General features: G+C 72.2%; 50 protein-coding genes (1 of these 50 running past the window's edge). 24 read left to right on the top strand and 26 right to left on the bottom strand.

From position 1 onward, the window contains the following. From ABT070_RS17365 to sodN, 4 genes are all read right to left on the bottom strand, one after another. On the bottom strand, positions 1 to 462 hold the 5' portion of the coding sequence (locus tag ABT070_RS17365) for a VOC family protein (RefSeq protein ID WP_351760980.1). Its footprint begins 330 nt before the window's first position; 462 of the gene's 792 nt are visible here — the first part of the coding sequence; the start codon lies at positions 460 to 462; its stop codon lies off the left edge, out of view. Next, the gene (locus ABT070_RS17360) at positions 459 to 872 is read right to left on the bottom strand and encodes a VOC family protein (RefSeq protein WP_054242786.1); all 414 of its coding nucleotides are present in this window, start codon (positions 870 to 872) and stop codon (positions 459 to 461) included. Before ABT070_RS17360 ends, ABT070_RS17365 begins: the two co-directional genes overlap by 4 nt. Before the next feature lie 10 nt (positions 873 to 882). Next, positions 883 to 1,284, bottom strand: a complete 402-nt coding sequence (locus ABT070_RS17355) for a helix-turn-helix transcriptional regulator (RefSeq protein ID WP_351760977.1) — start codon at positions 1,282 to 1,284, stop codon at positions 883 to 885. A 157-nt stretch (positions 1,285 to 1,441) separates the two neighbouring features. Beyond that, complete coding sequence (gene sodN / locus ABT070_RS17350; protein ID WP_351760974.1) at positions 1,442 to 1,837, bottom strand: superoxide dismutase, Ni; 396 nt, start codon at positions 1,835 to 1,837, stop codon at positions 1,442 to 1,444. Positions 1,838 to 1,982: 145 nt separating this feature from the next. On the opposite strand from sodN, the gene sodX reads away from it, so the two are divergent. After that, on the top strand, positions 1,983 to 2,417 hold the full coding sequence (gene sodX / locus ABT070_RS17345) for a nickel-type superoxide dismutase maturation protease (RefSeq protein WP_351761445.1): 435 nt from the start codon (positions 1,983 to 1,985) through the stop codon (positions 2,415 to 2,417). On the opposite strand, the gene ABT070_RS17340 is transcribed toward sodX, so the two are convergent. Continuing rightward, positions 2,321 to 2,950 carry a CGNR zinc finger domain-containing protein gene (locus tag ABT070_RS17340; RefSeq protein ID WP_351760971.1) on the bottom strand — a complete coding sequence of 210 codons (630 nt, stop codon included), beginning with the start codon at positions 2,948 to 2,950 and terminating at the stop codon, positions 2,321 to 2,323. The two genes, sodX and ABT070_RS17340, sit on opposite strands and share 97 nt — an antisense overlap. 100 nt (positions 2,951 to 3,050) lie before the next feature. On the opposite strand from ABT070_RS17340, the gene ABT070_RS17335 reads away from it, so the two are divergent. Continuing rightward, complete coding sequence (locus tag ABT070_RS17335) at positions 3,051 to 3,926, top strand: class I SAM-dependent methyltransferase (RefSeq protein ID WP_351760969.1); 876 nt, start codon at positions 3,051 to 3,053, stop codon at positions 3,924 to 3,926. Between the two features lie 118 nt (positions 3,927 to 4,044). Here the strand turns inward: ABT070_RS17335 and ABT070_RS17330 are convergent, their stop codons facing one another. The 3 genes from ABT070_RS17330 to ABT070_RS17320 are packed head-to-tail and all read right to left on the bottom strand — an operon-like array spanning position 4,045 to position 6,776. After that, positions 4,045 to 4,806 carry an amino acid ABC transporter ATP-binding protein gene (locus ABT070_RS17330; protein ID WP_351760966.1) on the bottom strand — a complete coding sequence of 254 codons (762 nt, stop codon included), beginning with the start codon at positions 4,804 to 4,806 and terminating at the stop codon, positions 4,045 to 4,047. Continuing rightward, complete coding sequence (locus ABT070_RS17325) at positions 4,803 to 5,774, bottom strand: amino acid ABC transporter permease (RefSeq protein ID WP_351760963.1); 972 nt, start codon at positions 5,772 to 5,774, stop codon at positions 4,803 to 4,805. The genes ABT070_RS17330 and ABT070_RS17325 overlap by 4 nt, the downstream gene beginning before the upstream one ends. Positions 5,775 to 5,813: 39 nt before the next feature. Further along, complete coding sequence (locus ABT070_RS17320) at positions 5,814 to 6,776, bottom strand: ABC transporter substrate-binding protein (RefSeq protein WP_351760960.1); 963 nt, start codon at positions 6,774 to 6,776, stop codon at positions 5,814 to 5,816. A gap of 611 nt (positions 6,777 to 7,387) precedes the next feature. On the opposite strand from ABT070_RS17320, the gene ABT070_RS17315 reads away from it, so the two are divergent. The 4 genes from ABT070_RS17315 to ABT070_RS17300 all read left to right on the top strand — a co-directional run bounded on the left by ABT070_RS17315 (position 7,388) and on the right by ABT070_RS17300 (position 11,036). Further along, positions 7,388 to 8,617 carry an NAD(P)-dependent malic enzyme gene (locus ABT070_RS17315; protein WP_351760958.1) on the top strand — a complete coding sequence of 410 codons (1,230 nt, stop codon included), beginning with the start codon at positions 7,388 to 7,390 and terminating at the stop codon, positions 8,615 to 8,617. A gap of 487 nt (positions 8,618 to 9,104) precedes the next feature. Then, complete coding sequence (locus ABT070_RS17310; protein WP_020130734.1) at positions 9,105 to 10,070, top strand: zinc-binding dehydrogenase; 966 nt, start codon at positions 9,105 to 9,107, stop codon at positions 10,068 to 10,070. 157 nt (positions 10,071 to 10,227) lie between these two features. Then, positions 10,228 to 10,437 (top strand): helix-turn-helix domain-containing protein, encoded by a 210-nt coding sequence (locus ABT070_RS17305; RefSeq protein WP_016437953.1) that lies wholly within the window; start codon positions 10,228 to 10,230, stop codon positions 10,435 to 10,437. After that, a complete protein-coding gene (locus ABT070_RS17300) occupies positions 10,437 to 11,036 on the top strand; it encodes a Clp protease N-terminal domain-containing protein (RefSeq protein ID WP_351760956.1) in 600 nt (199 codons plus the stop codon). Before ABT070_RS17305 ends, ABT070_RS17300 begins: the two co-directional genes overlap by 1 nt. 140 nt (positions 11,037 to 11,176) lie before the next feature. On the opposite strand, the gene ABT070_RS17295 is transcribed toward ABT070_RS17300, so the two are convergent. The 3 genes from ABT070_RS17295 to ABT070_RS17285 all read right to left on the bottom strand — a co-directional run bounded on the left by ABT070_RS17295 (position 11,177) and on the right by ABT070_RS17285 (position 13,804). Beyond that, positions 11,177 to 12,334: a PadR family transcriptional regulator gene (locus ABT070_RS17295; protein WP_351760953.1), complete on the bottom strand. Its 1,158-nt coding sequence runs from the start codon at positions 12,332 to 12,334 to the stop codon at positions 11,177 to 11,179. Position 12,335: 1 nt separating this feature from the next. Further along, entirely contained in the window at positions 12,336 to 13,457 is a 1,122-nt protein-coding gene (locus ABT070_RS17290) for a DUF4097 family beta strand repeat-containing protein (RefSeq protein WP_351760950.1), read from the bottom strand. Between the two features lie 167 nt (positions 13,458 to 13,624). Then, on the bottom strand, positions 13,625 to 13,804 hold the full coding sequence (locus tag ABT070_RS17285; RefSeq protein WP_003992906.1) for a DUF6104 family protein: 180 nt from the start codon (positions 13,802 to 13,804) through the stop codon (positions 13,625 to 13,627). 234 nt (positions 13,805 to 14,038) lie between these two features. Between ABT070_RS17285 and ABT070_RS17280 the strand changes: the two genes are divergently transcribed. The 8 genes from ABT070_RS17280 (at position 14,039) to fxsT (ending at position 27,674) form a co-directional block, all read left to right on the top strand. After that, entirely contained in the window at positions 14,039 to 14,545 is a 507-nt protein-coding gene (locus ABT070_RS17280; protein ID WP_351760947.1) for a CU044_2847 family protein, read from the top strand. Next, positions 14,542 to 16,806: a VMAP-C domain-containing protein gene (locus ABT070_RS17275; protein ID WP_451101264.1), complete on the top strand. Its 2,265-nt coding sequence runs from the start codon at positions 14,542 to 14,544 to the stop codon at positions 16,804 to 16,806. Before ABT070_RS17280 ends, ABT070_RS17275 begins: the two co-directional genes overlap by 4 nt. Before the next feature lie 120 nt (positions 16,807 to 16,926). Further along, a complete protein-coding gene (locus ABT070_RS17270; protein ID WP_351760943.1) occupies positions 16,927 to 17,949 on the top strand; it encodes an AAA family ATPase in 1,023 nt (340 codons plus the stop codon). Between the two features lie 7 nt (positions 17,950 to 17,956). Next, a complete protein-coding gene (locus ABT070_RS17265) occupies positions 17,957 to 21,391 on the top strand; it encodes an SAV_2336 N-terminal domain-related protein (RefSeq protein ID WP_351760940.1) in 3,435 nt (1,144 codons plus the stop codon). 25 nt (positions 21,392 to 21,416) lie between these two features. Next, positions 21,417 to 21,620, top strand: a complete 204-nt coding sequence (locus ABT070_RS17260) for an FxSxx-COOH-like cyclophane-containing RiPP peptide (protein WP_351760938.1) — start codon at positions 21,417 to 21,419, stop codon at positions 21,618 to 21,620. Between the two features lie 168 nt (positions 21,621 to 21,788). Further along, entirely contained in the window at positions 21,789 to 22,946 is a 1,158-nt protein-coding gene (locus ABT070_RS17255) for an FxsB family cyclophane-forming radical SAM/SPASM peptide maturase (RefSeq protein WP_351760935.1), read from the top strand. Then, entirely contained in the window at positions 22,943 to 24,502 is a 1,560-nt protein-coding gene (locus ABT070_RS17250; protein ID WP_351760932.1) for an aKG-HExxH-type peptide beta-hydroxylase, read from the top strand. Before ABT070_RS17255 ends, ABT070_RS17250 begins: the two co-directional genes overlap by 4 nt. Positions 24,503 to 24,632: 130 nt before the next feature. Beyond that, the gene (gene fxsT, locus ABT070_RS17245) at positions 24,633 to 27,674 is read left to right on the top strand and encodes an FxSxx-COOH system tetratricopeptide repeat protein (RefSeq protein WP_351760930.1); all 3,042 of its coding nucleotides are present in this window, start codon (positions 24,633 to 24,635) and stop codon (positions 27,672 to 27,674) included. Between the two features lie 81 nt (positions 27,675 to 27,755). On the opposite strand, the gene ABT070_RS17240 is transcribed toward fxsT, so the two are convergent. From ABT070_RS17240 to ABT070_RS17225, 4 genes are all read right to left on the bottom strand, one after another. Next, complete coding sequence (locus ABT070_RS17240) at positions 27,756 to 31,586, bottom strand: multifunctional oxoglutarate decarboxylase/oxoglutarate dehydrogenase thiamine pyrophosphate-binding subunit/dihydrolipoyllysine-residue succinyltransferase subunit (protein ID WP_351760927.1); 3,831 nt, start codon at positions 31,584 to 31,586, stop codon at positions 27,756 to 27,758. A gap of 302 nt (positions 31,587 to 31,888) precedes the next feature. Further along, positions 31,889 to 32,992, bottom strand: coding sequence for a sensor histidine kinase (locus ABT070_RS17235; RefSeq protein WP_351760924.1), 1,104 nt, complete (start codon positions 32,990 to 32,992; stop codon positions 31,889 to 31,891). Then, positions 32,989 to 33,729: a response regulator transcription factor gene (locus ABT070_RS17230; RefSeq protein ID WP_329220987.1), complete on the bottom strand. Its 741-nt coding sequence runs from the start codon at positions 33,727 to 33,729 to the stop codon at positions 32,989 to 32,991. The genes ABT070_RS17235 and ABT070_RS17230 overlap by 4 nt, the downstream gene beginning before the upstream one ends. Positions 33,730 to 33,851: 122 nt before the next feature. Continuing rightward, a complete protein-coding gene (locus ABT070_RS17225; protein ID WP_351760921.1) occupies positions 33,852 to 34,538 on the bottom strand; it encodes a spermine/spermidine synthase domain-containing protein in 687 nt (228 codons plus the stop codon). A 240-nt stretch (positions 34,539 to 34,778) separates the two neighbouring features. Here ABT070_RS17225 and ABT070_RS17220 point away from each other — a divergent pair, with 240 nt between their 5' ends. Next, positions 34,779 to 35,570 (top strand): rhomboid-like protein, encoded by a 792-nt coding sequence (locus ABT070_RS17220; protein ID WP_351760919.1) that lies wholly within the window; start codon positions 34,779 to 34,781, stop codon positions 35,568 to 35,570. Positions 35,571 to 35,608: 38 nt separating this feature from the next. Here ABT070_RS17220 and ABT070_RS17215 read toward each other — a convergent pair whose 3' ends face one another. After that, complete coding sequence (locus ABT070_RS17215) at positions 35,609 to 36,628, bottom strand: DUF5954 family protein (protein WP_351760916.1); 1,020 nt, start codon at positions 36,626 to 36,628, stop codon at positions 35,609 to 35,611. Between the two features lie 131 nt (positions 36,629 to 36,759). Further along, positions 36,760 to 37,416 carry a GNAT family N-acetyltransferase gene (locus ABT070_RS17210; RefSeq protein ID WP_351760914.1) on the bottom strand — a complete coding sequence of 219 codons (657 nt, stop codon included), beginning with the start codon at positions 37,414 to 37,416 and terminating at the stop codon, positions 36,760 to 36,762. Between the two features lie 190 nt (positions 37,417 to 37,606). Between ABT070_RS17210 and lon the strand changes: the two genes are divergently transcribed. Further along, positions 37,607 to 40,021 carry an endopeptidase La gene (gene lon, locus ABT070_RS17205; protein ID WP_351760911.1) on the top strand — a complete coding sequence of 805 codons (2,415 nt, stop codon included), beginning with the start codon at positions 37,607 to 37,609 and terminating at the stop codon, positions 40,019 to 40,021. A 168-nt stretch (positions 40,022 to 40,189) separates the two neighbouring features. Then, positions 40,190 to 40,690, top strand: coding sequence for a MarR family winged helix-turn-helix transcriptional regulator (locus ABT070_RS17200; RefSeq protein WP_351760909.1), 501 nt, complete (start codon positions 40,190 to 40,192; stop codon positions 40,688 to 40,690). A 37-nt stretch (positions 40,691 to 40,727) separates the two neighbouring features. Here the strand turns inward: ABT070_RS17200 and ABT070_RS17195 are convergent, their stop codons facing one another. Further along, positions 40,728 to 41,519: a hypothetical protein gene (locus ABT070_RS17195; RefSeq protein WP_351760906.1), complete on the bottom strand. Its 792-nt coding sequence runs from the start codon at positions 41,517 to 41,519 to the stop codon at positions 40,728 to 40,730. Between the two features lie 368 nt (positions 41,520 to 41,887). On the opposite strand from ABT070_RS17195, the gene ABT070_RS17190 reads away from it, so the two are divergent. From ABT070_RS17190 to ABT070_RS17170, 5 genes are read left to right on the top strand one after another with little or no spacing between them, the layout of a single operon-like run. Further along, on the top strand, positions 41,888 to 44,749 hold the full coding sequence (locus ABT070_RS17190; RefSeq protein WP_351760904.1) for a sensor histidine kinase: 2,862 nt from the start codon (positions 41,888 to 41,890) through the stop codon (positions 44,747 to 44,749). Then, complete coding sequence (locus ABT070_RS17185; RefSeq protein WP_351760902.1) at positions 44,746 to 45,249, top strand: roadblock/LC7 domain-containing protein; 504 nt, start codon at positions 44,746 to 44,748, stop codon at positions 45,247 to 45,249. Before ABT070_RS17190 ends, ABT070_RS17185 begins: the two co-directional genes overlap by 4 nt. Beyond that, a complete protein-coding gene (locus tag ABT070_RS17180; protein WP_062642173.1) occupies positions 45,246 to 45,677 on the top strand; it encodes a DUF742 domain-containing protein in 432 nt (143 codons plus the stop codon). The genes ABT070_RS17185 and ABT070_RS17180 overlap by 4 nt, the downstream gene beginning before the upstream one ends. Continuing rightward, positions 45,658 to 46,302 carry a GTP-binding protein gene (locus tag ABT070_RS17175; RefSeq protein WP_351760899.1) on the top strand — a complete coding sequence of 215 codons (645 nt, stop codon included), beginning with the start codon at positions 45,658 to 45,660 and terminating at the stop codon, positions 46,300 to 46,302. Before ABT070_RS17180 ends, ABT070_RS17175 begins: the two co-directional genes overlap by 20 nt. A 23-nt stretch (positions 46,303 to 46,325) precedes the next feature. After that, positions 46,326 to 47,579: a styrene monooxygenase/indole monooxygenase family protein gene (locus ABT070_RS17170; RefSeq protein WP_351760896.1), complete on the top strand. Its 1,254-nt coding sequence runs from the start codon at positions 46,326 to 46,328 to the stop codon at positions 47,577 to 47,579. On the opposite strand, the gene ABT070_RS17165 is transcribed toward ABT070_RS17170, so the two are convergent. The 4 genes from ABT070_RS17165 to ABT070_RS17150 form a co-directional block, all read right to left on the bottom strand. After that, positions 47,552 to 48,712: a C40 family peptidase gene (locus ABT070_RS17165; protein WP_351760893.1), complete on the bottom strand. Its 1,161-nt coding sequence runs from the start codon at positions 48,710 to 48,712 to the stop codon at positions 47,552 to 47,554. The two genes, ABT070_RS17170 and ABT070_RS17165, sit on opposite strands and share 28 nt — an antisense overlap. 102 nt (positions 48,713 to 48,814) lie before the next feature. Further along, positions 48,815 to 49,201, bottom strand: coding sequence for a DUF8847 domain-containing protein (locus ABT070_RS17160; protein WP_351760890.1), 387 nt, complete (start codon positions 49,199 to 49,201; stop codon positions 48,815 to 48,817). Between the two features lie 14 nt (positions 49,202 to 49,215). Beyond that, the gene (locus ABT070_RS17155; RefSeq protein WP_351760887.1) at positions 49,216 to 49,866 is read right to left on the bottom strand and encodes a TetR/AcrR family transcriptional regulator; all 651 of its coding nucleotides are present in this window, start codon (positions 49,864 to 49,866) and stop codon (positions 49,216 to 49,218) included. Positions 49,867 to 49,911: 45 nt separating this feature from the next. Continuing rightward, positions 49,912 to 50,850 carry an AurF N-oxygenase family protein gene (locus ABT070_RS17150; protein WP_351760884.1) on the bottom strand — a complete coding sequence of 313 codons (939 nt, stop codon included), beginning with the start codon at positions 50,848 to 50,850 and terminating at the stop codon, positions 49,912 to 49,914. Between the two features lie 142 nt (positions 50,851 to 50,992). On the opposite strand from ABT070_RS17150, the gene ABT070_RS17145 reads away from it, so the two are divergent. Together ABT070_RS17145 and ABT070_RS17140 are read left to right on the top strand one after the other, a co-directional pair. Continuing rightward, entirely contained in the window at positions 50,993 to 51,907 is a 915-nt protein-coding gene (locus ABT070_RS17145; protein WP_351760881.1) for an ADP-ribosylglycohydrolase family protein, read from the top strand. A 17-nt stretch (positions 51,908 to 51,924) separates the two neighbouring features. Continuing rightward, entirely contained in the window at positions 51,925 to 52,230 is a 306-nt protein-coding gene (locus tag ABT070_RS17140) for a hypothetical protein (RefSeq protein WP_351760879.1), read from the top strand. Between the two features lie 114 nt (positions 52,231 to 52,344). On the opposite strand, the gene ABT070_RS17135 is transcribed toward ABT070_RS17140, so the two are convergent. The 4 genes from ABT070_RS17135 to ABT070_RS17120 all read right to left on the bottom strand — a co-directional run. Beyond that, a complete protein-coding gene (locus ABT070_RS17135) occupies positions 52,345 to 52,875 on the bottom strand; it encodes a DUF3291 domain-containing protein (RefSeq protein WP_351760876.1) in 531 nt (176 codons plus the stop codon). A 45-nt stretch (positions 52,876 to 52,920) separates the two neighbouring features. Beyond that, the gene (locus ABT070_RS17130) at positions 52,921 to 54,378 is read right to left on the bottom strand and encodes a peptidoglycan D,D-transpeptidase FtsI family protein (protein ID WP_351760874.1); all 1,458 of its coding nucleotides are present in this window, start codon (positions 54,376 to 54,378) and stop codon (positions 52,921 to 52,923) included. Continuing rightward, the gene (locus ABT070_RS17125; RefSeq protein WP_351760871.1) at positions 54,375 to 55,862 is read right to left on the bottom strand and encodes an FtsW/RodA/SpoVE family cell cycle protein; all 1,488 of its coding nucleotides are present in this window, start codon (positions 55,860 to 55,862) and stop codon (positions 54,375 to 54,377) included. The genes ABT070_RS17130 and ABT070_RS17125 overlap by 4 nt, the downstream gene beginning before the upstream one ends. 191 nt (positions 55,863 to 56,053) lie before the next feature. After that, positions 56,054 to 56,636 (bottom strand): SH3 domain-containing protein (locus ABT070_RS17120; protein WP_351760868.1); only part of this gene is annotated, 583 nt, incomplete at its 5' end.

Here is a 56,636-nt window from a genome sequence, read left to right as displayed (position 1 = left end):
GTCGGGCAACAGGGCGCTCCAGAAGCCGACTTCGGTCTCGTACGCGGACGGCGGGACGTCCATGCACACCTGGTCGAGACGGCTGCCGGCCACCACGGGCGGCCGCACGGACTCCCCCTGCCACGGCACCGCGCAGAACAACTGCCCGGCCGGGGAGCGCAGTACGGCCCAGCCGTCGTGCGCCGCGGCCGTCTCCGCGCCCAGTTCCAGCGCCGCCGCGACGAAAGCGGGCACGTCCTCGACGGCGAGGTCGAGATGCGCGCCGCCGTCGCCTTCCGTGACCGCCTGGACCTTCACGCAGGCGTCGGCGCCCTTCGCCAGCAGGGTGACGAACTCCCCGTCCCCGCCCCGGGGTTCGGACAGGGACATGTCCGTGGCGGTGGTCCAGAAGTCGCACGCCCGCGCGAAGCCGCCGGCGGGCCGGTCGACGAAGGCGTAGGCCCAGCGGATCGGTCGGCTCATCCGGTCCGCTCCATGAAGCGCAGCATGTTGCCCGCCGGGTCCCGGAACGCGCAGTCGCGCACCCCGTAGGGCTGGTCCGTCGGCTCCTGGAGCACCTCGACGCCGGCCTCCCGCACCCGCGCGTGCAGCGCGTCGCAGTCGGCGGTGGTGAAGATGACCCCGCGCAGCACCCCCTTGGCGAGCAGCCGGGCCATCGCCTCCCGGTCGGCGGGGGAGAAGTCCGGGTTCGCGCCCGGCGGCTCCAGTACGAGGTTCACGTCCGGCTGGAGCGGTGACCCGACGGTCACCCACCGCATCCCCTCGAAGGAGACGTCGTTGCGCACTTCGAGACCGAGCACCTCGACGTAGAAGTGCAGGGCCTTGTCGTGGTCGTCGACAGCGACGAAACACTGGTGGAGTTTGAGGTCCATGGCGTCCAGCCTAGGTGGGCCGGCCGCGCCGCGGGCGGGTGTACGTCCGGGCCACACAGGACGGGATCACCGCGCCGGCCTCGTGCGACCGCGCCCGGTACGCGCTCGGGGTCTCGCCGACGAGTTCGGTGAAGCGGGAGCTGAACGAGCCGAGCGAGGTGCAGCCCACCGCCATGCAGACCTCCGTCACGGTCAGGTCGCCGCGGCGCAGGAGGGTCTTGGCGCGCTCGACCCGCCGGGTCATGAGGTAGCCGTAGGGCGTCTCGCCGTAGGCCTCGCGGAAGCTGCGCTGGAAGTGGCCCGGGGACATCAGCGCGGTGCGCGCGAGCCCGGCGACGTCGAGCGGCTCCGCGTACTCACGGTCCATCCGGTCGCGTGCCTGCCGCAGCCGTCTCAGGTCCTCGAGGGTCACGGGGCCAGCATCGCACGCGGGGCGACGTCCGGGAGGGGCGGAAAAGGAGACCGCACCCGGACCGTGGGGTACGCCGAGCTCGGCGGCCCATGGACCGGGTGCGGACAGGTGGGCGTGGCGACCGGCGCAAGCGCAGGACGGGCGGCCCGGGTGAAGATCAGGCCTTCTTGGTCTCCCAGAAGATCTTGTCGATCTCGGCGATGAGCTCCAGGGCCTTCTCGCCGGTCTTCGGGTCCGTCGAGGCCTTGGCGGCCGACAGGGCCTTCAGGGTGTCGTTGACCAGCTGGTGCAGCTGGGGGTACTTCTCGAAGTGCGGGGGCTTGAAGTAGTCGCTCCACAGCACGGAGACGTGGTGCTTCGCGAGCTCGGCACGCTGTTCCTTGATGACGGTGGCGCGCGCCTGGAAGTGCGGGTCGTCGTTGGCGGCAATCTTTTCCTGGACGGCCTTCACCGACTCCGCCTCGATGCGGGCCTGGGCCGGGTCGTACACACCGCAGGGCAGGTCGCAGTGTGCGCTGACCTTGACCTTGGGGGCAAACAGGCGGGAAAGCATGGAGCGTTCCTTCCTCGTGATCGTCTTCTCAGGTGGGACATTACTCCCTGGGAGACGGCTTTTCGCGAGTGCCCCCATGGGCTTAGGACAAAAGTCCGGGGTCAGACTGAGACTGGTGGAGGAACAGACCGGGGAGGTGCCGGCGATGCCGGAGCTGTCGCAGGAGACCGAGAGCGCGAGGGCCGCCGCGCTCTTCGGACTGGCCGAGGTGACCGGCCCGTCCATGGTGCCCACGCTGTACCAGGGGGACCGGCTGCTGGTGCAGTACGGGGCCCGGGTCCGGGCCGGTGACGTGATCGTGCTGCGGCATCCGTTCCAGCAGGACCTGCTGGTCGTCAAGCGGGCCGCGGAGCGCCGCGAGGGCGGGTGGTGGGTCCGCGGGGACAACACCTACGCCGGCGGCGACAGCACCGACTACGGGACCGTCCCCGACGAGCTGATCCTGGGCAAGGTGCGGCTGCGCTACCGCCCGCTGAAGCCCGGTCAGCGCTCGCCGCTGGCGGTGGCCCGCTGGGCGCTGTCGGCGGCCAGGCCGGTGCTGGCCGTGCGGTCCGCCTCCAGGCGCTTGCGGGCGCGGTAGGCGGCCACGTTGGCGCGGGTGGCGCAGCGGTCGGAGCAGTAGCGCCGGGAGCGGTTGGTCGAGGTGTCGAGGTAGGCGTTGCGGCAGGGGCTTGCCTCGCACAGGCCCAGGCGGTCGACGCCGTACTCGGTGAGATGGAACGCCAGGCCCATGGCGGCGATCGCCGCGTAGCCCGCCGTCGCGTTCGACGGGTGGTCGGCCAGGTGCATGTGCCACAGCGGGCGGCCGTCGTCGTCGCGGAAGTCGTGGCCGGAGATCTGCGGGCTCACCGGGAACTCCAGCAGGAGCGAGTTCAGCAGGTCCACCGCGAGGGTCTCGTTGCCGCCGTCGGCCGCCTCGAAGACCGCGCGCAGGCGGGCCCGGACCGAGCGGAACCGGGTGACGTCCGCGTCGGTGGCCCGACGGCCCGCCGACTGGTTGCCGCCGAAGAGGGCGCGGACGGCCTCGACCGAGGTCAGCGCGTCCTTGCCCCGGGCCGGTTCCTCGCTGTTGACGAGGCGCACGGCGTAATCCGAGTAATAGGCCAGTTCCACTTGTAGTCCTTACGAGGGCGCTCTATGGTCGGGATGCGGGCGGGGTAACGGCCGTTCGTGCTTCCAGGGTATTACGCGACGAATGCGGCGGAGGGTTGCGATGACGGACGCGCAGACGACCACGAACGGCGCCGGGGCCAGTGCCGCGAACGGTGCCACGGTCAGTGCCGCGAACGGTGCCACGGTCAGTGCCGCGAACGGTGCCACGAGCGGTGCCACGAGCGGCGTCGACCGGGCCGACTGGGCCGCCTGGCAGCGGAGCTGGGACCGCCAGCAGGAGTGGTACATGCCCGACCGCGAGGAGCGCTTCCGGATCATGCTCGACATGGTCGAGGGGCTCGTCGGGCCCGCCCCGCGCGTCCTCGACCTCGCCTGCGGCACCGGCACCGTCACCGCCCGGCTGCTCGCCCGCCTCCCCGGCGCGACCAGCACCGGCGTCGACCTCGACCCGGCGCTCCTCGCCATCGCCGAGGGCACCTTCGAGGGCGACGACCGCGTCACCTTCGTGACGGCCGACCTCAAGGACCCGGACTGGCCGGCCCGGCTGCCGTACGACGCGTACGACTCCGTCCTGACCGCCACGGCCCTGCACTGGCTGCACAGCGAGCCCCTCGCCGCCCTCTACGGTCAGGTCGCGGAACTCGTCCGCGACGGCGGTGTCTTCATGAACGCGGACCACATGATCGATGACACGACGCCCCGGATCAACGCGGCGGAGCGCGCGCAGCGCCACGCCCGTATGGATCAGGCCAGGGCCGACGGGGTGCTCGACTGGGCCGAATGGTGGCAGCTCGCCGCCAAGGACCCCGTCCTCGCCGGGCCGACCGCCCGCCGCTTCGAGATCTACGGCGAGCACGCGGACGGCGACATGCCCTCCGCCTCCTGGCACGCTCGCGTGCTGCTCGAACAGGGCTTCAGCGAGGCTCGGCCGGTGTGGGCGTCACCCTCCGACACCCTGTTGCTGGCGTTGAGGTGACCGCGCCCGCGGACCGGCGGGAACAAGCCAGCCGGCGCTGATACGTCCCGAACGGCGGAAAGGGGCGGTACGGGAATCCCGTACCGCCCCTTTCCCGTGCTCCTCGTTCGCCGTGCCGCTACAGCACCTTGGACAGGAACGCCTGCGTCCGCTCGTGCTGCGGATTGGTCAGGACGTCGCGCGGGTTGCCGGACTCCACGACCACCCCGCCGTCCATGAAGACCAGGCTGTCGCCGACCTCGCGGGCGAAGCCCATCTCATGGGTGACGACGACCATCGTCATGCCGGACTCGGCCAGGTCGCGCATGACGTCGAGGACGTCACCGACCAGCTCCGGGTCGAGCGCCGAGGTCGGCTCGTCGAACAGCATCAGCTTCGGGTCCATCGCCAGGGCGCGGGCGATGGCGACGCGCTGCTGCTGGCCGCCGGAGAGCTGCGAGGGGTAGCTCCCCGCCTTGTCGGCGAGGCCGACGCGGTCCAGAAGCTCCTTCGCGCGCTCCTTCGCCTTGGCCTTGCTGATGCCCTTGACCTGGACCGGGGCCTCGATGACGTTGTCGGCCGCCGTCATGTGCGGGAACAGGTTGAACCGCTGGAACACCATGCCGATGTCCCGGCGCTTCAGCGCGACCTCGCTGTCCTTGAGCTCGTACAGCTTGTCGCCCTTCTGGCGGTAGCCGACCAGCTCGCCGTCGACGTACAGCCGTCCGGCGTTGATCTTCTCCAGATGGTTGATGCACCGGAGGAACGTGCTCTTGCCGGAGCCGGAGGGGCCGATGAGGCAGAACACCTCGCCGTTCTTGACCTCCAGGTCGATGCCCTTCAGGACCTCGACCGCGCCGAAGGACTTGTGAACGCCCTCGGCCTTCACCATCGCGGTCATGACGCACTCCTTTCGCGGCCGATCGAGAGCAGGTTCGCCCGGATCTTCTGGAAGACCGTGGGCGGGAGGCTGCGGCTCGAACCGCGGGCGTAGTACCGCTCCAGGTAGTACTGGAAGACGCTGAAGATGCTGGTCATGACCAGGTACCAGATGGAGGCGACGAACAGCAGCTCCATCACGGCGAACGACGAGGAGCCGATCACCGAGGTCGAGCGGAGCAGTTCGTTGTACGTCACCACGTACACCAGCGACGAGGTCTTCAGCATGTTGATGAACTCGTTGCCGGTCGGCGGCACGATCACCCGCATCGCCTGCGGGATGACGATCCGGCGCAGCGTCTTGCCGTGGCTCATGCCGAGCGCGTGCGAGGCCTCGGTCTGTCCCTCGTCCACGGCCAGCAGGCCGGCCCGGCAGATCTCCGCCATGTACGCGGCCTCGTTGAGACCGAGTCCGAGCAGGGCGCACATGAACGGCGTCATGACGTCCGTCATCTCGTCCTTGTAGATCGGACCGAGGTTCAGGACGGGGAAGATCAGTGCCAGGTTGAACCACATCAGCAGCTGCACATACACCGGGGTGCCGCGGAAGAACCAGATGTACAGCCACGCGACCGTGCTGGTCACCGGGTTCTTCGACAGCCGCATCACGGCCAGCAGCACACCCAGGACCACGCCCAGCACCATGGACAGGACGCTGATCAGCAGGGTGCGCCCGGCGCCCGCGATGACGGTCGAGTTGAACAGCTGGTCGCCGACCGTGTCCCACTGGATGTCGCCGTTCGCGAAGGCGTTGACCAGCAGCGCCAGGAGCACGATGACGATCACGGCGCTGACCCAGCGGCCGTAGTGGCGCACCGGGATGGCCTTGATGGCCTCCGGCGGGCCGGAGAACGCCGAGTCCCCGGCCACCGGCGGGGTGTCCTCGGGTGGTGCGCCGCCCGCGGAGGACTTGTCGAGCTTGTCAGTCATGGGGACTGCCCTTCGAAGACTTCGAGAGGTGCGGGTGGATCACTTGCCGCCGTTGATCGCGGAGGCCTTGATCGCGCCGCTCTCGGCGCCCCACTTCTCCAGCACCTTCTGGTAGGAGCCGTCCTTGATGATCGCGTCGACGGCCTCCTTCAGGGCGTCACGCAGCTGGGTGTTCTTCTTGTTGACGACGATGCCGAACGGAGCGGCCTCGTACTGCTTGTCGAGAACCTCGAAGGTGTTGCCGTTGCCCGCCTTGCGGGCCATGTCCACGGCCACCGGGTAGTCGTTGACGCCGGCCACGGCGCCGCCGGACTTCACGCGGGTCTGGGCCTCGGTGTCGTTCTCGAAGGACTCGATCTTGAGGGCCTTCTTGCCGCCCTCGGTACAGGTCTTGGACTGCGCCTGGAGGGCCTCTTCGTAGGTGGTGCCCCGCTGCACCGCGACCGTCTGACCACAGAGGTCGTCGATGGTCTTGATGCCCTTGGGGTTGCCCTTCTGGACGTAGATGGCCGTGCCGGCGGTGAAGTAGTCGACGAAGTCGACACCCGTGCCGAGCTTCTTGCCGCTGTCGTCCAGACCCTCCTGGCGCTGCTTGTTGTCCGTGATCGACGACATGGCGACGTCGTAGCGGCCGGTGTTGACCGCCGTGATCAGGGTGTCGAAGCCGCCCGAGGTGAACTGGAAGTCGACGCCGAGCTGCTTGCCGAGCGCGGCGGCGATGTCGGGGTCGACGCCCACGATCTTGCCGCCCTCGACGGACTCCATCGGGGCGTACTCGGCGTTGGTGCCGACCTTGATGACACCCGCCTTCTGGATGTCGGCCGGGAGCTTCGAGAAGAGGGGAGCCTTGTCGGCGCCGCTCGACGACTCGGAGGAGCTGCCGCCGCCCTCGGTCTGGTCTCCGCAGGCGGTGAGCAGCAAGGCGCCCGCGACCGCGAGGGATCCGACCGCTGCCAGGCGGGTTCGCGCGGCGGTCGTGCGTCGGGTGGAGCTTGCGGTCATGGTGGATTCCTCCGGCGAGTGGATGGAGATGCCGATGGGTCGACAAATGCCGATGAGTCGACGACAACACACACCTTCGGGTGTCGCGACCTCGTGTGATTACGGCATCTTGCCATTCGGACTACGCCATTCAGGGGGCCAGCCATGTCAAAATCGGATAACGGGCGACCCCCGAACCGCATCAGTCCGGTACATCACGACCGGGCGGAGCCGGACCATCTGCGGGAATCTCCCGTTCCGGCCGAAAGATCTTCGGTTGATCTCATGATGCGCTCGCTCGGCGCGCGCCCTGTTCGCCGACCTGAGCCCGTGTCAAGGGTTCTCGGGAGCTTGGCGAGACTTCGCGCATGAGTCATGTCACTCAAGGTGACCGCTGTCCAAGGTCCACAGAGTGAGCCATGTGACCTTGCACGGAATGGACTCGTCGGCTGTGGTCTCCGTCCGGTAAGAAGGATTTTTACACCCCTCATCCGGGGCTCAGGGCGCGTGTGCGGCGCGCCCGACGCGCAGGCGCCCGTTACGCATCACCTCTGGGACCCGCGCGATGCCCGCCCACTTCTCAATCAGGAGTGGCCACCCTCAAACCATGCAGACCTAAGGGGTAAGACACAGTGGCAGCGGAGATCGTCAATCCTCGCAGCGAGAGCGCCGACCGAACGGGCAAGGAGGGCGGTGCGGAGCCCCTCGACTCGTTCGACCCGGTGTTCGCGCTGCACCGCGGCGGAAAGATGGCCGTGCAGGCCACCGTCCCGGTTCGCGACAAGGACGACCTGTCCCTCGCCTACACTCCCGGCGTCGCGCGCGTGTGCACCGCGATCGCGGAGCGTCCGGAGCTGGTGAACGACTACACGTGGAAGTCGTCCGTCGTCGCCGTCGTCACCGACGGCACGGCCGTGCTCGGGCTCGGTGACATCGGCCCGGAGGCCTCCCTCCCGGTCATGGAAGGCAAGGCGATTCTGTTCAAGCAGTTCGGCGGTGTGGACGCGGTTCCGCTCGCGCTCGCCTGCACGGACGTGGACGAGATCATCGAGACCGTGGTGCGCCTCGCGCCCTCGTTCGGCGGTGTGAACCTGGAGGACATCTCGGCGCCGCGCTGCTTCGAGATCGAGCGCCGGCTCCAGGAAGCGCTCGACATCCCGGTCTTCCACGACGACCAGCACGGCACGGCGATCGTGACGCTGGCGGCGCTGCGCAACGCGGCGCGGCTGAGCGGCCGGGGCATCGGCGAGCTGCGCGCGGTCATCTCGGGCGCCGGCGCGGCCGGAGTCGCCATCGCCAAGATGCTGGTGGAGGCCGGCATCGGGGACGTCGCGGTCACCGACCGCAAGGGCATCGTCTCGGCGGACCGCGCGGACCTCACCGACGTCAAGCGCGAGGTGGCCGGGTTCACCAACAAGGCCGGGCTGAGCGGCTCGCTGGAGCAGGCGCTGGCGGGCGCCGACGTCTTCATCGGCGTCTCCGGCGGTACGGTCCCGGAGGAGGCGGTGGCCTCGATGGCGAAGGGCGCGTTCGTCTTCGCCATGGCCAACCCGACGCCCGAGGTGCACCCGGACGTCGCCCACAAGTACGCGGCCGTCGTCGCGACCGGGCGGTCGGACTTCCCCAACCAGATCAACAACGTGCTGGCGTTCCCGGGGATCTTCGCGGGCGCGCTTCAGGTGCGGGCGTCCCGGATCACCGAGGGCATGAAGATCGCGGCGGCCGAGGCGCTGGCGGGGGTCGTCGGTGACGATCTCGCGGCGGACTACGTGATTCCGTCGCCGTTCGACGAGCGGGTTGCTCCTGCGGTGACCGCGGCGGTTGCCGCGGCTGCTCGTGCCGAAGGGGTTGCTCGTCGCTGACGCGTGACTGTGGGTGGCCCCGTCGGTTTCGGCGGGGCCACCTTTTTTTGCCCACCCGCCCGCCCGATCGGGTGATGACGAGGCGCCGTCCCCGGGGGCTGCCGCCCCCGTACCCCTGCTTCGGCCCTGAACGGGCCTCGTCCTCAATCGCCGGACGGGCTGGTTTTTCCCGGCCGGTGCTTGATCGGCGACCTGGGACGGGCTGGTTTTTCCCGGCCGGTGCTCGATCTGCGGCCTGGGGCGGGCTGGTTTTGCCGACCGGTGCTTGATCGGTGCCGTGGGGCGGGCTGGATGTACCCGAGCGGTGCTCGATCGGCGCCGTGGGGTGGCTCGGATATGCCCGGCCGGTGTTCGATCTGCGGCCTGGGGCGGGCTGGATGTAGCCGGCCGGTGGTCGGGCGGTGCCGTGGGGGCGGGAGCGCAAGAGGGTATGTCTCACAGTGGCGTCCGGTTTCGCTTGCCGTCGGCGGACCCTATCGTCGGCTGCATGTTCGCCGTCTACGCCGCCCGAATCGACCGCGACCAGCCGCTTTCCGGCCTGGAGTTGGGGGAGCGCCCGGCCCCCGAGGCCCGGCCTGGCTGGAGCACCGTCCATGTCAGGGCCGCCTCCCTCAACCATCACGATCTCTGGTCGCTCCGGGGCGTCGGACTCCCCGAGGGCCGACTGCCGATGATCCTCGGCTGCGACGCCGCCGGGGTCGACGAGGACGGCAACGAGGTCGTCCTGCACTCCGTCATCGGGCAGACCGGGCACGGTGTCGGACCCGACGAGCCTCGTTCCATCCTCACCGAGAGGTACCAGGGCACCTTCGCCGAGCAGGTCGCCGTGCCGACCTGGAACATCCTGCCCAAGCCCAAGGAGCTCTCCTTCGCGGAGGCCGCCTGTCTGCCCACGGCCTGGCTGACGGCGTACCGCATGCTCTTCACCAACGCGGGGGTACGGCCCGGTGACTCCGTCCTCGTCCAGGGCGCCGGCGGCGGTGTCGCCACGGCGGCCATCGTGCTGGGCCGGGCGGCCGGGCTGCGGGTCTTCGCCACCAGCAGGGACGAGGCCAAGCGGAAGCGGGCCCTGGAGCTCGGCGCCGTCGAGGCGGTGGAGCCGGGTGCGCGGCTGCCGCAGCGGGTGGACGCCGTCATCGAGACCGTCGGCGCGGCCACCTGGTCGCACTCGGTGAAGTCCCTGCGGCCCGGCGGCACGCTCGTCATCTCCGGCGCCACCAGCGGTGACCGGCCCTCGCATGCCGAGCTGACCCGGATCTTCTTCCTGGAGCTGAAGGTCGTCGGCTCCACCATGGGCACCAAGGACGAACTGGAGGACCTGCTCTCCTTCTGTGCCGCCACCGGCGTGCGCCCCGTCATCGACGAGGTGCTGCCGCTCGACCGGGCCCGTGAGGGCTTCGAACGGCTCGCGTCCGGTGATCAGTTCGGCAAGATCGTGCTCACCAACGGCTGAGTCCTCGGCTGAGTCCTCGGCTGAGTCCTCAGCCGAGGCCGAGGCCGCGCTTTCCGCCATGGCCGGCAGGCGGGTCCGGAGGTCCGGGCCCGCCTTTCGCATGCGGTGCGCGTCAACTTTGGTTGACATGGCGTACGTGTCAACGTAAGTTGACGTCATGACCGAAGCAACGGATCTCGCCGAGCGCGCCGGAGACCGTGATCCACGGGTCGGACTGCGCGCCGTCGCCGCACTGCGCCGGCTGCTGGAACAGCTGGAGGCGGTGCAGGTGCGCAGTGCGCGCAATCAGGGCTGGTCGTGGCAGGAGATCGCCGCGGAGCTCGGAGTCAGCAGGCAGGCCGTGCACAAGAAGTACGGGAGGCATTGATGTTCGAGCGGTTCACGAAGGACGCCCGTGCCGTGGTCGAGGGCGCGGTGGGGCACGCCGAGCGGGAGGGGGCGGCGCGGGTCGAGGAGACACATGTACTGCTCTCCCTGCTCGACCGGGAGGGCGGTCGTGGTTCCTTCGCGCTGGCCTCGCTCGGTCTGCCGCCCGGTGGACGGGCGGGGCTGGTGCGGGACCTGGACGAGACGCGCCGCCGCGGCGGACTCTCCCGGGCCGACGCGGACGCCCTGTCCGGGCTGGGCATCGACCTGTCGCAGATCGTGTCCCGGGTCGAGGAGACGCACGGCGAAGGAGCGCTGGCCGCCGCCGGCCGGGGTGGCCTCTTCGGCGGAAGGTCCGGGCGGCGGCCGTTCAGCCGCGGGGCCAAGGACCTGCTCACCGGCACCCTGCGCGTCGCCGTCTCCCACGGCGAGCGGCACATCGGCGACGAGCATCTGCTGATCGCCCTCACCACTCGACGTGGGGTCCCCGCGGAGATCCTCGCCGACCACGGTGTCACCCACGCGTCCCTCACCCGGGTGCTGTACGGCGACAGCCGAGGAGGCGAGCCCGGGACCACGGCCGAGGCCAAGGCCGGCTGAGCGGGCCTGACTGCCGCTCGCGGCCTGCGTCGCTCGCGCCGCTCGCCGCTCACAGTTTGCCGTCTGCCGTCTGCCGTCTGCCGTCTGCCGTCTGCCGTCTGCCGCCTGCCGTCCGTCCGCCTTGTGGCGGCGCCGGAGCGTCAGGGCTTCGGCGCTCGCAGGATCACCCCGATGTGCGCCGCCGCCGTGGACAGGTGGCGGCGCGCCTCGCGGAGTTGATCTCCGGTGACGCCGTGGTCGCGGGCCGCGTCCCGGATGTCGTCCCGGAAGCGGTCGAGCAGGCGGTCCAGATCGCGGGCCGGATCGCCGCCGGTGTCCTCGTGGGCCCAGGTCGGTTCGTACTCGGCGGGGAAGTCCTCCTGGGTGCGGGAGTACGCGGCGGCGCGGGAGTCCTCCGGGGTACGGGAGTCCTCCTGGGTGCGGGAGTCCTCGGGGCGTGTGGTGGCCGTCGAGTCAGCCGTCGTTGTCGAGCCCGTCGAGCTCGTCGAACCCGTCGAGCCCGTCGTGCTGGTGCGGCCGAAGCCGAAGTCCCTGCCGTACTCCCTGCCGAAGTCCGAGAACTCCTTGGCGAGTTCCGTCAGGCCCTCGCGGACGCCGGTGGGCCAGTCGCCCCGGGAGAAGTGGTCCTGGACCTGTTCCTGGACCCGGCGGGCGATGCGCTGCACCTCTTCCTGGGCCTGGGTGCTGGCCCGTTCCTGCGCCTCCTTGGCCTGGCGGCGGGCCCGCTGGGCCTCCTCGCGGGCGCGGCGGCTCTCGTCCTTGGCCCGGCGCGCCTGTTCCTTCCACTCCTGCTTGACGCGGCGCATCTCCTCCTTGGCGGCGCGCCACGACTCCTTGTCGCCGTACTCCCCGTACTCACCGTGCTCGCCCGGGTCCGTGGAGCCCGTCCCGGTGCTCGCCCCGGTGCTCCGGCGGGCCTCGGTGGCCGCCGCCCGCATCTCGCGCCGCAGGTCGCCCGCCGCGCCGCGTACGTCGGCCCGGATCTCGGCGGCCAGCTCGGCGACCGACTCGCGGATCTCCAGCTCCAGGTCGACCAGTTCGCCGCTGCGGTCCGCCAGTTCGGCCCGGCCCGCGTCGGTGATGGCGTAGACCTTGCGGCCGCCCTCGCTGGTGTGGGTGACCAGTCCCTCGGCCTCCAGCTTGGCCAGCCGGGGGTAGACCGTGCCCGCCGACGGCGCGTAGAGCCCCTGGAAGCGCTCTTCGAGGAGGCGGATCACCTCGTAGCCGTGGCGCGGCGCTTCGTCCAACAGCTTCAGCAGGTAGAGGCGGAGACGGCCGTGGGCGAAGACGGGAGGCATGTCAGAGCACCTTCTTGTCGGTCGTGCTGTCGGCCGGGTCGCCGGAGTAGCTCTCGCCGCCCGGGCCGGAAACGGCATTGTCCCCCGAGTCGGCGGGCCGGCCCGAGCGCGCTTCACCCTCCGGACCGGCCGCCGGGGCCGGGGCCGGTTCCGCCGCTGCCGCCGCTCCCGGTTCCGCCGCCGGCGTCGGTGTCTGCTCCGGGGCGTCGGTCGCCGTCTTCGTCTCCCGCGTCTCCCGTGTCTCCGGCGTCTTCCGCTCTTCGTGCCACGCGTCGTCCGCGTCTTCCGCGTCGGCCGTCGGGGCGACCGGCCCGTCTTCCGTCGGGGGCCTCCGCAGCAGGGCGATCGAGCCGGTGACCGTCGTCGCCTTCAGGCTGCCGTTGCCCGCGCCCAGCCGGCCGGTGATGCGCTTGGCGCCCCACTGGCCGCTGACCCGGAGGTCCTCGAAGGCGTTGGAGACCGAGCCGCTCGCGGTGTTCGCCTCCACCCGCGCGTCCGCCGGATGGGGCAGCCGGATGGCGATCTCGCCCGAGACGCTGGTCAGGTCGATGGTCGTGGGGCGGCTCGTGGGATCGAGGTCGACGATCATCGACCCGCTCACGGAGTCGGCCTTCACGGAGGAGCCCGCCTCGACCACGGTCAGGTCGCCGGACACGGAGTTGAAGTGCAGGTCGCCGGTGAGGGCCTGGGCCTCCACACTCCCGGAGACGGTGTCCGCGCGTACCGGACCCGCGAGCCCCACCAGGGTCGTGTCCCCGTTGACCCCCTTCACCTCGGCCCGGCCCTCGATGCCGGAGACCACCGCGGCGGCGCTGACCACGCCCACCTCCACGCGGGTACCGGCGGGCACGGCCAGCGAGACCACGGCGCTGCGCCGCCAGCCCTTGCGGTCGAGCCACTTCAGGAAGCCCTTCCAGGGCAGGTCCTCGTACGCCACCGTCAGGCTCCCGCCGCGGTGGCTCACCACCAGGGGCGGTCCCTCGATCCGCGAGACCTCCAGGCGGGCGGGGCCCTCGTCGGTCCCCACGACGTTCACGGTGCCGTCGACGATGCGCACGCGCAGTTCGCTCACGGGCTCGTCGAAGGAGAGCTTCCTCGGCTCGGCGACGGACCACTCGGACATGGTGCGGACCTCCTCCACGGCGGCGACACGACACGCCATATCGCGTCTCCCGTAAAACACGATATATCGCGGACGGTGAAAGTCAAGGCACCCGTTCCGGTGATCACCGCACGCACGCAAAAGGGGCGCCCTCGGGGCGCCCCTCCACGCGAACAGCCGTGCACCGCCTACTCGTCGTCCTCGTCGTCCAGCCGCGCCAGCCAGGTCGCCAGCCGCTCCACCGGCACCTCGAAGTCCGGATTCAGGTCGACGAACGTCCGCAGCTGCTCGGCGAGCCACTCGAAGGTGACCTCCTCCTCGCCGCGCCGCTTCTCGAGTTCCTCGATTCCGCGATCGGTGAAGTACATGGATCGTGCTCCGTGGGTCGGTCGCAGGGATAGGGATCCCCCCTCGGGGGAAGGACCCTTGTTCCTGCGAGGGGAGGAAGAGATCCGCTCTCCGGTGGGGAGGGGACAGGAAAAGGATAGGCGCAGGGGGACGGCGTCCCGCGGGTCGCCAGGACCCTCGTGCGATCGGAACCCCGCGGCCGGCCCGCGCACCGACGGGCGGGACCGGGGGGCTGGGGACGACGGGGGAGTGCCATGAGTGGTGAGGACATGACGCGGGTGGCGCGCATCGCGCTGCCGGACGGGACGCCCGTCTGGGCCCGGATCTCGGGGGCGGGGGAGCTGGCCGCGCCGTCCGGTCGGCTGTCGTACAGCGACACCGGGTTCGCCGAGCGGGTGGAGGCGAGCGTGGAGAGCCTGCACGCGCTCGTCACGGGGGTCGCGCGGTCGCTGGCGGAACCGCTGCGCGCGGTGCGGCCCGACGAGGTGAGCGTCGAGTTCGGCATCGAGCTGACCGCCAAGGCCGGGAAGGTGGTGGGTCTGCTCGCCGACGGGGAGGCCAAGGCCGGCATCACGGTCACGCTCACCTGGAACGGCGGGCCACCCGACCTCGACGCACCGCCGTCGGCGCGCCCCGGCGCGGACTCCCGCGCGCGGGACGGCTCATCGTCCGGTGAGGACGGGGTCCGGCGCGCGGGCGCGTCCCCCGGCGCGCCGATGCACGGGGGCGCCGACGGCACCGTGGGCGGGGGCGCGGGATGACGGGCGGGCACGCCCCGGGCGCATCGAACGCGTTCGATGCGGCCCGTCGTGCGCTGCGTGGACTCGTCGTGGCGGCGACCGTACGCATTCATCGCCCGGTCGTCGGGTATGCCCTGGAGGAGCCCGACACGTTCCTCGGGAGTGGCTTCTTCGTCGCCCCGAACTGGGTTCTGACCTGCGCACATGTGGCTTGCGGCGGGGAGGGGGGCGAGGTCGCGGTGGTGTATGAGACGGCACCGGGGCGGGGCACGGCCACCGCCCCCGGCCGGGTGGTGGCGACCCTTCCCGACCGGGCCGACCCGGCCGGCCGGACGGACCGCGCCGGACGGCCCCTGCCCGCGGGCAACTGGCCCGCCCCGGACCTCGCCCTCGTCCAGCTCACCGAACCCGTCGACGACCACGAGTGCGTGTACGTCTCCGAGCGTCCGGCGGCCTACTACGGCGAGGGCCGGGTGCTGTACGCCGGCTGGACCGAGAACGAGGGCCGTCTGCAGGTCCTGGACGGCACGCTCACCGTGCAGGGCACCATCGGCGGCTGGTCCTCGGACGTGCAGATGCGGCTGGGCGACAACGACCTGCCGTACGGCGTCTCGGGCGGTCCGGTGATCGATCCCGAGCGCGGCGAGGTGATCGGCGTACTGAAGGCGCGCTCGGACCACCGGCCCGGCGGCACGTCCACCGGGATCGAACAGCTGCGCACCCTGCGGGTCGCCGCGGAGGCGGTGCCGGCCGAACACAGCGACCTCTACCAGGCGGTCTTCCACGCCCACGACCGCTACCACCGCGACCGGCAGCGTCACCCGGCCTCCCGGCGCCAGACCTGGACCGACGTACAGGGCAGGCTCGGCGCGCGGCCGGGCCGCACCCTCAGCCCGGACGAGCGGATCCAGCTGCTGGGCCGGCTCGCCGAGCTCCCGCCGCCCGAGAGCACCCGCGGCCTGCTGGACATCCTCGACTCCCTCCCCGACTTCCAGGCCCTCACCCCGCTGCCCGCGCCCCGCGGCTGGCGCGACGGGCTCGGAGCGCTGTACGAGAGCGCGAGTGACGACGGGGCACTGGAACTCGTCCTCGACTACGCGATGCGCGCGATGTCCGCTCCGCGCCCGTTCGTCGTGCCCAGCACCCCGGACGCCGAGAAGGCGCTGTGGGTCTGGGTGTGGCAGGCGGCGCAGCGGCTCGGCGCCCGTTACCGGTCCGGTCTCGCCGAGCAGCGGATCGATCGGCTGCGCCGACGGGACGAGGCGGAGCGCGACGCCCCCGACACGGTCTCCGGCGGCGTCCGTCCGGCGGACGGTACCGGCGGGCGCGGCCAGCACCGGCGGGGTGGGCCCCACGCACGCGCGCGTGCCCGTTCCGTCGGCAGTGTGGCCCGGCCCTCCGCCCTGCTCGAACTGGTGCGGCGCGGCTGGGAGCCGGACCGCTGCGACTGGTCGGTCTCCGTGGCCGCGCCGGGCGGCGAGGTGGTCCGGCTGCACGAGGCCGAACGCACTCCGCTGGCCGACCTGCCCGCACATCTGGCCGGCCCGCTCGCGGAGGCCTTCCGGCACTGCGACGAGCCCGGCAGGCCCGCGCTCCTCCAGGTGGCGCTGCCGCACGCGCTGCTCGGCCTGGAGGTCGACAACTGGCAACTCGCGCCAGGGCAGGAGCCGTTGGGCGCGCTGCGGCCGGTCGTCGTGCGCTGCGCCGACCGCGACCTGCTGCCCGACGAGGCGTTCGGCGCGTACGGCGGGCGAGAACCGGACGGCACGGCCGAAGCCGACGAGGCGGACGGCGCCGACGACTTGGAGGATCCGGACGACCTGGACGCGGAGCGCCGGGCCCGGTGGCGATGGCTGCACGCGCACCGCGCCAAGGCCGAAGTCCTGGACTGCGACGAGGGGTTGCGCAAACCCGTACCCACCGTGGAGCAGTTGCGCGCCCTGTCGCACGGGACCGTCCCGGTGCTCTGCCGTTACGGCGACCTCCGTTACGAGGACGACGCGGAGGCGCTCGCCCGGATCGTGCTCGGCGGCTACGGCGTGGCCCTGTGGCGCCGGCGGCGCGGCCGGGCCGACGCGGTCTGCGGGGAGTTCCACCGCGGCACCATCGACGGGATCGCCGAGCCACCGAGCGCGCAGTACCTGCCGGAGGCCGTGCACGATCTCCGGATGCGGCTGCGCGCGGGCCGCACGGAGTCGTTCTGGGCCGACGGCGTCGCCCTCCTGTACGACGATCCCCACCAGCCGCTGCCCGGAACCGGAGACCTGCTGGAGGCCCCTTGAGCCCCCCTTGAATCCACCCGCCCGCGGGGCTGGACGGCCCCTTACCAGGCACCTCCAGGATGGATAACGTGAAGCACGTTCGGACGGCCGCGGCGGTGGACGAGTGACGAGGACCGGATCATGACCGAATCCAGTGAGTGGCTCATCTACCGAGGCGCCGGCGAACCGCACGAGGGGATCGAGCGGCTGCCCGACCCGCCCCCCTGGCGGGACTTCACCAGCCGGGACGCGGCCGGCTCCGGCGACGGGTCCCAGGACCGCAGGCTCGGCGCGCACCGGCATCTGGCGGAACTGCACCGGCCGGGCGCCGAGGAGCTGGAGATGATCAACGCGGCGCTCTATCTGCGCCGCCCCCTGCTCGTCACGGGCAGCCCCGGCGCGGGCAAGAGCACGCTCGCCCACTCGGTGGCGTACGAACTCGGCCTCGGCAGTGTGCTGCGCTGGTCGATCGTCAGCCGTTCCGCGCTCCAGGACGGGCTGTACCACTACGACGCGATCGCCCGGCTCCAGGACGTGCAGATCGCCGCGCAGGGCGGGTTCGGGTCGGCGGCGGGCTCGCCGGGCGCGGTCGAGGGCATCGGCAGCTACATCCGGCTGGGACCGCTCGGCACCGCGCTGCTGCCCTCCGACACCCCGCGCGTGCTGCTCATCGACGAGTTGGACAAGAGCGACATCGACCTGCCCAACGACCTGCTGAACGTGCTGGAGGAGGGCGAGTTCGCGATCCCCGAGCTGGAGCGCATCGCCGACCGGCTGCCGGACGGCGAGGCGGAGGTGCTGACCGCCGACGGGGTGAAGGTCCGGGTGCGGGACGGCCGGGTGCGCTGCCGTGCCTTCCCGTTCGTCGTGCTCACCAGCAACGGGGAGCGCGACTTCCCGGCCCCGCTGATGCGCCGGTGCATCCACCTGGAGCTGGGGCGCCCCGACCACAACCGGCTCGCCACCTTCGTACGCGCGCATCTCGGTGACGAGGCGGCGCGCGCGGGGGACGACCTGATCACGCGGTTCCTGGAGCGCTCGCGCAGCGAACTCCTCGCGGCGGACCAGTTGCTGAACGCGATCTACCTCACCGACGCGGCCGCGCCGCCCAGTCGTGACCGCCTGGCCGACCTGCTCATCCAGCGACTCGACCGCCCGAGGTGAGGGCCTGATGCCCGACGCAGCGGCCCGCCACGGTCCGGTCCCGCCCGACGGCCGCCGTACCGACCCCCCGGGCGGCTCCCTCGCGCCCGTCGGCGCCTCGACGTCATCACCGCACGGCGGTGATCCGCTCGCCGAACTCGTCGCGCGGTTGCGCGACGTCGGGCTCGACCCCGATGTGCCGCAGCTGTGCGACGCGCTCTGGCTGGCGCGCTGGACCAGGCCGGCACAGGCCCCCGACCAGGAGGACCCGCCCGCCGGAACCGGCGGCCGGCCCACGCTCCGGCCCGACGGCGGACCCGGCCGGGACGGGGACGGACGGCCGCGGGGGGACCGCCCCGAACGGCCGGAGCCGCCGCCGCGGGACGTGGGGGCCGACGGGCGGGTCAGCCTGTACCCGGTCCCGCAGGACGGAACGGAGCGGACCCGCGGCGCGGGCCGTGCCGCCGCGCTGCCGGTGGGCGTACCCGCTGCGCCCGTGCTGCCCGCCCCGCTCGAACTCCAGCGCGCATTACGTCGGTTGCAGCGCTACCGGAGCCCCGCGCCGCCGCTGCGCATGCGACTCGACGAGACGGCGACGGCGGAGCGCAGCGCGCAGGCGGGCGGCCTGATCCTGCCCGTCCACCGGCCCGTCACCCGGGGCGACGCCCGGCTCCAGCTGGTCCTGGACGCCTCGTCCTCGATGCGTGTGTGGGACCGGCTGTTCGTCGAACTGCAGCAGGTTTTCGGCCAGTTGGGCGCCTTCTCCGACATCCAGGTCAGTCATCTGCACCAGGGGCCGGACGGTGAGCCGGCCGTCAGCCGCAGCCCCGATGCCTACGCGGCGCCGTTGCACTCCACGGACCGGCTCAGCGATCCCACCGGCCGCCGGATCGTCCTGTTCGTCAGCGACTGCGCGGGCCCCCTGTGGCACAGCGGCCACGCGCACCGACTGCTGCACCACCTCTCCCGGCAGGGCCCGGTCGCCGTGCTCCAGCCGCTGCCGCAGCGCCTGTGGAACCGCACCCGACTGCCCGTGCTGTTCTGCGAGTTGAGCCGCGGCGAGACACTGGGCGGAGCGGCCGCGCTGCGCGTACGCACCCCGGCGGGGGTCCCGGCGGAGGCACGCCGGGGAGCGCTGCCGGTGCCGGTGCTGCCGCCCGAGCCGGTGGCCCTGGGCGCCTGGGCCAGGCTGCTGTCCGGGGCCGGCGCCGGACCCGTCCCGGGGGCCGTGGGCTGGGTGCGCGCGGACCAGCCGGCCGCCCCGGCGGCACGCGCCGACCGGCGGCGCACGCCGTTCGAACGGGTCAGCAGGTTCAGCTCCAGCGCCTCCCCGGCTGCCGGACGGCTCGCCGTCTACCTGGCCGCCGCACCCCTGTGCCTGCCCGTGATGCAGCTCGTCCAGCGCACGATGCTGCCCGACTCCGGGCCGGCCGAACTCGCCGAGGTGCTGGTCGGCGGGCTGCTCACCCGCGCGTCGGAGGAGTACGCCGACGGCGGCGCCCAGTGGTACCGCATCGAACCCGACGTGCGTGACGCCCTGTTGTCCCGGCTGGGCCGCGACGAGGCCATGCTGGTGCTCAAGCACTGCTCCGAGTACATCGAGCAGCGCTTCGGCAAGGGCGGCCCCAACTTCCCGGCCCTCGCCCTGGCCCAGCTCGGCGACGGCGGCGCGGGCCGCCCGTACGCTCCCGCCACCCAGCGCACGGACCACGGTGACCACGGGGACCACGGCGACAACGGCGGCAACGGCGAGGAGACCTCCGTGCCCCAGCCCTTCGCCGAGGTCGCGGCCCGCGTGCTGCGGCGGTTCATGCCGCTGCCCGAGCAGTTCGAGAGCCCCGCGAGCCGGACCGGACCGGGACAGCCCGCGGACCGCCCGACGCACCAGGCGGTCCGCAGGGCCCGCGTGCTGATCGAGCGCTTCGACAGCGAGGGGATGATCCAGGACGTCATCGACGCGGTACAGCTGCTGCGCGGCGCCACCGAGCACGAGCGGGCGGCCGCCGACCCCGAACTGTGGGCCGAGTACGCGCACTGCACCCTGCGCCTGTGGGAGGTGCAGGGCGGCGACGACCTCCTCCAGGAGGCCGAGGCGGCCGCGGAGCGGGCCACCGCGCATCCGCGCCGGCTGCACGAACGGGCCGTGCTGGCGCGGGTGCTGCACGCGGGTGCGACCGACCGCAGGCGACGCGGCGACCGCACCGGCGCCCTGGACCTGCTGCGCCGCGCCGACCGCGAGTACGCCGTCGCCTGCGCCGCGCCCGGGCTCGACGAGAACCAGGCCCTGAAACTCACCCTGGAACGGGTGCGCGCCCTGGACGCGCAGTGGCGGCTCGGCGGGGACAGCGCGCTGCTCCAGGGCGCCGTCGGCATGCTGGAGGCCTTCGCCGACGTCTGGCCCGACCGGCGCCGGCGCCCGCCCGAACTCCCCCTGGAGCACGGCCGGATCCTGCTGCGCCTCTCCGGCGCCACCGCCGACCCCGTCCAGGCCCGTCTCTACGCCGAGCAGGGCGCGCAGTCGCTGCGCAACGCCCTGGACACCGGCGCGGAGCCGTCCACCGCCGAGTCGGCACGCGCGCGGGTGCGCATCCTGCTCGACCTGGTCGACGCGCTGCTCCAGGCGGGCGGCCCGCTGGACGACGCCCAGGCCCGGGTCGACGAGGCCCTCGCCCTGGTGCGCGAACAGGGTCGGCGCGCGTCCCTGCTGGCGCGGGCCGGCCGGATCGCCGTGGCCCGCTACGCCGAGTCGGGCGAACCGGCGGAGCTGGAGGCGGCCGCGGACCGCTTCGCGCAGGCCGCCCAGCGGATGTCCCGAGACGCGCCCGCGCACGCCGACGTCCTCGCCGAGTGGGGCGAGGCGCTGCTGCGGCTGGCCGGACTCCAGTCCGGGGCACGGGCGCAGGACGCGCTGTCCCGGGCGATCCGCGTGCTGCGGGACTGCCGGATGGAGACCCCGGCGGGCAGCCGTCAGGTCGCCCACCGGCTGCTGCTGCTCGGCCGCGCGCTGATGCTGCGCTACCGGGCCCGGGGCGACCGTGTCGACCTGCGCGAGGCCGAGCACCTCTTCGGCCTCGCGGCGGCGGACGCGGGGGATCCGCTGCTGGCCGCCCGCTGCCGGCTGGACCTCGGCCAGGTCCAGTTCGAGGCCTATCGCAGCCTGCGCCGGCCGGCCCGGCTCGACCTCGCGGTCGACGCCTTCCGGGACGCGGCGGAGGCCGCCCGGGAGGCGGAGGGGGTGGCCGAAACCGGTCGTCGGCGCCATGAGGCCGTCGAGTTGTGCGCGCAGGCGCATCACTGGCGGGGTATGTCCTACGAGGCGGCCGCCCGGCCGCGTGCCGCCCGCGAGGCCTATCGCCTGGCCCGCGCGGAGTGGTCGCGGCTGCCGGAGGACCACCTGGGCACGGGCGAGCCGACGGCGGAGCAGACGGCGCGGCGGCTGGCCGCTCTGGAACGGGTGACATGAGCGGAGCGAGTCGGGAGGGGTGGGCATGGACGCACAGGACGGGTTCGCGGGGGTGACGGTGGCGCCGGAGGCGCCCGACGTGGGGGAGCCGTTGCCGGATCTGCTGTCGCTCGGTCTCACGGAGCTGGGGACGATCGAGCATCCCGTGCTGCTGGAACTGCTGGAGGAGCTGCGGGAGCGCGCGGGACAGACGAGCGAGCCGTTGTGGGGGTTCGCCTCGGCGCTCTGAGGCGGCCGCCGTCGGCTCCACCGGACCATCCGGCGCCGCGTCATCCGATCGTTCGAAGTCGATTCCGGTTGCTTCTGTGTACGACTCGGACAACTTCGGTCGCGTGGGGTTTGTGACCCGTGCCCGCCCGGGAATGCGGCTCAAGGGCCTAGGCATGGGGGTGCTGGAGTGTCTCGACAGGCCTTCCGCCAGTTCATCGTGAAGACGCACGGCCGCTGCAACCTCGCCTGCACCTACTGCTACCTCTACGAGGGCCCCGACTCCACCTGGCGCACCCGCCCCGCGGCCACCGCCGACGACGTCCTCGACCGTACCGCCACCCGTATCGCCGAACACGCCGGCGCCCACGCCCTCACGGACGTCTCCCTCGTCCTGCACGGCGGCGAGCCCCTGCTGGCCGGCGCAGGGAAGCTGGCCCGCTTCACCGCCCTGGTGCGCGACCGCGTCCCGGCCGGCTGCACGGTCCACGCCACCGTCCAGACCAACGCCACCCTGCTCACCGCGCGGCGTCTCGCCGTGCTGGCCGACGCCGGCATCCGGATCGGCGTAAGCCTCGACGGCGGCCTCGCCGCGCACAACGCCCGCCGCGTCGACCACGCGGGGCGCCCGTCCTGGCCCGCCGCCGCGCGCGGGGCGCTGCTGGTCGCCGAGCAGGCCCCGCAGGCCTACGCCGGCATCCTCACCGTCGTCGACGTCACGCTGGACCCGGTGGAGACGTACGAGTCCCTCCTCACCCTGCGACCGCCCGGCCTGGACTTCCTGCTGCCGCACGGCAACTGGTCCGCCCCACCGCCCCACTGGGCGGACGCCCGCCACGGGGAGTGGCTGTGCGCCGTCTTCGACCGCTGGTGGCGGGCCGGCCGACGGGAGACCCGGGTCCGCCTCTTCGAGGAGTGCGTCGCGCTTCTGCTGGGGCTGCCCTCGGTCAGCGAGGCCCTCGGCCTCGCCCCGTTCGACGCGGTCGTCGTGGAGACCGACGGATCGATCGAGCAGGTGGACGCCCTGAAGTCCGCCTACCACGGCGCCGCGCGCACCGGCCTGGACGTCTTCCGGCACACCTTCGACGAGGCACTGCTGCATCCCGCGGTGGCGGCCCGGCAGGCGGGTGCCGCGGCCCTCGCGGACCAGTGCCGGGCCTGCCCCCTGCTGACCGTCTGCGGAGGCGGTCACTACGCCCACCGCTACCGGGCGGGGCACGGCTTCCGCAACCCGTCCGTGTACTGCGCGGACCTCCAGCGCTTCATCCGTCACGTCGCCGGCCGGCTCGCCGCGGACCCGGCCGCGACGGCGACCGCCCCCGCCGCCCGGAAGGGAGGCGCACCGTGACGAGGCCGACGGTCCCCGACCGGGCCCTCGTGGAACTCGGCCGTACCGAAGGGACGCCCGACACCCTGGCCCTCCTCGTGCGGGACCAGGACACCCGACGGCTGCTGTTGCTGCGCGCCGTGCTCGACGCGGCCGAGGCCGCGGATCCCGCGCTGTGCTCCCCGAGCCGAAAGGCCCGGTTGCGCGAGGACTGGTCCCTGCTCGCCGAGGCCGACCGGCCACAGCCACCCGGCACCGCACCCCCTTCGGCGGGCGTGTCGCAGGACTCGCGGGGAACTCCGCACTCCTCGCCCGGCGCGCCGCACCCCTTACCCGGTACCGCCCACCCGCCCCCACCCGGTACCGCCCACCCGCCCCCGCCTGATGCCGTGCTCTCGCCTGCCCGGGCCCGGCTCTTCCATCCGTTGACCGGGCCATGGGCCCTGAGTTGTCTGCACGGACTCGACGGCCGTACGGGCCCCCCGGACGAGCCCGGGTCCCGCCGGCTCCGGCAGGATCTCGCGCACTTCAGCGCGATCGCCGCGGTGGCCGCCGCGCGCGCCGGGATCCCGTTCACCGTCCGGCTGACCGCGTACGGCGGAGTGCTCACCCTGCCGTCCCTCGGCTCGCTGCGCACGGCCACCACGGGCGACGTCCCCGTCGACGTCACCCACCGGGAAGGGCGTCTGACGGTGCGCCTGCCCGACGCGCCGGACGTCGTCGTGCGTCTGGAGAGCGGGATCGGGGCCTGGTCCGGGGCGCTCGCCTGGACCCCCGTGCACGCCCTGCCCGGACTGTCCGCCGCCCGGGCCCCCATGCCCCTGGACGACGTGGATCCCTACCGGGTCGCGCCCGGCCCCCGCCACCGGACGCTCGGCGGACCCGCGATCCTCGACGACGGGGACTGCAAACGCTGGCTCCAGGCCTGGTCGGGCACCGAGGCCGCGCTGCGCACCGGCGGCGCGCACCGGGTGACCGAGGCGGTGGCGCTGCTGCGCTGCCTGGTCCCGCTGGAACGGCCGCCCGGCGCCGCGGGACGGGACAGTTGCAGCGCGACCCGGCACGAGGCGTTCGGCGCCCTGCTCTCCAGCGCCCCGCAGGACGCCCTGGCCCTGGCCGAGACCCTCGTCCACGAACTGCACCACGCGAAACTGGCGGCCCTGGGAGACCTGGTGACCCTCCATCACGCCGACGCGGAGCCGCGCTACTTCGCCCCCTGGAAGACGGACCCCCGGCCGTACGACGGTCTGCTCCAGGGGATCTACTCGCACCTGGCCCTCGCGGACTACTTCCAGCGCCGCGCACTGGGCACCGCACCGCCCGACAGCGAGTACGCCTGGTCCCGGCACGCCCGCTACCGGGCCCAGGTCGGAGCGGCCCTGCCGGGACTCGTCGGCTCGCCCGACCTCACCGTCCGCGGACGCCGGTTCGTCGACGAGATGACAGCCACCTACGAGCGCATGGCCGACCGTCCGGCGCCCCGGAACCACACCGCGCGGGCCCAGGCGTACGTGAAGGCCGCGCGCGCTCTGTGGACACAGCGTCATGCTCCCGCTGTGCCACGCCCGAAAGAATGAGGATGGCCTGCGAGGGGCCGTCCCGTGCGCGAAGATCGTCGAATCGAGGCACGCGTGGATGAAGTCGGCGGACTTACGCACGACGCGCCGAGGTTCTAGGATTTTGGTACTACGCGCTGGAGGCCGCTGCATGTCTGGAGCTCGTACGCCGGTGGGGGCAACCGGGAGAGGGGCCGCGAGGCAGACGGTCACGATCCACTTCGCGGGTTTCAACCGGGCCTGGGCGGCCTGGGTCGGGGACCGGCTCGAACGTCGCGGCCTGCGGGTGGTGTACCTGCGCTGGGACTCCCCGGCGGACGTCCCCCTGGTGGACCTGTTGCGCGACCTGGAACTCGCCGAGGGCCGCATCCTCATCGTCGTCAGCGAGTGGTACTTCCAGCTCGGTCCCCGGACGCAGGAGGAGTGGAACACGGCGCTGCGCGAGGTCGTCGCCCCCGACGCGGCCCGGTTCGCCGCCGTCTCCGTCACCTCGGCGTCCGTGCCCTCGGCGACCGCCGTCCTCGCCCCGGTCAACCTGACCAACATGGGAGCGGAGGAAGCCGAGCGCCGGCTGCTCGACCGGCTGGACCTGCCGACCGACCCGCTGCCCGAGCCCCTCGACGCGGCGCGCCGCGGTCCCCGGTTCCCGGCGTCGATGCCCGAGGTCTGGGGCGGGGTGCCCCGTCGCAACACCCGGTTCACCGGCCGCGAGTCGCTGCTCAACGAGGCCTACCACGTGCTGCGGAACGCCGAGCCCGGCGCCGGCGTGGTCACCTTCCACGGCATGTCGGGCGTGGGCAAGACCCAGCTGTCCGCCGAGTACGTCTACCGCTTCGGCTCCGAGTACGACGTCGTCTGGTGGGTCAACGCCGAGAAACGCGTCACCTACCGCCGGCTGCTCGCCGAACTCGCCCCGAAACTGGGGCTCCAGACCGGCCAGGAGTACGGCGAGCGGCTGCGCGCGGTCCGCGACTCGCTGCGCCGCGGCGAACCGTACGGGCGCTGGCTGCTGATCCTCGACGGCGCGGACGAACCCGACCAGATCTGGGACCTGGTGCCGACCGGCCCCGGCCACGTCATCATCACCTCCCGCAACCCCGAATGGACCGAGCACAACAGCAAGCTGCTGGAAGTGCCCGTCTACGCCCGTGACGAGTCGGTGGCGTTCATCCGGCGCCGCGCGCCGAGGCTGACGGAGGTGGAGGCCGACCAGCTCGCGGACGCCCTGGAGGACCTGCCGCTGCTGCTGGACCAGACGGCGGGCTGGCTGAACGACTCCGACCTCTCGGTGCGCCAGTACATCGCCCTGCTCGACGGCGGCATCGACAGCGACGTGGTGAAGGTGTCGGCGGACTTCCCGCTCGCCTTCCAGACCGCGTGGTCGATACTGCTGAACAAACTCCGCGACACCGTCCCCGAGTCGGTCGACCTGCTGCGGCTGTGCACGTTCTTCGCACCGGGCTTCATCCCCGTCCGCCTGCTGCGCGAGATGTCCAGCGAAGCACTGCCCGAACAGCTCGCCGGACTGCTCAACGACCCGCTGCTGTGGAACAAGGCGATCAACCAGCTCCGTCAGTACTCGGTGGTCCGCCTGGAGTCCCACGAAGCGCTCGGTGACGAGGCGGCCGCCTCGGGCGAGTCGCTCTACCTGCACCGCATGGTCCACCAGATCGTGCACAAGGACATGCCGGACACGGACCGCAAGGAGTTCATCGACGTCGTACGCCAGGCGCTCGCCGCGGCCGATCCGCGCCGGCCCACCGACCCCGACCTGTGGCCGGGATACGCCCAGATCGTGCCGCATCTGAAGTACGCGGACGTGCTCCAGACCCAGGACCCGGCCGTCCAGCGGCTGGTCTTCAACTGCCTGCGCTACATGTACTTCTCCGGCGAGTACAACGCCGGCATCAAGCTCGGCGAGCGCGCCATGGAGGCCTGGCGCGAGCTGCTCGGCCCCACCCACCCCAGGATCTGGGAGCTGAGCTACCACTACACCAACCTGCTGCGCGCCGTCGGCGACTACGCCGGGACCGAGGCCCTCAGCCGCGCCGCCTCCGAGCACCTGAAGGCGGAGCGCGGACCCCAGGACCTGGAGCATCTGCGGGCCGCGGCCGGTCTCGCCGCCGACCTGCGCGGCCTCGGCCGCTACGACGAGGCACTGGAACTCTCCCAGTGGGTTCTGGTCGGATACCGCGACCTGCTGGGCGAGCAGGACTCGCGGAGCCTCAACTCGCTGAACAACCTGGCGGTCTCCCTACGGCTGCTCGGGCGCTACCAGGAAGCCCTGGACATCGACCGGCAGACCCTGGAGTCCCGACGGGTCCTGCTGCGGGCCCGTCACCCCTGGACGCTCGGCTCCGAGATCTACTACGCCATCGACCTGCGGCTCCTCGGCCGCTACGCGGAGGCCGAGTCCATCCAGGCGAAGAACGTGCGCGAGAGCCGTCTCGTGATGGGCCGCGACAACCCGCAGACCCTCAGCGCCGAGCACAACCTCGCGCTGTGCCGCTACCGCCTGGGCGATCGTGACCGCGGCCGGGACCGCGGCATCGAGTGGGAGGAACCCGGGGAGATGCTCTCCAGCGTGCTGGAGCGCGGTGAGCGGGTGCTGGGCGAGACGCATCCGCTGACCCTGATCTTCGCGACGGCCCAGAGCTGCTACGCCCGCGAGCACGGCGACATCGACCGGGCCCACGAGCTCAGTGAGGCCGTCGTCGCGCGCTACGAGGTGATGCTCGGCGACGGGCACCCCTTCGTCGCGGGCGCCCGCGTCAACCAGGCGCTGATCCTGCGCAACGTCGGTGAGCGGGAGGCCGGCCACGTCCTGCTGGAGCAGGCGCTGGCGTCGATGACCGAGGCGGTGGGCGAGAACCACGCCTGGACACTGGGCTCCGCCCTGAACGCCTCGGCCCTGCGCAACATCGTCGGTGACACCGAGAGCGCCGCGGACCTCAGCCGGGACACGGTCACCCGGGCCATCGAATCGCTCGGCCGGACCCACCCGCTGACCCTGTCGGCACGGATCGCGTACGCGGCGGACCTGCGCGGTCTGCGGGACCGGCGGCAGGCGGAGAAGGTCGAGCAGGAGGCCCTCTCGGACCTCGACGCGACGCTCGGCAGCAAGCACCCGCACACCGTCTCGGCCCGCTCCCGCAACCGCCCCTACTGGGACTTCGAACCCCAGGTCATCTGACGCCCGGCCGTCCCGTGCACGCCGAAGGGCCCGCCCCCGGAAACCTCCGGGGGCGGGCCCTTCGCGTGGGGCGGTCGAGGACTACGCCTCGAACACCTCACGCACCAGCTGCTCCTGCTCCGCCTGGTGCCGCTTGGCGGAGCCGACCGCCGGGGACGAGCCGTGCGGGCGCGAGATGCGGCGCAGGCGCTCGCCGTGCGGCACGTCGGCGCCGACCGCGAGGTCCAGGTGGTCGATCAGGTTCAGGGCGATGAACGGCCAGGCACCCTGGTTGGCCGGCTCCTCCTGGGTCCAGAGGTACTTCTCGGCGTTGGGGTACTTGTTGACCTCCGCCTGGACCTCGGCACCCGGCAGCGGGTACAGCCGCTCGAGGCGGATGATCGCCGTGTCCGTGACGCCGCGCTTCTGACGCTCGGCCTCCAGGTCGTAGTAGACCTTGCCGGTGCAGAAGACGACCTTCTTCACGGCCGCCGGGTCGGTGATCGTCGAGTCGCCGATGACCGGGCGGAACTGGCCGCTCGTGAACTCCTCCGCCTTGGACGCCGCGGCCTTCAGACGCAGCATCGACTTCGGGGTGAAGACGACCAGCGGCTTGTGGTGCGGGTTGTGCACCTGCCACCGCAGGAGGTGGAAGTAGTTCGACGGGAGCGTGGGCATCGCGACCGTCATGTTGTTCTGGGCGCAGAGCTGGAGGAAGCGCTCGACCCGGGCCGAGGAGTGGTCCGGGCCCTGGCCCTCGTAGCCGTGGGGGAGGAGGAGCGTGACACCGCTCGTCTGGCCCCACTTCTGCTCGGCCGCCGAGATGTACTCGTCGACCACGGTCTGCGCGCCGTTGACGAAGTCGCCGAACTGCGCCTCCCACATCACGAGCGCGTCGGGGCGGGCCAGCGAGTAGCCGTACTCGAAGCCCATCACCGCGTACTCGGAGAGGAGGGAGTTGTAGACGTTGTAGCGCGCCTGCTCGTCGTTGAGGTACTGGAGCGGGGTGTGCTCCTCCCCCGTCTCACGGTCGATCAGGACCGCGTGGCGCTGGCCGAAGGTGCCGCGCTGCGAGTCCTGGCCGGACAGCCGGACCGGGGTGCCCTCCAGGAGCAGGGAGCCGACCGCGAGGGTCTCGCCCATGCCCCAGTCGATCGTGCCGTCCTCGACCATCGACGCCCGGCGCTGCAGCTGCGGCAGCAGACGCGGGTGGACGTGGAAGTAGTCCGGGATGTTGACCTGGGACTCGGCGATGCGCTTGACGACCTCCGCGGAGACGGCGGTGTTCACCGCGACCGGGAAGTTGTCCTGCGGCTCGTGGGAGTCGCCGGCGGCGGGCTGCGCGGTGGCCTCGCGGACCTCCGTGAAGACCTTCTCCAGCTGGCCCTGGTAGTCCTGGAGCGCCTGCTCGGCCTCTTCCAGGGTGATGTCGCCGCGACCGATGAGGGACTCGGTGTACAGCTTGCGCACCGAGCGCTTCTTGTCGATCAGGTCGTACATCAGCGGCTGGGTGAAGGCCGGGTTGTCCGACTCGTTGTGACCGCGGCGGCGGTAGCAGATGAGGTCGATCACCACGTCCTTGTTGAACGCCTGGCGGAACTCGAAGGCCAGCCGCGCGACGCGGACCACGGCCTCCGGGTCGTCGCCGTTCACGTGGAAGATCGGGGCCTCGATCATGCGCGCCACGTCCGTGGCGTACATCGACGAGCGCGAGGACTCCGGGGCGGCGGTGAAGCCGACCTGGTTGTTGATGACGATGTGGACCGTGCCGCCCGTGCGGTAACCGCGCAGCTGCGACATGTTCAGGGTCTCGGCCACCACGCCCTGGCCCGCGAAGGCCGCGTCGCCGTGCAGGGCGACCGGCAGGACCGTGAAGTCCGTGCCGCCCTTGTTGATGATGTCCTGCTTGGCGCGGCTGATGCCCTCGATGATCGGGTCGACCGTCTCCAGGTGGGACGGGTTCGCGGCCAGCGAGACCTTGATCTGCTCGCCGTCCAGGCCGGTGAAGGTCCCCTCGGCGCCCAGGTGGTACTTGACGTCGCCGGAGCCGTGCATCGACTTCGGGTCGAGGTTGCCCTCGAACTCGCGGAAGATCTGCGCGTACGACTTGCCGACGATGTTCGCGAGGACGTTCAGGCGGCCGCGGTGGGCCATGCCGATGACGACCTCGTCCAGCCGCGATTCGGCCGCGCTGTCCAGCACCGCGTCGAGCAGCGGGATGACGGACTCGCCGCCCTCCAGGGAGAAGCGCTTCTGGCCGACGTACTTCGTCTGCAGGAAGGTCTCGAAGGCCTCCGCAGCGTTCAGCCGGCGCAGGATGCGCAGCTGCTCCTCGCGCTCCGGCTTGCTGTGCGCGCGCTCGATGCGGTCCTGGATCCAGCGGCGCTGCTTCGGGTCCTGGATGTGCATGAACTCGACGCCGGTGGTGCGGCAGTACGAGTCGCGCAGCACGCCCAGGATGTCGCGCAGCTTCATCAGGGACTTGCCCGCGAAGCCGCCGACCGCGAACTCCCGCTCCAGGTCCCACAGGGTGAGGCCGTGCTCGGTGATGTCCAGGTCGGGGTGCTTGCGCTGGCGGTACTCCAGCGGGTCGGTGTCGGCCATGACGTGGCCGCGGACCCGGTAGGAGTGGATCAGCTCGAAGACCCGGGCGGCCTTGGTGACGTCGTCGTCGTGGCTGGCGTCGATGTCCTTGAGCCAGCGGACCGGCTCGTAGGGGATGCGCAGCGCCTCGAAGATCTCGTCGTAGAAGCCGTTCTCCCCGAGGAGGGAGTTGGCGACGACGCGGAGGAACTCGCCGGAGGCGGCGCCCTGGATGACCCGGTGGTCGTAGGTCGACGTGAGCGTCATGACCTTCGCGATGCCGAGCTTGTTCAGGGTGTCCTGGCTGGTGCCCTGGAACTCCGCGGGGTAGTCCATCGAGCCGACGCCCATGATGACCGACTGGCCGGGCATCAGACGCGGGACCGAGTGGACGGTGCCGAGGCCGCCGGGGTTGGTCAGGGAGACCGTGACGCCGGTGAAGTCGTCCATCGTCAGCTTGCCGTCGCGGGCGCGGCGGACGATGTCCTCGTAGGCCTGCCAGAACTCGAAGAAGTTCAGCGTCTCGGCCTTCTTGATGCCGGCGACGACGAGCTGGCGGTCGCCGTTGGGCTTCACCAGGTCGATGGCCAGGCCGAAGTTGACGTGCGGCGGCTTGACGAGGGTGGGCTTCCCGTCCTTCTCCGCATAGTGCCAGTTCATCGACGGCATGGCCTTGATGGCCTGCACCATCGCGTAGCCGATGAGGTGGGTGAAGGAGATCTTCCCGCCCCGGGCGCGCTTCAGGTGGTTGTTGATGACGATGCGGTTGTCGAACAGCAGCTTCACCGGGACCGCGCGCACGGACGTGGCCGTGGGCAGTTCCAGCGAGGCGTTCATGTTCTTGGCGACCGCGGCGGACGGGCCGCGCAGCGTCACGAACTCCGGACCCTGCGCCGGCGCGGCCGAGGCGGCGGCGGGCACGGGCTTGGCCACGGCCGGCTTGGCGGCGGGGGCCGCCTTCACCGGGGCCGGGGCCGGAGCCGCGGCTGCGGGCTTCGGGGCGGCGGCCGGCGCGGGAGCCGGGGCAGCGGGAGCCGGAGCGGCAGGAGCCTGGGCGGCGGGCGCCGCCTGGGCAGGAGCGGCCGGTGCGGCGGGCGCTGGGGGCGTGGTGGTCGCTGCGGCCCCCGCGGCCGCAGTACCCGCCGGAGCCGAGGCGGTGGGCGCCCCCGGCTTGTAGTCGGCGAAGAAGTCCCACCAGGCACGGTCTACCGAGTTCGGGTCCTGGAGGTACTGCTGATAGATCTCGTCGACGAGCCACTCGTTCGGCCCGAACGCGGCAGCGGGATTCTTGCCCGCTTGGTCTGCGTCGGTCGAGATGCTCGATGCGTTACTGGGGGACTGTGGCGACACGGCGGCAACCGCCCTCTTCCGCTTCACAAGGTGATGGACAGCGGGAATAAAGGCTACGCCCCCTGGAGGGGGAGAGTCAGGCCGGGCCGGTGCATCGTCGCGTAAGTCACATCGGAAAGTGCGTTTCGCGGCTGTAAATGGCGGGAAACAAGCGCGGTTGCGCGTCAAAAGGGGTGCGTTGATGCAGGTCGCGCACGCTGAGCGTGCGGACCCGTGCCGACCTGGGACGGTCCGCTGCCTGATCACACGTGTCCGGCTGCGCGAACGTCGGTGGATCTTGTGGCTCCGGTTCGAACTTTACGTCAACTTGGGACGGAAAACTCTCCCGGAAGAGTGACAAGAATCCGGCAGCCCCGCTCGGATTCGGCCACTCCGATCCGGCCGCCGTGAAGATCGACCGCCCAGCGGGCGATCGCCAGCCCCAGCCCCGTACCGCCGTCGCTGCCCGGCCCGTGCGGCCGGCGGACGGCTCCCCGGTTGAACCGCTCGAACACGCGGCGCCACTCCGAGCGCGGAATGCCGGGCCCCTCGTCCAGGACTTCGAGTTCCAGCGACTCCGGCAGCGGCCCGCGCCGCGCCTTCACCGTCACCCGTCCGTGCGCCGGGCTGTGCTTGACGGCGTTGTCGATCAGGTTCGCGACCACCTGGTGGATCCGCTCCGGGTCCGCGTGCGCGGTCAGCTCCGGCGGGGACACGTCCAGGTGCAGATGGACGTCGGTACGCGTGTGGTTGCCGCCCGAGCCCATCGTGGCGCGCGCCGAGGCGACCATGTTGGCCTCCTTCAGCACCCCGGACAGGTACGGCCACACCTCGAAGCGCCGCTTGCGCAGCGGGACGACGCCGTTGTCGAGGCGGGACAGGTCCAGCAGCGTCTCCACCAGCCGCCCGAGCCGCTCCGTCTGCTTCAGGGCGGTGCGCATCGTCTCGGTGTCCGCCTCGGCGATGCCGTCGACGACGTTCTCCAGGACGGCGCGCAGACCGGCGATGGGCGTGCGCAGCTCGTGCGAGACGTTCGCCACCAGCTCCTTGCGCTGCCGGTCCTGCGCCTCCAGCTCGTCCGCCATGACGTTGATCGTCTGGGCCAGGTCGCCCAGCTCGTCGCGGCGGTTCTCGCTCACCCGGCGGGTGTAGTCGCCGTGCGAGATGGACCGGGCCACCGTGTTCATCTCGTCCAGCGGCGCGGTGAGCGAATGCGCCACGAACTGCGTGATGAGCAGCGTGGCGATCATCGAGAAGACCGTGATGAAGCGGAGCTCCGTCTTGGTGTGCACCGCGATCATCGACAGCCCGGTGGTGATCAGCACCGAGATGACGACCAGCGCACCCAGCTTGGTCTTGATCGAGAACGGGCGTACGCGGCCCCAGGGCTCCCCGGGGCTTCTCGGTCCGTCCGGCCCGGAGGTCATGGCGTCGGGGTCTCCAGTGCGTAGCCCACACCGTGCACCGTGCGGATCCGCTCGGCGCCGATCTTCCGCCGCAGCGCCTTGATGTGGCTGTCGACGGTGCGGGTGCCGGAGGCGTCCGCCCAGTCCCAGACCTCCGCGAGGAGCTGCTCACGGGAGAGCACCGCGCGGGGGGTGTTCGCCAGGCAGACCAGCAGGTCGAACTCGGTGGGCGTGAGGTGCACGTCCTCCGAGCGGACCCGCACCCGGCGCTGCGCGTGGTCGATCTCCAGTTCGCCGAGCCGCAGGATCCCGCTGCGCGGAGTGGTCGCCGCGATCGCGGCCCGCTCCACACGGCGCAGCAGCACATGCACGCGTGCCGCAAGCTCCCGCATCGAGAACGGCTTGGTCATGTAGTCGTCGGCGCCCACGCCGAGCCCGACCAGCATGTCGGTCTCGTCGTCGCGCGCGGTGAGCATGAGGACCGGCACCGGACGGGCGGCCTGCACACGACGGCAGACCTCCAGGCCGTCGAAGCCGGGCAGCATGATGTCGAGGATCAGCAGATCGGGCTGCCAGGCCTCGGCGGTGTCGACGGCCGCCGGGCCGTCACCTGCCGTTTGCACGAGGAATCCCTCGGCGCGCAGGCGGGCCGCGATGGCGTCGACGATCGTCGGATCGTCCTCGACCACCAGAACGCGCCGCTGCGCGCCTTGTGTGGCCGTCGCCGTGCTGTTGTGTGCGGTGTGTGTCTGCTCCATCGCCCGCCCCTGAGTGTGCTTTCCGGAACCAGTGGGGTGATCCCTTGTCTGCGCATGACTGCGGTTGACGCGTAAATGATCGGCGTCAGGGGTGCAGCGTACGGGGAGTCACCACGGCTTTGCTATCCAGGTAGGACGGCGAGGTGCACGACGTCCGGCACGCCTCGGGCAACGGGGATCTCTTCGGTACGCACCTGTTGGAACCCGGCATTCCCCATGGTTCCCTCGAATTCCGGAGAGGGCTGCGCCGACCACACGGCCAGTACCCCACCGGGTCTCAACACCCGTGCGCAGCTTGCGAGTCCGGTCGTGGAATAGAGGCTTTCGTTGCCCTCGGTGACGGTCCAGTCGGGCCCGTTGTCGATGTCGAGGCATACCGCGTCGAACGTGTCGCATGTCTCATTGACGTAGTCGAGCAGATCCGCTGCGACGATCTTCGACCTGGGATCGGCGAGCGCCTCCCCGGAGAGCGCGGCCAGGGGGCCGTCGAGATGCCAGTCGATGACGGCGGGCTCGCGCTCCACGACCGTGACGGTGCCCCAGCGGGGATCGGCGGCGGCGTGCGCGAGGGAGAAGCCGACGCCGAGTCCGCCGATCAGCAGGTCGGGCGAGCGGCGGCCGTCCAGCGCGGACAGCGCCGCGTCGACCAGGAGCCGTTCCGAGCGGCCGTCCGAGGTGTCCATCAGGAAGCAGCCGTTGGCGATGATCTGGAGCAACTCCCCGTGCCGGCGCAGGACGACCTCACCGTAGGGGCCCTCGCGACGGTCCAGCACCTCGGGCGCGTCGGGGATGTCGTACGGGATGGGCATCGGCCCATCCTGGCACTTCCCCGGTGGGTTGTTGAGGGATTTCCGTGAGCGGGGGACGAGGTTGACGTACATCTGTCCGCAACCAGCCTCGGCGCTGTCTCGGAGCGGCTTCGGGGCACATGGGGATCAGCCGGGAGAAGTCTCGGAGCTTGCTGTGAATCGGCTCAGGCGTGGCGTCGGTCACAGACAGCGGACCGGCGCGACACGAAGGGTGGGGCGGAACGGAAGGAGCGCCTCACGGTGGAACGCACGGCCGCGCCCACGAGCCCGCCGCTGCCCGACGTCGGCGGCCTGCTGGACGGCATCCCGGGGCAGCGCACCCCGCCCCTCGCCGACCCGCCCCTCGCCGACCCACCCCCCGCCGACCCTCCCCGCGCCGCAGATCCGCCCCGCCCCGATCCGCCCGCCGAGGCGGGCCCCGGCCGCCGGTACCGGATCCCCGCCCCTTTCACCCTCGCGTACGCGGCCGTCCTCGCCGTCACCTCCTGGGTCACCGCGCATGCCGGTCCCGCCCTGGTGCACGCCCTGCACCAGGGGTCCAGCACCGACGTCGCGCATCTGGTGCGGACCCCCGTGCTGGTGCTGGTGGCCAGCGCGCTGTGGGTGGCGGGCGGCTTCGCCTCCCCCTTCACGCTCGGCTTCCTGGCCGTCCTCACGACGCTGGAGCGGCGCATAGGCGGCGTCCGTACGGCCGTCGTCTTCCTGCTCGGGCATGTGCTGGCCACCCTCGCGACCGAGGTGCCGGTGGGGCTGGCCGTGCTCGTGGGCCGGCTGCCCGACAGTTCGCTGCACCGCCTCGACTACGGCATCAGCTTCGGCGTCGCCGCGAGTGTCGGCGCCCTGGCCGGCCTGCTCGGGCCGTGGCTGCGCTGGCCGCTGCTCGCCGTCTTCGGCGGGATGCTGCTCCAGGACCTGATCGCCTTCACCGACCCGATGACGAACTGGGGACACCTGATCGCGCTGGCGATAGGCGTCGGCGCCTGGCCGTGGCTGCGGCGGCTGCCGCTGACCCGACCGCTTCCCGGCCGCTGAACGCCGCTCCGGGCACCGGCCGGTGCCCGCCTTCCCGGTCAGTCGTCGTACTGGACCCTGCCGTCCGCGTGCAGGGTCGGGTGGAGCTTCATGGGGCCGTACTCGTCGAGGTCCGACGGGCGGGGCGCCTCGGGGCCGTCGGGGCCCAGCCGGACCATCCGCTCCACGCGGCAGATCCGGAACAGACGGTCCTCCACGCTCGCCTCGTCGGCCCGGCCGGCCGCGCGGAACGCCTCCGCGGCCCGCGCGTACAGGGCCTTCTTGCGTTCGTCGAAGCGGTAGAGCATCGCCCAGACGCGGGCCATCCCCTCGTACAGCGAGCGGCGCGCCTCGTGCGGGGTCGCCGCCAGGGACCCGCACGGGGTCCAGCCGGACCCGTCGCGTTCGGCCACCGAGAAGCCGACGGGCAGCCGCACCACGTCCGGGTGCGTCCGGGCCGCCCACTCGGAGTCCGCGCGCACGTCGGCCGGGAAGCGGGCGCCCGTGTACGTGAAGTCGCGCAGGCCAAGCCGCAGGGCGCCCGCCATCGGGCCCTCGTCCCGGTCGGGGTCCAGGACGTACCCCACGTCCGGCGACGGGACATTGCCCGGGTCCTCCCACGACGGGTTCACGGACTCGAGGTCGGTGGGCCGGGGCGGCTCCAGACCGTCGTCGCCGGTCCGGGCGAACTCGTCGCCGCGCACCACGCGGTAGCGCACGCCCAGCGCCTCCACCTCGTCGGCCGGGGCCCGCTCCAGCACGGCCACGGCCGCCAGCAGCTCGCGCCGGGCGGCCGGGTCGTCGGTGCCGTCCTTCGCCTTGAACCACAGGTGGGAGTTGAGCCCGTCCCTGGCCTGCTGGGGCATGCCGTCCACCACCGGCTTCAGCAGCCGCCAGCCCGGCTCGGCGGCCGACGGCTCCCGAGCGGCGACCCCGAAGACGGGTCCCCGCAGCGCGATGTGCGGATAGCGCCGTGAGGCCTCGACGGCGTCCGCCTCCGTCACCCAGGCGACGGGGTCGTCACGGCGGACCAGGTCGGCGTGGAGGGCGTCGAGACGTCGCTTCCAGTCATCGCTCATACGCGCATTGTGGTCGCGCGGACGGGTGACTTCGGGGTGAATGCCGGAAGTGGGCGAGGTACGGAGAGGGGGCGCGAGGGGCGTGCCCCGTCGTGCGGCGCCGAAGGGTGCGCCCTCTCGGCCGCCGGACGTCACCCCCGTGCGTCTCCCGTGAACTTCGCGCTGGTCAGCGATGACTCGACGCGCCAGCCCAGGGACTCGTACAGTGCCCGCCCCTGTGGTGTCGCGCCCAGCACGCCGGTTCCGGCGCCCTGTTCGAGCGCCGCGCGGTGCAGGGTCCGCATGACGAGGGCGCCGAGTCCGCGGCGGCGGTGGCCGGGAGAGGTCTCGATCTGGTCGGCGACCGCCGTGGCGCCGGTCGGGGCGATCTGACCGCGCGCGGCCAGGGAGCCGTCCGGGGCGGCGATCATGGTGCGCGTCACGCCGCCGCGTGACCAGGTGCGGGTCCGGTAGCCGTCGGGGGCGGCGCCGGGCGGGACGTCCGCGAGCGGAGCCGTCATCAGGAAGCCGGGCTCGGGGTCGATCCACCAGTCCGGCCCCAGCCAGGGCCCGACCACCGCCGGGTCGGCGAACACCTTCAGCCACACGCCCGCCCCGGTCACCGCGCCCGCGACCTCGCGGACGGTCGGTTCCGCCACGGCGTCGTTCGTCGCGCCGAGCACGTGCCGGGTGACGTGATGGGTTCCCGTTCCCACGTCGACGGTCCAGCCCCAGGGCTCGGCCACGGGCGGAGCGGCCCCACGTGACACGACCCACCCGTCCACCCATGCCTGGACGAAACGATCCATACGAACCCCCTGATGACGACCCGGTAAGAGGCTCCGGTGCCATTGGTCTATTACGTTCGACCGTATGTCCGAAGCCGTCCGCCGCAACAGCCGTGATCGCCCACAGCGAACGGGTCATGCCGTGGGGAACATTCGGAGACTCATGTGCATTGAGTCGGCATAGCTCAACTTGACTGCCTAAGGGGAGATCATGGCATCGACGTCCGCTCCGCTCACCCTGCCTGTGCTGCCTCTCGACGACGAGGTCGTGCTCCCCGGCATGGTGGTTCCGCTGGACCTCAACGACCCCGACGTACGCGCCGCGGTGGAGGCCGCCCAGGCCGCCGCCCGTTCAACACCGGGCAAGCCCCAGGTACTCCTGGTGCCGCGCGTCGACGGGACCTACGCGAGCACCGGTGTGCTCGGCACCGTCGAGCAGGTCGGCCGGCTGGCCGACGGCGACCCGGGCGCGCTGATCCGCGGCCGCGGCCGTGTGAAGATCGGCGCCGGTACCACCGGGCCGGGCGCGGCCCTGTGGGTCGAGGGGACGAAGGTCGACCAGGGCGTCCCCGATCCGCTGCCCGGTCATGTCGCCGAACTCGTCAAGGAGTACAAGGCGCTCGCCACCGCCTGGCTGCGCAAGCGCGCCGCCTGGCAGGTCGTCGACCGCGTCCAGGCCATCGACGACGTCTCCGCGCTCGCCGACAACTCCGGCTACTCGCCGTTCCTGACCACCGAACAGAAGGTGGAGCTCCTGGAGACCGCCGACCCGGTGGTCCGCCTGAAGCTCGCCACCCAGCAACTGCGCGACCACCTCGCCGAGCAGGACGTGGCCGAGACGATCGCCAAGGACGTCCAGGAGGGCGTCGACAAGCAGCAGCGCGAGTTCCTGCTGCGGCGCCAGCTCGAGGCCGTGCGCAAGGAGCTGCGCGAGCTCAACGGCGAACAGGAGGGCGAGGAGTCCGACGACTACCGCGCCCGCGTCGAGGCCGCCGACCTGCCCGAGAAGGTCCGCGAGGCCGCCCTCAAGGAGGTCGACAAGCTCGAGCGCTCCAGCGACCAGTCGCCCGAGGGCTCCTGGATCCGCACCTGGCTGGACACCGTCCTCGAACTGCCCTGGAACGAGCGGACCGAGGACCGGTACGACATCCAGGGCGCCCGCGCCGTCCTCGACGCCGAGCACGCCGGCCTGGACGACGTGAAGGAGCGGATCACCGAGTACCTCGCGGTGCGCAAGCGGCGCGGCGAGCGCGGCCTCGGTGTCGTCGGCGGACGGCGCGGCGGCGCGGTGCTCGCGCTCGTCGGCCCGCCCGGCGTCGGCAAGACCAGCCTCGGCGAGTCCGTCGCCCACGCCATGGGCCGCAAGTTCGTCCGCGTCGCCCTCGGCGGCGTCCGTGACGAGGCCGAGATCCGCGGCCACCGCCGGACCTACGTCGGCGCGCTGCCCGGCCGGATCGTGCGGGCGATCAAGGAAGCCGGGTCGCTGAACCCGGTGGTGCTCCTCGACGAGATCGACAAGGTGGGATCCGACTTCCGGGGCGACCCGGCGGCCGCCCTGCTGGAGGTCCTGGACCCGGCGCAGAACCACACGTTCCGCGACCACTACCTGGAGGTCGAGCTCGACCTGTCGGACGTGGTCTTCCTCGCCACCGCCAACGTGCTCGAAGCCATCCCGGAGGCCCTGCTCGACCGTATGGAGCTGGTCCGCCTCGACGGCTACACCGAGGACGAGAAGGTCGTCATCGCCCGCGACCACCTGCTCCCGCGCCAGCTGGAGCGGGCGGGCCTGGACAAGGACGAGGTGGCCCTCGACGAGAGCGCGCTGCGCAAGCTCGCCGGCGAGTACACCCGCGAGGCGGGGGTGCGCACCCTGGAGCGGTCCATCGCGCGGCTGCTGCGCAAGGTGGCGGCCCAGCACGAACTGGGCGAGCGGAAGCTGCCGTTCACCATCGGGGACGAGGACCTGCGCGCCCTGATCGGCCGGCCGCACCACGTGCCCGAGTCCGCCCAGGACCCGGCCGAGCGCCGGACCGCCGTGCCCGGTGTCGCGACCGGTCTCGCGGTCACCGGCGCCGGCGGAGACGTCCTCTTCGTCGAGGCGTCGCTGGCCGACCCGGAGACGGGCGCGGCGGGTCTGACCCTGACCGGTCAGCTCGGTGACGTGATGAAGGAGTCGGCGCAGATCGCGCTCAGCTTCCTGCGCAGCCACGGCGCCGAACTGGAGCTGCCGGTGGGCGACCTGAAGGACCGGGGCGTGCACATCCACTTCCCGGCGGGCGCGGTCCCCAAGGACGGTCCGAGCGCCGGCGTCACGATGACGACGGCCCTCGCCTCCCTGCTGTCCGGCCGGCTCGTCCGCACGGACGTGGCGATGACCGGCGAGGTCTCGCTGACCGGGCGGGTCCTGCCGATCGGCGGTGTGAAGCAGAAGCTGCTCGCCGCGCACCGGGCGGGCGTCACGACCGTCGTCATCCCCAAGCGCAACGAGCCCGACCTGGACGACGTCCCGGCGGAGGTGCTGGACAAGCTCGACGTCCACGCCGTCACGGACGTCCGCCAGGTCCTGGAACTGGCGCTCGCGCCCGCCACGCACGGCGCGACGCCGGAGGTTCCGGTCGCGGCGTGACGGACGCGACCGGAAAGGGGAGGGCCCGGGTCCCGTGAGGGAGGCCCGGGCCTTCCCTGTTCCGCCGCGAACCCCTGCCGGGGTCCTGGGAAGCGCCGCCGGTCCGTGCCTGCGAAATACTTAAGAGCTGCGCCGATGGCGGCGACCGGCGAGATCAGGGGTGCTGACGTGCACGAGGACACAAACGGCGACGGACGCGACAGCGGGTCCGGCACGTCGCCGCGCGGTGTGGAGCAGGGCGACCGGGAGTTCCTGTCCCTGGAGCGGGAGCTCACGGTGCTGCTGCGCCGCGCCCGCGCCAACCAGGGGGAGATGGCCCGTGAGGTCCATCCGGACCTGGAGTCCGCCGCCTACGGGCTCCTCGTCCGGCTGGAGGAGTGCGGCCGCCAGCGCGCGACGGAACTCGCCGGCTACATCGGCGTCGGCAAGGCCACCATGTCCCGCCAGTTGCGCGCCCTGGAGGAGCTCGGGCTGGTCGCCCGCGAGCCGGACCCGGCGGACGGCCGCGCCTGGCTCGTCGACCTCACCGAGGAGGGCCGCACCCGGGTGAGCCGGGTACGCGAGGCCCGCCGCGAGCGGTACGTCACCCACTTCTCCCACTGGGACCGCCACGAGGTCGCGGAGCTGGCCCGGCTGCTCCACCAGCTGAACCGGGGGATGGAGAAGTAGCCGACGAGGACGTGACCCCGGGGCGCGACGGGAGCGTTCACAGCTCCACGCACACCACCGTCGCGTCGTCGTGCGTCTTCGCCCGGCCCAGCAGGGCCCGTCCGGTGTCGTCGTCCGCCCGCTCCAGTGCCCGGACCCGCTCCACGAGCGCCCGCGCGCCCTCCTCGCGGACCAGGGTGGACAGGTCCGTCCAGCCGCCCTCCTGGAAGAGCTCCGTCCACCGGGTGGCGCCGTCCGACAGCGCGGTCAGCGAGCGGACCTCCGCGCGCGGCACGCTCGCGGTCACCGCGCGGGCGGCCACCGCGGGATCGGCCGCGGCCGTGAAGAACCCGCCCTCCTTGTTGCGGAGCGTGCCGTCGACGACCTCGGCGCTCCGCAGCAGGGCGCGCGGCAGGCGGGCCAGCCGGTCGTCGCGGACAGGGGTGACCGTGCCGTCGGGGGCGGTCAGCAGCAGCGTCGCGTCGCACAGGACCAGGTACTCGACGGATCGCGGCGACCACCGCGCGAGGACCACGGTGGCCTGCGGGGTGCGTGGGTGAGAAAGGTCACAGGTTGTCGCATGGGCCCCGGCGGTCCGCGCGACGGCACGGGCGAGCGCCTCGGCCAGGGGAACATCCGGGAGCGAAACGGTCAGTTCGGTCAGGGCGCCGCCGAGCCGCGCGGTGAACCAGGGCACCGAATGCAGGCAGCCCGCGCCGTCCGGCGGCGGTGTCACCCCGTCCAGCAGGACGAGCGAACCCCCCTGTCCGGAGGCGGGAAGTCCGACACTCGCGAAGTCCTCGTTGGGGCGCGCCCGATCGCCGGCCTCCGACACAAGTTCCGTACGCATCCGGTCAGTCTGCACGACCCCTTCACAGCCTTCGCAAAAGGCTGGCATCGCTCCCCGAACTCACGTACCACCGCAGGTCAGACGCCTGGTTTGGGCGGGAATGAAGCACTCCGGGAAGACGTGGCGGCGAATACTGTCAAAGCCCGCCGCCCACGTCCAACCGGCCTGCCGCGCAAGGGTGCTGCGCACGCCGACGGAACTTGCCCGCCAACTCTCCTCCGATGTTCACTCCTTCGGGTGGCGGGGCAAGCGATGCGAGGCCCCTGCCCACCGGCACTGGGAGGGTCGGAAACCGTACCGGGCGTACGCGTCGGTTGACGGAGCGTCACATCCGGCCCATGGCACACGAGTCAGGAATGCGAGCACCGGTGCAGAAGACGCGGCCTCGGCGTACAGGCAGGCAGACGGCCTCCGAGGGGGGCGCGGAGCGCACCCCTGTCGGCAAGGGCCGTCCGACCCATGTACGCAACCGGCTGATCGTCGCGGTGGCCGTCGTGGCCGCCGCCGTCGCCGGAGCGGGTGCTCCCTCGATCCTCGCCGCCTCCGGGCAGCTGAAGGACTCCCAGGACCTGGTCACCCTGGCCGAACAGACCCAGGACGCCCTCGCCCTCGCCCAGTCCCTGGCGGACGAGCGCGACGAGGTCACCACCTATGTGGCGGCCGGCCGGGTGAAGTCCAAGGCGCCCTCCGCCCAGGGCAGTGCCCGGGTGGACCGGCAGGCGGGCGAGCTGACCACCGGGACGGACGTCTCCGCGGCGCTGCGCGAGGCCCTCGACGCCGTGCCCTCCGTGCGCCAGTCGGCCCTCACCGGCAAGAGCTCGGCGCTCCAGGCGCACGAGGCGTACTCCCGGGCCATCGCCGCGCTCCATGTGCTCGTCGACCGGCTCGCGGAGGAGATGCCGCCCCGCGCGGGCTCCGGCGCGTACGCCCTCGCCGAGCTCGACACCGTCGTCCAGCAGGCCTCCGCGACCCGGGGACTGCTGCTCGCGGCGCTGAACGTGCCGACGAGCACCGAGACCGAGTACGACCCCGTCACGGGCCGGTCGGTCACCGAGAAGGTCTCCTCGGCCACCGACACCAAGCGACGCGACGCGCTCACCGCCGCCGCGCAGCAGGCCCGGCTGCGCTCCGACGCGGCCCTCGCGGACTTCCGGGAGGGCGCGCCGCAGGAGGCGGTGGCCTCGTACGACTCCACGGTCACCGGCGGTGACGTCGACACCGCCGAGGCCTACCTCGCCTCCCTCACCGACCAGCCGAAGCTGAGCGACGGCGAACTCGACGCCAGCGTCAAGAAGCTCGACGCCGCGCTCTCCGCCCGCGTCGACCTGATGCGCGGGGTCGAGTCCTCGCTGTTCGGCCACCGCGTCGAGGACCTCGCCCGGCTGCGCGACGACGACGTCACCGATCTGGAGCTGCGCGTCACCCTCCTCGGGGCCCTGATGCTGCTGGCGGTCGTCGTCGCCACGGGTCTGGCACGCAGCCTCACCCGCCCGCTGTCCGTGCTGCGCCGCGGATCGGCGCGACTGGCGGAGGCCGAGCACCCGGCGGCCGAGGAACCGGTCCGCTTCACCGGCCGCAACGACGAGTTCGCGCAGGTCGTCCGCTCCGTCAACGCCCTGCACGAGCACGCCGTGGCTCTCCACGAGCGCGTCGGCACGCTGGAGTCCGATCGCAAGCACCTCGTCGGGCAGCGCCAGCGGATGGCCGACGCCCGCGAGGAACTGCGCACCGAACTCGCCGACTCGGCCGCCCAGCTGGACGGCCTGCGGGACAGCATCGGCGGCACCTTCGTCAACCTGGCCCTGCGCACCCTCGGCCTCGTCGAACGCCAACTGGCCGTCATCGAGGGGCTGGAGGAGCGCGAGCAGGATCCCGACCGGCTGGCCACCCTCTTCAAGCTCGACCACTTCGCCACGGTCATGCGCCGCCACAGCGAGAACCTGCTGGTCCTGGCCGGCACGGAACACGTCCAGCAGCACGCGGGCCCGATCCCGCTGGTGGACGTGGTCCGCGCGGCGGTCAGCGAGATCGAGCGGTACGAGCGGGTACGCATCTCCGCGCTCCCGCCGCACGCGCACGTGGCGGGATTCGCCGCCGACGACCTCTCCCACCTGCTGGCCGAACTCATGGAGAACGCCACCTCGTTCTCCCCGCCGGACCTGCCCGTCGAGGTCTCCGGCTGGCTCCTGGAGAACGGCGAGGTCATGCTCTCCGTCCAGGACGAGGGCATCGGCATGGCCGAGGACCGGATGAACCGGCTCAACGCCCGCCTCGCCGAGTTCGACCCCGAGACGCCGTACGACCAGGAGGGCGACGAGGGTCTCGGCCTCGGCCTGTACGTGGTGGCCCGGCTCGCCCACCGGCACGGGGCGCGGGTGCGGCTGCGCGAGCAGAAGCAGGGCGGGGTGGCGGCGGTCGTCGTCCTGCCGACCGCGCTTCTCGCCGCGGCCCCGGCCGCCGCGGTCCCGGTGCCGAACCCGTCGGCCGCCCCCCAGTCCTTCTCGCTGCCGGGCGCGGACGCGGAAGCCAACTCCAATGTCCTGCCGGGCCGTACGCAGTCCGCGGACCCGCTGGTCGCGCTCGCGGAGAGGGCGGTACGACAGTCGGGGACCCCGGCCGAGTCGCCCGTTCCGGCGCCGGCACACCTCCCGGCCGAGACGCCGGCCGAGACGACGATGGAACTGCTGCTGCCCGTCCCGCAGGAGGAGAACGCGGGCGGGGCGGAGGAGGCCGAGGCCGCCGAGTCGAGGAAGGCCGACGAGTCGAGGAAGGCCGAGGAGGCCGACGAGGCGGGGGAGCGGAACACCGCCGCCGCCGTCCCGGACCTCGACCCCGCGGCCGCCGACGGCGAGGGCGCCCCACAGGGCCCGCCCGCAGCCGCCGACGAGCCCGCCACGGGCGAGGCCGAGACCGAACACACCCGCACGCCGGACGCCCCGGAAGAGCTCGTCACGGACAAGGGCCTCCCCAAGCGCACCCCGAAGATCACCGCACCCACCCAAGCCCCGCGCCAGCGGACCGGTTCCGTCGACGCGGACGCCCTCCGCCGCCGTCTGGGCGGCTTCCGCCGGGGGGCGGAGGCCGGCTACCGCGATGTGGAAGCCGAGATCGCCGAACGGACGGGCCAGAACCAGGTCCCGTCCCCCGAAGCGGCTCGCGGAAGAGCTCAAGAAGCACACGCACACGCCGAAGAAGACACGGGGGGCACAGTCGAGGAGGCAAGCAGTTGACCGCGCCCAGTACCTTCGGACTGAGCAGTGAAGCCCGTAACCTGCACTGGCTGTTGACCAACCTCGTGGAGGAGGTACCCGGCATCCAGTCCGTCGCCGTCGTCTCCTCGGACGGCCTGCTCCTGCTGTCCTCGGACCCCGGCCGCAACATCGAGGCCCGCCAGGCCCGCGAGGCGAAACCCTCCGGCCCACGCGGCTCCGCGGCCGATCTCGCCACCATCGTCTCCGGCATCGGCAGCCTCACCATCGGCGCCGCCAAGCTCATGGCCTTCGGCGGGGTCAGGCACACCATGGTGGCCATGGACGAGGGCAGCCTCTTCGTCATGTCGATCAGCGACGGCTCGCTCCTCGGAGTGCACGGCTCCGCCGACTGCGACATGAGCGTGGTGGCGTACCACATGGCCCTCTTCGTGGGCCGCGCCGGACACGTCCTGACCCCGGAACTCCGCAGCGAGCTACGGCAGTCGCTGGAGTCCGAGGAGACGGGGGCCGTCCGATGAGCGCCGTCCCGAAGCAGTCCCGAGGCGACCGTCAGCAGCTCCCCGTGCGCGGCGGCGACCGCAAACCGGCCCGGGTGCGCCCCTACTCCCTCACCGGCGGCCGTACCCGCTTCGGGCACGTCCTGCTGGTGGAGACCTTCGTGGCGGCCCTCGAAGCCCCCGAAGAACGCAAGGAACTGACGAACGGTTCGCTCAAGTCCACGGTCATGCCGGAACTGCGGGCCATCGTCGAACTGTGCCGCCGTATGCGCACGGTGGCCGAGATCGCCGCGCTGCTGAAGATGCCGCTCGGCGTGGTCCGGGTGCTCCTCAGCGACCTCGCGGACCAGGGAAAGATCCGTGTGTACGGCACCGGTACCGCTCACGGTACGGGCCGTCCCGACCGCGCTCTGCTGGAAAGGGTGCTGAGTGGACTCCGTCGTCTCTGACGCCGCTCGTGGCGTCTCCCCCTTCGTCGAACCCGAGCCCGACGAGCCCCTGCAGCCCTGGCAGACGGACCGCACCCGCGCCCCCATCGCCACGAAGATCGTGGTGGCCGGCGGGTTCGGCGTCGGCAAGACCACCCTCGTGGGCACCGTCTCGGAGATCGAGCCCCTCCAGACGGAGGCGCTGATGACCGAGGCCAGCGAGGGGACCGACGACCTCACCGGCACCCCGGAGAAGGTCACCACCACGGTCGCCATGGACTACGGCCGGCTCACCCTCGACGACGACCTGGTGCTCTACCTGTTCGGGACGCCGGGACAGCAGCGGTTCTGGTTCATGTGGGACGACCTGGTGCGCGGCGCGATCGGCGCGGTCGTGCTGGCCGACACCCGTCGCCTGAGGGACTGCTTCCCCGCGCTCGACTACTTCGAGAGCTGCGGGCTGCCGTACGTCGTCGCCGTCAACCACTTCGACGGCAGCGCCGCGTTCGAGCCGGCCGACGTGCGGGAGGCGCTGACGATCCCCACGCACATACCTGTCATGATCATGGATGCGCGGCGCCGGATCTCGGTGATCGAGACCCTCCTGGCCCTGGTGGGCCACGCGCTCGACGAAACCCCCGAGTAAGGCCCTCAAGGAGAGTCCCCCGCATGCGGAAGATACTCGTCGTCGGAGCCGGCCAGTCCGGTCTCCAGCTCGCCCTCGGCCTCCAGTCGCACGGGTACGAGGTCACCCTGATGTCGAACCGGACGGCGGACGAGATCCGCTCCGGCCGGGTCATGTCGACGCAGTGCATGTTCGACACCGCCCTCCAGCACGAGCGCGACCTCCAGCTGAACTTCTGGGAGCAGCAGGCCCCGAAGATCGGTGGACTCGGCGTCTCGGTGGCGGCCCCCGGCTCGCACGACCCGGGCCCGACGCAGCGCGCGATCGACTGGCTGGGCAGGCTCGACGGGCACGCGCAGTCCGTCGACCAGCGGGTGAAGATGGCCGGCTGGATGGAGACGTTCTCCCAGCGCGGCGGCCAGCTGGTGATCCACGGCGCGGCGGTCTCCGACCTCGACTACTTCTCCCGCGCCTACGACCTCGTCCTGGTCTCGGCGGGCAAGGGCGAGCTCGTCCAGATGTTCGGCCGCGACCCGGAGCGCTCCCCCTACGGAGAGCCGCAGCGCGCCCTCGCCGTCGCCTACGTCCACGGACTGGGCCCGCGCCCGGAGCACCCGGACCTGGACGCCGTCCGCTGCAACCTCGTCCCCGGGGTCGGCGAACTGTTCGTCATGCCGACGCTCACCACCTCCGGCCGCGCGGACATCCTGTTCTGGGAGGGCATACCCGGCGGCCCGCTGGACGTCTTCAACGGCGTCAAGGACCCGGCGGAGCACCTCTCCCTGACCCTGGAGCTCATGGAGAAGTTCACGCCCTGGGAGTACGCGCGGGCCACCAAGGTCGAACTGACCGACGCCGGCGGCACCCTGGCCGGCCGCTACGCGCCCACCGTCCGCAACCCTGTCGGCCGCCTCCCCGGCGGCGGCCTGGTGCTCGGTGTCGCCGATGTCGTCGTCGCCAACGACCCGATCACCGGGCAGGGCTCCAACTCGGCGTCCAAGTGCGCGGCCGCGTACCTCTCCTCGATCCTCGAGCACGGGGAGAAGGAGTTCGACGAGGAGTGGATGCGCGCCGCCTTCGACCGGTACTGGGACACCGCCCAGCACGTCACCAAGTGGACCAACGCGATGCTGGCCCCGCCGCCGGAGCACATCATCAACCTGCTGGGCGCGGCCGGGCAGCTGCCCCCCGTGGCCGACCGTTTCGCCAACGCCTTCAACGACCCGGCCGACTTCGAGAACTTCTTCTACGAGCCCGAGAAGACGGCGGCCTACCTGGGTTCGGTCGCCGGGGTCTGAGCGGGCGGGGCGTCCGGGCGCACCGCTCCGAGGACCGGTCGGGCGGCGATCTCGGTGATCTTGACCCGCTCGCCGGTCCTCGGCGCCTGGACCACCTTGCCCTTGCCCAGGTACATCGCGACATGGCCGGCCTCGGGGAAGTAGATCACCAGGTCGCCGGGGCGCAGCTGCGTCAGCGGGATCTTCCGCAGACGCGCCCACTGCTCCTCGCTGGTCCGCGGGATCGGTGTCCCGGCGTGCCCCCAGGCCTCGGATGTGAGGCCCGAGCAGTCGTACGACCTCGGGCCCTCCGCGCCCCACTCGTACGGCTTCCCGATCTGCCGTACGGCGTACCGCACGGCCTTTCGGCCCTCCTCCGACGGCTTACGGTCCTCGGCGAGCGCACCGGACGCCATGAGCTTCTCCTGCGCCTGCGCGACGCCCCTGCGCTCCAGTTCGGCGAGGGCGGTGAGCTGCTCGGCGGTGAGGGAGGCGAGGAGTTCCTCGACGGCGTCCAGACGCCGGGTCACCTCGTCGCGCTCCTTCTTCCGGCGTTCCGTGAGGGTCAGCTGTCCGTCCAGGGCGGCGCGGGCCTTGCGCGCCAGCTCGTCGGCCCGGCGTTCGCCGCTCGCCAGCCGCCCGACCGTCCCGGCCCGCTCGCGTGCCAACTGGCCGATCAGATGGCCCTCGTCGAGGGCGTGCTGCGGGTCGCGGGCGAGCAGCAGCCGTACGTACGGGGAGATGTCGGTGCTGCCCTGGTACTGCTGGCGGGCCAGCCGTCCGGCCGCGCCCCTGCTCCGGTGCAGGGAGAGCCGGGCCTTCACCAGGTCGGCGTCCAGCCGCCCGGTCTCGGCCCGCCGCCGCTTCAGCTGCTCCTCGGTGGCGTTGAAGGCCTCGGTGGCCTGTTCGGCCTCCTGGTACAGCCGCTGAAGCTCCGTCAGCAGTTCGGCCACGGTCCGCTCTTCGCCGTCCGGGTCCCGCGTCCCGGCCGCCGGCGGTTCGCTCGGGTCCGGCGTTTCCGGTGCCGTCACCGTGCGTTCGCCGGGCTCCGGGGGTTCCGGTGCCGCCACGGCGGGCCCGGGGCCCAGGACGGCCTGCACGGCGAGCACCGCCGTGGCGACCGTACAGGCCGGACGCAGCAGTCTTCCTGACACGCCATCACCTCCGCTGCGGGGTGGCCCCTCCATCCCGTAGGGCGAGCATCAGGCGGGTGTGTGCGGCCCGCGCGCTGGAGGTGCGCGCTCGGCGCAACCGGGTCACTCGTCGGCGTCATCCCGCCGCCGGCCCGGCGTGGCGTCGGGCGTGCCGCCGGGCTCGGTGCCGGGCGTGGCGCGGGGCTCGGTGCCGGGCGTGGCGCGGGGCTTCGACCACGGCCACTTCGGTCCGCCCGGTCCGACGCCCCACTTTCCCGCGCCCTTGTCGCCCTCGGCGGCGAACTCGTACTTCCAGCCCTGGGGCAGTCCGAGCTTCTTGCTGTGGCCGCGCGGCACTCGCCGGTAGACCAGGACGGTGGGCGGGCCGCCGGCCGCGTCGGGGACGGGGATGCGGTACGTCTTCGGCGGGTGTCCGGTCGGGCCCAGCAGTACGGGCAGCACCCGGCCGTCCATGGGGCCGCCCTCGAAGGGGGTGTCTTCGCTCTTCACCCCCCCAGTGTCGATCAGGTCTCCGCGGCCAGCGCACCCCGGACCAGCTCGGCGGTCTGCGGGTCCCGCGCCGCGGTCACCGTGAGGACGGCGAGGAACTGGTCGACCAGCCAGTCCCGCAGCTCGTCGGCGGGCGGCTGCTTGTCCTCGTCGAGCCAGATGAGGGAGGCCGCCTCGACCGCGGTGATCCACATCCGGACGGTCATCCGGAGCCGCGGCCCGGGATCGGGGACGCCCAGGTGGCTGTAGATGTGCTCGGCGGCGGCCCGCCGTACGCCGTCCACGATGGCGGTCGTCCGGGACGTCTCGACGACGCTGCCGCCCTGGAGCAGGGCGCTGAAGCCGGCGTCGTGGCGGCCGACGAACGTCAGGTAGCGGTCGAGGGCACGGGCGAGGCGGGGGAGCGGCGGGCCGTCGTGGGGCTCGTCGAAGCAGTGGTGCAGCTCCTCGGCGGCGGAGCGCAGGGCGGCCTCGTAGAGCTGCTGCTTGCCGCCGGGGAAGTACCGGTAGACGAGCGGCCGGGACACCCCGGCGGCCTCCGCCACGTCGTCCAGCGAGACGTCCTCGGGGACGCGGTGCGCGAAGAGCGAGAGCGCGGCCTCGAGCAGCTGGCTGCGGCGCTCCTCGACGCTGAGGCGACGGTAGGCGGGGGCGGCGGGGGTCATACGTGCAGCGTAATCGCCCGCCGCCGCCCCGTGCCCGCCGCTCGGTCAGGCCAGCAGTCCGGACGACCTCCACAGCCGCCGCCCGACGCCCCGCAGGACCCCGATGTCGTCCAGGAAGTCCGTCAGCCGCTTCGATCCCGTCTGCATGACCTCCCGCCGGTGCCCGCTCGCCCGTACCTGCGCCATGGCCTCCCGCTTGTCCAGGCCCACGTTCGTGTAGACGTCCGGGTTCACGAACGCCACGGAGAACACCCGCGCGAACTCGCCCGAGGTGACCCTGGTGAACTCCTGGGACCACTTCGGCGCCGTCACCATCTGGCGGCGCAGTTCCTCACGGGCGTAGCGCACATGCCGGGCCTCCTCCACGACGTGGATCCGGGTGACGCCCCGGACCAGCGGCTGCACCCGCTCGTCCGGGAAGGTCAGCCGCTGCATCCAGTCGAGGACCTCCTCGCCGAGCAGGGTCGCGGTGAAGGAGCCGGGGGTCGTGGAGATCGTCTTGAACAGCCGTCCCAGGTTCTGGTGGGCGCGGCTCACCGGGTAGTAGGGCGTCCCGCCCCGGGTGATCAGCCGGGCGAACATTTTCGAGTGCCGGCACTCGTCCTCGATCTCGGTCAGCGCGTACCGCACATGCGCGCTCGTCGCCGCCTTGTCGTAGATGTGCCGGACGAGCAGCTGCATGAGGATGAGCTCGAACCAGATCCCGAGCGAGGCGAGCGCGGCGGCCTCGTGCTGCGACAGCAGGATCCGCTGCTCCTCGCTCATCCGCCGCCACATCGGCGTGTCGTACAGCGACACCAGTTCCGGCGGCCAGAACCACTTGCCCTCCTCGAAGGGGGCGTCCCAGTCCAGCTCCTTGTCGGGGTCGAAGGAGTGCTTGGCGGAGGACGCGAGCAGCCGCTCGGCCACCTGCTCCCGGTCCTTGAGCAGGCCCAGCGCGTCCCGCAGCCCTTCCAGTGCGTCGGCATCGGTGAGGGTCGTCATGGCTCTTATGAGACTGCTTGTCAGCAAGGTCGTCAATCCCTCACGCACCATTTGTTGATCCGGTTCTCGGTCCGTTCATTGATCCGGGTCCCGAACGGGTGTCTGCGAGAATCGGCCTCCACGAGCCGTAGGGGGAACCGACTTGAGCTCCGCACACGGAAACGACGCCGACCGCGCCGCCGCCCGCCGCAGTCTGGAGGGCCTGGCCCTCGGGGACGCGTTCGGGGAGCGCTGGTTCCCGCTCTTCCGGGATCCCCGGCAGGCGTACGAGGAGGTCCGCGCCCGCCGGATGCCCGAGGAACCGGACTGGCACTGGACCGACGACACGGCGATGGCCCTCGGCCTCGTCCGGGTGCTCGACCAGTACGGGGAGGTGCGGCAGCGGGACCTCGCCCTCGCCTTCGCGCTCGGTTTCGACGCAGACCCGGCCCGCGGCTACGGCCACGGCATGCACCAGCTGCTGCCCCGACTGCTCCAGGAACCCGACCGATGGCCCGAGTTCAGCCGCGAGCTCTTCGGCGGCGAGGGCAGCCTCGGCAACGGGTCCGCGATGCGGGTGGCGCCGCTGGGTGCCTGGTTCCGCTCCAGTCTTCGCCGGGTCGTCGAGCAGGCCACCCGCTCCGCCGAGGTCACCCACGCCCACCCGGAGGGCATCGCGGGCGCGGTCGCCGTCGCGGTGGCGGCGGCGCTCTCCACGCGTGGGCAGCTGAGCATCGCCGCGGTGGCCGAGCTGACCCCGGACAGCGCCACCCGCGACGGCCTCGCCCGCGCCGCCGGACTCCCCTTCACCACCGAGCCGTGGAAGGCCTCCGACCTCCTCGGCAACGGTCAGCGCATCCGCTCCGACGACACGGTGCCCTTCGCCGTCTGGTGCGCCGCCCGCCATCCCGACGATCTCGTCGCCGCGCTGTGGGCCACCGCCGAGGGCTTCGGCGACGTCGACACCACCTGCGCCATCACCGGCGGCATCGTGGCCGCCCGCACCGGCGTCGACGCCGTCCCCGCACCGTGGCTGGAGCGCCGGGAGCCCCTGCCCGGGACGGCGGGGCACCGATGACCGCCGAGGTGCAGCCCGTGGCCGCGCTCCGAGTGCGCAACTCCGGCAGTGAGCTGCTCGAACTCATCCTCGAGCCGTACGGCAGCGATCACTGGATGCGACCCGGCGAGACCTTCGTGATCTGGACGCTCGGGCGGCCGGGCGACGGGGTGTCCGAGGCGGCCGGGACGTCCGAGGCGTTCGAAGTGGACCACACGCCGGGGACGGTGACCGTCCACGCCGAGGTGCTGCCCGCCTACGTCGGGGACGCCGACGGCCACGAGATCGACTGCGGCCACAACAGGCCCCGGCCCGTCGGCCCGTTCCGGATCGCGCTTCCCTAGCCCCCAGTCCCCAGTCCCCAGTCCCCAGTCCCCAGTCCCCAGTCCCTGGCCCCTCGGCCGGGCCGACCGGCCGGCGGGGGACCGGCCGGGTCGGCGACCGGCTGGTCCGGCCGGCTAGACCGAGCAGCCCAGGTTCTCCGGTACCGGGAACGTCATCGGCTCCGCGCCCTGCGCGGGGAAGGCCGTGCGCAGACCGAAGGCGTACGGGGTCGGGCCGTTCGCGCGCAGATGGAGGAGGCGGGCCTCGGCCTCGGCGACCGTCGGGCGGTGGCCGGCCGGCACCCACCACAGGGCCGTCATCGCCTCCGCGACCCGCTCGAACCACTCCCGTCGGCGGGACAGCAGCTCGCGGTGCCGGCCCTGGTACATGAACGACGTCAGGGCGTCGATGTCCCGCCACACCGTCATGTTGATGATCAGCCAGGAGTCCCCGAAGACCTGGATGTCGGTCGCGTCGCCGCCGTCGGACTGGAGCCGCCACACATAGCCGTCCGCCGTCTCCGCGGTGGCGTTGACCGGGTCGAGGGCGTCCACGAAGTCCTTCAACTCCGGTGAGTCCAATGGGAACTTGAGCCGGGAGATGTTGACCTGGGCGAGTTCGAAAGCGGCGGATCCGGGGACGTTCTCAGCTCTCGTGTCAGTCATGAGCGAACCGTAGGACGCCCCTGTGCGGTCCCGGTACCCCCCGTCTCACGAGTTGAGCACCGCCTGCATCACCGCCCGGGCGATCGGCGCCGCCATCCCGCCCCCGGTGATGTCCCCGCGGCGCGCCGACCCGTCCTCCACCACCACCGCGACCGCCACACTCGGCTCCATGTCCCGCTCGCCCCGCGCCCAGGAGACGAACCAGGCGTACGGGATCCCGGCGTTGCCGAGACCGTGCTGGGCGGTGCCGGTCTTGCCGCCGACGACCGCGCCGGGGATCGCGGCGTTCGTGCCGGTGCCCTTGCGCACCACGTCCACCATCAGCTCCCGCATCAGCCGCGCCGTCGAGGGGAGCATCGCCTGGCGGGACGGACGGGAACCGGCGGTGGCGACCGTGGCCCCGCCCTGCCGTGTCGTCCGCTCCACCAGGTACGGCGTGCGCACCTGCCCGCCGTCGGCCACGGCCGCCGACACCATCGCCATCTGGAGCGGCGTCGCCCGGGTGTTGAACTGGCCGATCGAGGACAGCGCCAGCTGCGCCCGGTCGAGCGAGGTGTCGAAGGTGCTCCGCGCGACGGCGAACGGGATCCGCACGTCCACGTCGTTGAAACCGAACGCCTGCGCCGTCCGGGTCATCTGCGCCAGTCCCGTGTCCACGCCGAGCTTCGCGAACACCGTGTTGCACGACCACGCGAAGGCGTCCCGCAGCGGAGCGTCCTCGCAGCCCTCGCCCTCGTTCGTCAGGCCCGTCGTCGTCCCGGGCAGCCGGTAGGGGGCGGGGGAGTCGGTGGCCGCGTCGAGGTCGGTGATCACCCGCGCGTCCAGCGCGGCCGCCGCGGTGACCACCTTGAACGTCGACCCCGGCGGATACGTCTGGCGCGCCGCCCGGTTCAGCATCGGCTTGTCCGGGTCGCCGTTCAGCCGCGCCCAGGCCCGTTCGGCCGCGGCGTCGTTCCCGGACAGCACGGCGGGGTCGTACGAGGGACTGGTCACCATGGCCAGCACCCGCCCCGTCGACGGCTCCACCGCCGCCACCGCGCCCTTGCGCGCGCCGAGCCCCTCGTACGCGGCCTCCTGGGCCCGGCGGTTCAGGGTCGTCACCACGTTGCCGCCGGCCGGCCGGCCGTGTGTGACGTCGTTCCACAGCGGGAACGGCGAGAGCATCGGATCGACCCCGGAGAGCACGTCGTCCCCGGCGTGCTCCAGCAACGTCGTCCCGTACACCTGCGAGGCGAAGCCGGTCACCGGCGCGTACAACGGCCCGTCGCGGTACGTGCGCTCGTAGCGCAGCTGCTCGCCGGTGTCCCGGGAGCCGGTCACGGGGGTGCCGTCGACCAGGATGTCGCCGCGCGGCTGGGCGTAACGGGCGATGGTGTCGCGCCGGTTGGCCGGGTTGTCGTCGTAGGTGCCGGACTGGACGACCTGGACGCGCAGGGCGTTGGCCAGGAGCGCCACCAGCAGCAGGGCGCAGAAGGCGGCGGCGTGCCGGATGTGCCGGGTCAACCGGGCCTCCGTGGATCCTCGTCGTGGGGTGTGCCATGGGGTGTGTCGTGGGGCGGGACGGGGAGTGCGTCGTGGGGCGTGTGACGCGGCGCGTCGTGGGGCGTGTGACGCGGTGCGTCGTTCGGGGTGTGCCGCGGTGCTTCGTGCGGGGTGTGCCGCGGCCGTCTCGCGGAGTCGCTCACCCGGATCAGCAGCGCCACGATCGCCCAGTTGGTGACGACCGACGAGCCGCCCTGCGCCAGGAACGGCATCGCCATGCCGGTCAGCGGGATCAGCCCGGTCACCCCGCCCGCGATCACGAACACCTGGAGCCCGACGATCGAGGCGAGACCGGTCGCCAGCAGCCGGCCGAAGGGGTCACGCAGGGACAGGCCCGCCCGGTAGCCGCGCTCCACCAGCAGTCCGTAGAGGAGGAAGAGGGCCGAGAGGCCCACCAGACCCAGTTCCTCGCCCGCCGTCGCCAGGATGAAGTCCGACTTCGCGGCGAAGCCGATGAGGACGGAGTGGCCGAGGCCGAGCCCGGTGCCCGTCATCCCGCCGGCCGCGAAGGAGAACAGCGACTGCGCGAGCTGGTTGGGGCCCTGACCGGCCTCGATCGTCGCGAACGGGTGCAGCCAGTCCTCGACCCTGCTGTGCACATGCGGCTCCAGGCGGCCGACGGCGACCGCGCCGAGCGAGGCGAGCAGCAGCCCGACCGCGATCCAGCCGGTGCGGCCGGTGGCGACGTAGAGCATGACCACGAACAGCCCGAAGAAGAGCAGCGACGTGCCGAGGTCCCGCTCCAGCACCAGCACCCCGACGCTCAGCAGCCAGATCGTCACGATCGGACCGAGCACGCGCCCGGTGGGCAGCTGCAGCCGTTCGAAACGCCAGATCCTCCGGCCCGCGTACGCCAGCGCCGTGCGGTTGGCCGCCAGGTACGCGGCGAAGAACACCGCCAGCAGCACCTTCGCGAACTCGCCCGGCTGGATGGAGAACCCGGCGATCCGGATCCAGATACGGGCGCCGTTCACGGCCGGGAAGAGGATCGGCAGCGCGAGGAGGGCGAGCGCGGCGACCACACAGACGTACGCGTACCGCTGGAGCACACGATGGTCGCGCAGCGCGGCCACGACCATGATGAACAGGGCCACCCCGAGCGTGGACCACACCAGTTGGGTGGGCGCCGCCAGGTCGCCCGGTGTCTCCAGGTCGAGCCGGTAGATCAGCACCAGGCCCATCCCGTTGAGCAGTACCGCGATGGGGAGGAGCAGCGGGTCGGCGCAGGGCGCGCGCAGCCGCACCGCGAGGTGCGCCAGCAGCGCGAGCACGCCGAGCCCGACGCCGTAACCGGCGGCGCCGGGCGGGACGGTGCCGTCCTTCGCGAGGCCGACGGCGCAGTAGCCGTACACGGAGAGCAGCACGGCCAGGACGATGAGGGAGAGTTCGACGCCACGGCGCCGGGGGAGGAGCGCCGCGGGGGCGGGCGCGTCGGCCGCCGCCACGGTGGTTCCGGCGCCGGTGGTTCCGGCACCCGCTCCTGCGGCTGCGGCTGCGGCTGCGGCTGGGGTTCCGGCTTCCGTCCCCGCTCCTGTTCCCGCTCCCGTCCCTGCTCCGAATCCGGCTTTCGTCATGTCCGGAACTTACCCAAATGTGGCCCCTTGTGAGCCTTGGAAGCTTTCGTGTCAGGGACGGATCAGCACCAGCGAGGTGTCGTCCCGATGGTGTCGATGTAGCGCGCCGAGCCCCAGGCCCAGGTGCCGTCCGTGAGGAGGTACCAGACGGAGTTGCCCTGGACGTTCTGGCCCGGGGTCCGGCAGAAGATCGAGACGATCTCGCCGCGATGGGCCACACGGATCACCTGGCTGGCCCGGGTGGGCGCGCTGCGCAGGAGCAGTTCGCTCGCGGTCACGCGTCCGCGGTAGCGGCGGGAGTCGTTCTGGTTGCCGTTGCCGGACTGCCAGTCGCTCCCGTCGGACTGCTGCCAGTTGTCGGCACCCCCGCCGGGCTGCTGCCAGTCGCTCCCGCCGGACTGCCAGCTTCCGTTCTGGTTGCCCTGGCTGCTGTGACCTGCCTGGTTGCCCTGGCCGTTCTGGTTGCCCTGGCCCCCGCCTTGGTTGCCTTGGCCTCCGCCCTGGTTCTGGTTGCCCTGGCCCCCGCCTTGGTTGCCTTGGCCTCCGCCTTGGTTCTGGTTGCCCTGGCCCCCGCCTTGGTTGCCTTGGCCTCCGCCTTGGTTCTGGTTGCCCTGGCCCCCGCCTTGGTTGCCTTGGCCTCCGCCT

Origin of the sequence: Streptomyces sp. NPDC002884, assembly GCF_040295245.1 — a bacterium.
In the GTDB taxonomy this organism is placed as follows: Bacteria; Actinomycetota; Actinomycetes; order Streptomycetales; family Streptomycetaceae; genus Streptomyces.
This window is presented reverse-complemented; position numbering and strand designations above follow the sequence as displayed.

What these genes read in the sequence shown, in the direction of transcription:
- ABT070_RS17360 (WP_054242786.1), bottom strand. Translation starts at nt 872, where the DNA reads ATGGACCTCAAACTCCACCAGTGTTTCGTCGCTGTCGACGACCACGAC.
- sodN (WP_351760974.1), bottom strand. Translation starts at nt 1,837, where the DNA reads ATGCTTTCCCGCCTGTTTGCCCCCAAGGTCAAGGTCAGCGCACACTGC.
- sodX (WP_351761445.1), top strand. Translation starts at nt 1,983, where the DNA reads ATGCCGGAGCTGTCGCAGGAGACCGAGAGCGCGAGGGCCGCCGCGCTC.
- ABT070_RS17335 (WP_351760969.1), top strand. Translation starts at nt 3,051, where the DNA reads ATGACGGACGCGCAGACGACCACGAACGGCGCCGGGGCCAGTGCCGCG.
- ABT070_RS17330 (WP_351760966.1), bottom strand. Translation starts at nt 4,806, where the DNA reads ATGACCGCGATGGTGAAGGCCGAGGGCGTTCACAAGTCCTTCGGCGCG.
- ABT070_RS17325 (WP_351760963.1), bottom strand. Translation starts at nt 5,774, where the DNA reads ATGACTGACAAGCTCGACAAGTCCTCCGCGGGCGGCGCACCACCCGAG.
- ABT070_RS17320 (WP_351760960.1), bottom strand. Translation starts at nt 6,776, where the DNA reads ATGACCGCAAGCTCCACCCGACGCACGACCGCCGCGCGAACCCGCCTG.
- ABT070_RS17310 (WP_020130734.1), top strand. Translation starts at nt 9,105, where the DNA reads ATGTTCGCCGTCTACGCCGCCCGAATCGACCGCGACCAGCCGCTTTCC.
- ABT070_RS17305 (WP_016437953.1), top strand. Translation starts at nt 10,228, where the DNA reads ATGACCGAAGCAACGGATCTCGCCGAGCGCGCCGGAGACCGTGATCCA.
- ABT070_RS17300 (WP_351760956.1), top strand. Translation starts at nt 10,437, where the DNA reads ATGTTCGAGCGGTTCACGAAGGACGCCCGTGCCGTGGTCGAGGGCGCG.
- ABT070_RS17295 (WP_351760953.1), bottom strand. Translation starts at nt 12,334, where the DNA reads ATGCCTCCCGTCTTCGCCCACGGCCGTCTCCGCCTCTACCTGCTGAAG.
- ABT070_RS17290 (WP_351760950.1), bottom strand. Translation starts at nt 13,457, where the DNA reads ATGTCCGAGTGGTCCGTCGCCGAGCCGAGGAAGCTCTCCTTCGACGAG.
- ABT070_RS17285 (WP_003992906.1), bottom strand. Translation starts at nt 13,804, where the DNA reads ATGTACTTCACCGATCGCGGAATCGAGGAACTCGAGAAGCGGCGCGGC.
- ABT070_RS17280 (WP_351760947.1), top strand. Translation starts at nt 14,039, where the DNA reads ATGAGTGGTGAGGACATGACGCGGGTGGCGCGCATCGCGCTGCCGGAC.
- ABT070_RS17275 (WP_451101264.1), top strand. Translation starts at nt 14,542, where the DNA reads ATGACGGGCGGGCACGCCCCGGGCGCATCGAACGCGTTCGATGCGGCC.
- ABT070_RS17270 (WP_351760943.1), top strand. Translation starts at nt 16,927, where the DNA reads ATGACCGAATCCAGTGAGTGGCTCATCTACCGAGGCGCCGGCGAACCG.
- ABT070_RS17265 (WP_351760940.1), top strand. Translation starts at nt 17,957, where the DNA reads ATGCCCGACGCAGCGGCCCGCCACGGTCCGGTCCCGCCCGACGGCCGC.
- ABT070_RS17260 (WP_351760938.1), top strand. Translation starts at nt 21,417, where the DNA reads ATGGACGCACAGGACGGGTTCGCGGGGGTGACGGTGGCGCCGGAGGCG.
- fxsT (WP_351760930.1), top strand. Translation starts at nt 24,633, where the DNA reads ATGTCTGGAGCTCGTACGCCGGTGGGGGCAACCGGGAGAGGGGCCGCG.
- ABT070_RS17235 (WP_351760924.1), bottom strand. Translation starts at nt 32,992, where the DNA reads ATGACCTCCGGGCCGGACGGACCGAGAAGCCCCGGGGAGCCCTGGGGC.
- ABT070_RS17230 (WP_329220987.1), bottom strand. Translation starts at nt 33,729, where the DNA reads ATGGAGCAGACACACACCGCACACAACAGCACGGCGACGGCCACACAA.
- ABT070_RS17225 (WP_351760921.1), bottom strand. Translation starts at nt 34,538, where the DNA reads ATGCCCATCCCGTACGACATCCCCGACGCGCCCGAGGTGCTGGACCGT.
- ABT070_RS17215 (WP_351760916.1), bottom strand. Translation starts at nt 36,628, where the DNA reads ATGAGCGATGACTGGAAGCGACGTCTCGACGCCCTCCACGCCGACCTG.
- ABT070_RS17210 (WP_351760914.1), bottom strand. Translation starts at nt 37,416, where the DNA reads ATGGATCGTTTCGTCCAGGCATGGGTGGACGGGTGGGTCGTGTCACGT.
- lon (WP_351760911.1), top strand. Translation starts at nt 37,607, where the DNA reads ATGGCATCGACGTCCGCTCCGCTCACCCTGCCTGTGCTGCCTCTCGAC.
- ABT070_RS17195 (WP_351760906.1), bottom strand. Translation starts at nt 41,519, where the DNA reads ATGCGTACGGAACTTGTGTCGGAGGCCGGCGATCGGGCGCGCCCCAAC.
- ABT070_RS17180 (WP_062642173.1), top strand. Translation starts at nt 45,246, where the DNA reads ATGAGCGCCGTCCCGAAGCAGTCCCGAGGCGACCGTCAGCAGCTCCCC.
- ABT070_RS17170 (WP_351760896.1), top strand. Translation starts at nt 46,326, where the DNA reads ATGCGGAAGATACTCGTCGTCGGAGCCGGCCAGTCCGGTCTCCAGCTC.
- ABT070_RS17155 (WP_351760887.1), bottom strand. Translation starts at nt 49,866, where the DNA reads ATGACCCCCGCCGCCCCCGCCTACCGTCGCCTCAGCGTCGAGGAGCGC.
- ABT070_RS17150 (WP_351760884.1), bottom strand. Translation starts at nt 50,850, where the DNA reads ATGACGACCCTCACCGATGCCGACGCACTGGAAGGGCTGCGGGACGCG.
- ABT070_RS17135 (WP_351760876.1), bottom strand. Translation starts at nt 52,875, where the DNA reads ATGACTGACACGAGAGCTGAGAACGTCCCCGGATCCGCCGCTTTCGAA.